The organism is Sphingobium sp. (genome assembly GCF_032153725.1).
GTDB lineage: Bacteria > Pseudomonadota > Alphaproteobacteria > Sphingomonadales > Sphingomonadaceae > Sphingobium.
In genome coordinates this window covers 1-46,331 of the sequence record NZ_JALDYQ010000038.1, presented here as the reverse complement: position 1 = coordinate 46,331, position 46,331 = coordinate 1, and the positions used below count along the sequence as shown (strand labels likewise).

At 59.9% G+C, this 46,331-nt stretch carries 35 protein-coding genes and 3 pseudogenes; 20 read left to right on the top strand and 18 right to left on the bottom strand.

From position 1 onward, the window contains the following. From RUH75_RS13495 to RUH75_RS13455, 9 genes and pseudogenes are all read left to right on the top strand, one after another. Window positions 1–812, top strand: an 812-nt coding sequence (locus RUH75_RS13495) for a zinc-binding dehydrogenase (RefSeq protein ID WP_313806750.1), incomplete at its 5' end; no start/stop codon positions are given. A 14-nt stretch (window positions 813–826) separates the two neighbouring features. Continuing rightward, on the top strand, window positions 827–1,228 hold the full coding sequence (locus tag RUH75_RS13490) for a VOC family protein (protein ID WP_313806748.1): 402 nt from the start codon (window positions 827–829) through the stop codon (window positions 1,226–1,228). Between the two features lie 7 nt (window positions 1,229–1,235). Continuing rightward, the gene (fghA, locus tag RUH75_RS13485) at window positions 1,236–2,075 is read left to right on the top strand and encodes an S-formylglutathione hydrolase (RefSeq protein WP_313806746.1); all 840 of its coding nucleotides are present in this window, start codon (window positions 1,236–1,238) and stop codon (window positions 2,073–2,075) included. Window positions 2,076–2,102: 27 nt separating this feature from the next. Then, on the top strand, window positions 2,103–2,429 hold the full coding sequence (locus RUH75_RS13480) for a 2Fe-2S iron-sulfur cluster-binding protein (protein ID WP_313806744.1): 327 nt from the start codon (window positions 2,103–2,105) through the stop codon (window positions 2,427–2,429). Beyond that, window positions 2,426–2,821: pseudogene (locus tag RUH75_RS13475) on the top strand (NAD(P)H-dependent oxidoreductase subunit E); the annotation flags it as partial. The gene RUH75_RS13480 and the pseudogene RUH75_RS13475, both read left to right, overlap by 4 nt. Before the next feature lie 6 nt (window positions 2,822–2,827). After that, window positions 2,828–4,423, top strand: coding sequence for an NADH-ubiquinone oxidoreductase-F iron-sulfur binding region domain-containing protein (locus tag RUH75_RS13470; protein WP_313806758.1), 1,596 nt, complete (start codon window positions 2,828–2,830; stop codon window positions 4,421–4,423). Continuing rightward, a complete protein-coding gene (gene fdhD / locus RUH75_RS13465) occupies window positions 4,407–5,231 on the top strand; it encodes a formate dehydrogenase accessory sulfurtransferase FdhD (protein WP_313806742.1) in 825 nt (274 codons plus the stop codon). Before RUH75_RS13470 ends, fdhD begins: the two co-directional genes overlap by 17 nt. 16 nt (window positions 5,232–5,247) lie before the next feature. Then, window positions 5,248–8,094 (top strand): formate dehydrogenase subunit alpha, encoded by a 2,847-nt coding sequence (gene fdhF / locus RUH75_RS13460; protein WP_313806756.1) that lies wholly within the window; start codon window positions 5,248–5,250, stop codon window positions 8,092–8,094. Beyond that, window positions 8,094–8,360, top strand: coding sequence for a formate dehydrogenase subunit delta (locus RUH75_RS13455; RefSeq protein ID WP_313806740.1), 267 nt, complete (start codon window positions 8,094–8,096; stop codon window positions 8,358–8,360). The genes fdhF and RUH75_RS13455 overlap by 1 nt, the downstream gene beginning before the upstream one ends. Before the next feature lie 521 nt (window positions 8,361–8,881). Here the strand turns inward: RUH75_RS13455 and RUH75_RS13450 are convergent. The 4 genes from RUH75_RS13450 to RUH75_RS13435 form a co-directional block, all read right to left on the bottom strand. Then, entirely contained in the window at window positions 8,882–9,646 is a 765-nt protein-coding gene (locus tag RUH75_RS13450) for an SDR family oxidoreductase (RefSeq protein ID WP_313806738.1), read from the bottom strand. Window positions 9,647–9,711: 65 nt separating this feature from the next. Next, window positions 9,712–10,518: an SMP-30/gluconolactonase/LRE family protein gene (locus RUH75_RS13445; protein ID WP_313806736.1), complete on the bottom strand. Its 807-nt coding sequence runs from the start codon at window positions 10,516–10,518 to the stop codon at window positions 9,712–9,714. Further along, window positions 10,515–12,224 (bottom strand): NAD(P)/FAD-dependent oxidoreductase, encoded by a 1,710-nt coding sequence (locus RUH75_RS13440; protein WP_313806734.1) that lies wholly within the window; start codon window positions 12,222–12,224, stop codon window positions 10,515–10,517. The genes RUH75_RS13445 and RUH75_RS13440 overlap by 4 nt, the downstream gene beginning before the upstream one ends. 206 nt (window positions 12,225–12,430) lie before the next feature. Continuing rightward, window positions 12,431–13,039, bottom strand: a complete 609-nt coding sequence (locus tag RUH75_RS13435) for a TetR/AcrR family transcriptional regulator (RefSeq protein ID WP_313806732.1) — start codon at window positions 13,037–13,039, stop codon at window positions 12,431–12,433. Between the two features lie 279 nt (window positions 13,040–13,318). On the opposite strand from RUH75_RS13435, the gene RUH75_RS13430 reads away from it, so the two are divergent. The 3 genes from RUH75_RS13430 (at window position 13,319) to RUH75_RS13420 (ending at window position 17,307) form a co-directional block, all read left to right on the top strand. Then, entirely contained in the window at window positions 13,319–15,493 is a 2,175-nt protein-coding gene (locus RUH75_RS13430) for a TonB-dependent receptor (RefSeq protein ID WP_313806730.1), read from the top strand. 63 nt (window positions 15,494–15,556) lie between these two features. Continuing rightward, entirely contained in the window at window positions 15,557–16,309 is a 753-nt protein-coding gene (locus tag RUH75_RS13425; protein WP_313806728.1) for an SDR family oxidoreductase, read from the top strand. 56 nt (window positions 16,310–16,365) lie between these two features. Further along, window positions 16,366–17,307, top strand: coding sequence for an alpha/beta hydrolase (locus RUH75_RS13420; protein WP_313806726.1), 942 nt, complete (start codon window positions 16,366–16,368; stop codon window positions 17,305–17,307). A 727-nt stretch (window positions 17,308–18,034) separates the two neighbouring features. Here the strand turns inward: RUH75_RS13420 and cofC are convergent. The 10 genes from cofC to RUH75_RS13370 all read right to left on the bottom strand — a co-directional run bounded on the left by cofC (window position 18,035) and on the right by RUH75_RS13370 (window position 30,180). Beyond that, window positions 18,035–18,604 carry a 2-phospho-L-lactate guanylyltransferase gene (cofC, locus tag RUH75_RS13415; RefSeq protein WP_313806723.1) on the bottom strand — a complete coding sequence of 190 codons (570 nt, stop codon included), beginning with the start codon at window positions 18,602–18,604 and terminating at the stop codon, window positions 18,035–18,037. Next, on the bottom strand, window positions 18,601–19,536 hold the full coding sequence (gene cofD / locus RUH75_RS13410) for a 2-phospho-L-lactate transferase (protein ID WP_313806721.1): 936 nt from the start codon (window positions 19,534–19,536) through the stop codon (window positions 18,601–18,603). Before cofD ends, cofC begins: the two co-directional genes overlap by 4 nt. Continuing rightward, a complete protein-coding gene (gene cofE, locus RUH75_RS13405) occupies window positions 19,533–20,288 on the bottom strand; it encodes a coenzyme F420-0:L-glutamate ligase (RefSeq protein WP_313806719.1) in 756 nt (251 codons plus the stop codon). The genes cofD and cofE overlap by 4 nt, the downstream gene beginning before the upstream one ends. A 7-nt stretch (window positions 20,289–20,295) precedes the next feature. Next, the gene (gene npdG, locus RUH75_RS13400; RefSeq protein WP_313806717.1) at window positions 20,296–20,955 is read right to left on the bottom strand and encodes an NADPH-dependent F420 reductase; all 660 of its coding nucleotides are present in this window, start codon (window positions 20,953–20,955) and stop codon (window positions 20,296–20,298) included. A gap of 13 nt (window positions 20,956–20,968) precedes the next feature. After that, on the bottom strand, window positions 20,969–23,272 hold the full coding sequence (gene cofH, locus RUH75_RS13395; protein WP_313806715.1) for a 5-amino-6-(D-ribitylamino)uracil--L-tyrosine 4-hydroxyphenyl transferase CofH: 2,304 nt from the start codon (window positions 23,270–23,272) through the stop codon (window positions 20,969–20,971). 28 nt (window positions 23,273–23,300) lie between these two features. Further along, on the bottom strand, window positions 23,301–23,870 hold the full coding sequence (locus RUH75_RS13390; RefSeq protein ID WP_313806713.1) for an NAD(P)H-dependent oxidoreductase: 570 nt from the start codon (window positions 23,868–23,870) through the stop codon (window positions 23,301–23,303). After that, window positions 23,867–25,537 carry an AMP-binding protein gene (locus tag RUH75_RS13385; protein WP_313806752.1) on the bottom strand — a complete coding sequence of 557 codons (1,671 nt, stop codon included), beginning with the start codon at window positions 25,535–25,537 and terminating at the stop codon, window positions 23,867–23,869. The genes RUH75_RS13390 and RUH75_RS13385 overlap by 4 nt, the downstream gene beginning before the upstream one ends. Before the next feature lie 83 nt (window positions 25,538–25,620). After that, a complete protein-coding gene (locus RUH75_RS13380; protein ID WP_313806711.1) occupies window positions 25,621–26,691 on the bottom strand; it encodes an aromatic ring-hydroxylating dioxygenase subunit alpha in 1,071 nt (356 codons plus the stop codon). A 52-nt stretch (window positions 26,692–26,743) separates the two neighbouring features. After that, window positions 26,744–27,967: a cytochrome P450 gene (locus RUH75_RS13375; protein WP_313806708.1), complete on the bottom strand. Its 1,224-nt coding sequence runs from the start codon at window positions 27,965–27,967 to the stop codon at window positions 26,744–26,746. Window positions 27,968–28,041: 74 nt separating this feature from the next. After that, complete coding sequence (locus RUH75_RS13370; protein ID WP_313806706.1) at window positions 28,042–30,180, bottom strand: TonB-dependent receptor; 2,139 nt, start codon at window positions 30,178–30,180, stop codon at window positions 28,042–28,044. 301 nt (window positions 30,181–30,481) lie between these two features. Here RUH75_RS13370 and RUH75_RS13365 point away from each other — a divergent pair, with 301 nt between their 5' ends. The 5 genes from RUH75_RS13365 to RUH75_RS13345 all read left to right on the top strand — a co-directional run bounded on the left by RUH75_RS13365 (window position 30,482) and on the right by RUH75_RS13345 (window position 37,085). Then, complete coding sequence (locus tag RUH75_RS13365) at window positions 30,482–31,033, top strand: VOC family protein (RefSeq protein ID WP_313806702.1); 552 nt, start codon at window positions 30,482–30,484, stop codon at window positions 31,031–31,033. A gap of 3 nt (window positions 31,034–31,036) precedes the next feature. Further along, window positions 31,037–32,050, top strand: a complete 1,014-nt coding sequence (locus RUH75_RS13360; RefSeq protein ID WP_313806700.1) for a fumarylacetoacetate hydrolase family protein — start codon at window positions 31,037–31,039, stop codon at window positions 32,048–32,050. Window positions 32,051–32,544: 494 nt separating this feature from the next. Continuing rightward, the gene (locus RUH75_RS13355) at window positions 32,545–33,900 is read left to right on the top strand and encodes an acyl-CoA dehydrogenase family protein (protein WP_313806698.1); all 1,356 of its coding nucleotides are present in this window, start codon (window positions 32,545–32,547) and stop codon (window positions 33,898–33,900) included. Continuing rightward, on the top strand, window positions 33,897–36,179 hold the full coding sequence (locus RUH75_RS13350) for a CaiB/BaiF CoA-transferase family protein (protein ID WP_313806696.1): 2,283 nt from the start codon (window positions 33,897–33,899) through the stop codon (window positions 36,177–36,179). The genes RUH75_RS13355 and RUH75_RS13350 overlap by 4 nt, the downstream gene beginning before the upstream one ends. Window positions 36,180–36,299: 120 nt before the next feature. Beyond that, complete coding sequence (locus tag RUH75_RS13345; protein WP_313806694.1) at window positions 36,300–37,085, top strand: Crp/Fnr family transcriptional regulator; 786 nt, start codon at window positions 36,300–36,302, stop codon at window positions 37,083–37,085. A gap of 120 nt (window positions 37,086–37,205) precedes the next feature. Here the strand turns inward: RUH75_RS13345 and RUH75_RS13340 are convergent, their stop codons facing one another. The 3 genes and pseudogenes from RUH75_RS13340 to RUH75_RS13330 form a co-directional block, all read right to left on the bottom strand. After that, window positions 37,206–38,399 carry an LLM class flavin-dependent oxidoreductase gene (locus RUH75_RS13340; RefSeq protein ID WP_313806692.1) on the bottom strand — a complete coding sequence of 398 codons (1,194 nt, stop codon included), beginning with the start codon at window positions 38,397–38,399 and terminating at the stop codon, window positions 37,206–37,208. A gap of 517 nt (window positions 38,400–38,916) precedes the next feature. Continuing rightward, on the bottom strand, window positions 38,917–41,271 hold the full coding sequence (locus RUH75_RS13335; RefSeq protein ID WP_313806690.1) for a TonB-dependent receptor domain-containing protein: 2,355 nt from the start codon (window positions 41,269–41,271) through the stop codon (window positions 38,917–38,919). A gap of 336 nt (window positions 41,272–41,607) precedes the next feature. Beyond that, window positions 41,608–41,801, bottom strand: a pseudogene (locus RUH75_RS13330) (transposase); the annotation flags it as partial. Window positions 41,802–43,166: 1,365 nt separating this feature from the next. Here RUH75_RS13330 and RUH75_RS13325 point away from each other — a divergent pair. Continuing rightward, window positions 43,167–43,859 (top strand): hypothetical protein, encoded by a 693-nt coding sequence (locus RUH75_RS13325; RefSeq protein ID WP_313806688.1) that lies wholly within the window; start codon window positions 43,167–43,169, stop codon window positions 43,857–43,859. Window positions 43,860–44,238: 379 nt separating this feature from the next. Here RUH75_RS13325 and RUH75_RS13320 read toward each other — a convergent pair whose 3' ends face one another. Further along, window positions 44,239–45,216 carry a helix-turn-helix domain-containing protein gene (locus RUH75_RS13320; RefSeq protein WP_313806685.1) on the bottom strand — a complete coding sequence of 326 codons (978 nt, stop codon included), beginning with the start codon at window positions 45,214–45,216 and terminating at the stop codon, window positions 44,239–44,241. Window positions 45,217–45,618: 402 nt separating this feature from the next. On the opposite strand from RUH75_RS13320, the pseudogene RUH75_RS23680 reads away from it, so the two are divergent. Together RUH75_RS23680 and RUH75_RS13315 are read left to right on the top strand one after the other, a co-directional pair. After that, window positions 45,619–45,738, top strand: a pseudogene (locus tag RUH75_RS23680) (hypothetical protein); the annotation flags it as partial. Between the two features lie 54 nt (window positions 45,739–45,792). Continuing rightward, window positions 45,793–46,331, top strand: a 539-nt coding sequence (locus tag RUH75_RS13315) for a molybdopterin-dependent oxidoreductase (protein ID WP_313806683.1), incomplete at its 3' end; no start/stop codon positions are given.

The window sequence follows — 46,331 nt, the reverse complement described above, 5'->3', positions numbered from 1 at the left end:
GCAAGACCAACCTCTGCACCGCGATCCGCGCCACGCAGGGCAAGGGGCTGATGCCGGACGGCACGACGCGGTTCAGCTACAAGGGCCAGCCGATCTTCCATTACATGGGCTGCTCGACCTTCTCGAACTTCACCGTCCTTCCCGAGATCGCTGTAGCGAGGATCCGCGAGGACGCGCCATTCAAGACCAGCTGCTACATCGGCTGTGGTGTGACGACCGGCGTCGGCGCCGTGGTCAACACCGCCAAGGTGCAGGTCGGCGAGAATGTCGTGGTGTTCGGACTCGGCGGAATCGGCCTCAACGTCATCCAGGGGGCGAGGCTGGCGGGCGCGGCTCGGATCATCGGCGTCGACATCAATCCCGACCGCGAGGAATGGGGTCGCCGTTTCGGCATGACGCACTTCCTCAACTCCAGGGGTCTCTCCCGCGAGGCGACAGTGGCAAAGGTGCTCGAGCTGACCGACGGCGGCGCCGACTATAGTTTCGATGCGACTGGCAACACCGAGGTGATGCGCACTGCGCTCGAGGCTTGCCACCGCGGCTGGGGCACCAGCATCATCATCGGCGTGGCCGAGGCGGGCAAGGAGATTGCGACCCGCCCGTTCCAGCTTGTCACCGGCCGCAACTGGCGCGGCACGGCGTTCGGCGGCGCGAAGGGGCGGACCGATGTGCCCAAGATCGTCGACTGGTACATGGACGGCAAGATCGAGATCGACCCAATGATCACGCACGTCCTAAGCCTGGACGAGATCAACAAGGGCTTTGACCTTATGCATGCCGGCGAGAGCATTCGCAGCGTCGTGGTCTTCTGATTTTTACGAGGAGAATGGATATGGCAGTGATCTCTGGTGACGGCGTTTTCTCGCACACCATGCTTGGCGCGAAGGATCTTGATGCTTCAGTGAAGTTCTATGATGCGGCGTTGGCACCACTAGGTGTGACGAACCTCGGGCCGTTCGGTGACAACTGGATGCTCTACGGCAAGGACAAGCCAGCGTTCCTCGTGGTGCGGCCGGGTAACGGAGAGGCGCCGTCGAGCAACGGCGTGACCATTGGCTTCGCGGCCGTGACGCCAGCGGACGTCGACGCCTTCCACGCAGCTGGTCTTGCCGCCGGAGGTACCGATGAGGGGGCTCCCGGTCCGCGTAGCCACCTGCCCGGTGCCTATGCCGCTTACCTGCGCGATCCGGGCGGAAACAAGATCTGCGCTTACGCCTTCACCGAGTGATCTGACGATGCTTGATATTGTCAGCGCCGCTATCGCTCATGGTGGTACGCAAGGCGTCTACAAGCATCGCGCGGTGAGCACCGGGACCGAGATGACTTTCTCGGTCTTCGTGCCGCCGCACGAGGCGGGAGCAAAACTGCCTTTGGTCTGGTACCTTTCTGGCCTCACCTGCACGCATGCCAATGTGACCGAAAAGGGGGAGTATCGAAAAGCATGTGCCGAGCTGGGCCTGATTTTCGTCGCGCCCGACACGTCACCGCGCGGTGAGGGCGTACCCGACGATCCCGCCGGTGCCTACGACTTCGGCCTTGGCGCGGGCTTTTATGTCGATGCCAGCGAGCAACCTTTTGCAACGCATTATCACATGTGGTCCTATGTCACCGAGGAACTGCCCGCCCTCATTGCCGCCGAATTTCCGGTGGATATGGATCGCCAGTCGATCATGGGCCATTCGATGGGCGGCCACGGCGCGCTGACGATCGGGCTGATGTTCCCGGATCGCTACAAGGCGGTGTCCGCCTTCGCGCCGATCGTCGCCCCATCGCAGGTGCCGTGGGGCGAGAAGGCGCTCGCTGGTTACCTTGGTGACGATCGGGCGGCCTGGCGTAAGCATGACGCCGTGGCACTGATCGAAGATGGTGCGCGCCTTCCCGCTTTGCTCGTGGACCAGGGCGATGCGGATCAGTTCCTCGCCAGTCAGCTGCGGCCCGACCTGCTGCGTGACGCCTGCGAACATGCAGGTATCGACCTCACGTTCAGCCTACGGGCGGGCTACGACCACAGCTACTACTTCATTTCCACTTTCATGTCTGATCATCTCCGCTGGCACGCCGCAAGGCTCGGTTGAGCGAAAGCAAACGAGAGGACCGCGAGAATGCCGTCAATCAAGCTCACAACTCGCGACGGCGACCAGAAGACCCTAAATGGCGATGCCGGCGTTTCAGTGATGGAGATCATCCGTGATGGCGGGGTGGATGAGCTGCTCGCCCTGTGTGGCGGTTGTTGCTCCTGTGCGACATGTCATGTCTATGTCGATGCGTCCTTCGCTGACCGGCTGCCACCGGTGTCCGAAGACGAGAATGATCTTCTCGACAGCTCTGATCATCGCCTCGCGAACTCCCGGCTATCGTGTCAGCTAAAGTTCCATGAGGCGCTAGATGGGCTGCATGTGACGATCGCGCCAGAGGGCCAAGCGTTGTGAGTGAAGAGGGCCACCTCGCAGCGCTGGCTAAGCATTTTGCCGCGGTGCGGGGCGGCCTTATTCCTCTGCTGCACGCGATCCAGCGAGAAATCGGCCATGTGCCCACGCAGGCGGTGCCGATCATTGCCGATGCGCTCAACCTCAGCCGCGCCGAGGTCCACGGCGTCATCAGCTTCTACCATGACTTTCGCGCGTCACGCGTTGTCGGTAACCACGTCAAGCTCTGCCGAGCCGAGGCTTGCAAGGCGCGCGGGGCCGACGAAGTTGCCGCCGCGCTTGAAGGGGTCGACGCGACGGTGGAGCCGGTTTACTGCCTCGGCTTGTGCGCGATCGGCCCGGCAGCACTGGTCGACGACGTCCCGCTCGCGCCAGCCGATGCCGACCGCATCACCCGCGCGCTGCGCGCCTCTGCGGCGCGCTACGAACTTCCAGCGTCTACGGCCGGCTTCAAGGCCTATGTTTCCTGCGACGCGGCGTCGGTTGCGCTCGGCGCGGACGCAGTCGCAGAAGCGATGGCAGAAGCAGGGGCCGAGGTGATCCGCACCGGCAGCCGTGGGCTGTTCGCCATTGAGCCGCTGGTCGAGCTCGACACGCCGGACGGCCGCGTCGGCTACGGTCCAGTCACCGTCAGCGACGTAAGCCGAGTGCTCGACGGCAGCCACCCCAATCGGCTGGGCGATGTCGCTACATTGCCCTTCTTCGCCCGGCAGCAGCGCTTCACTTTCGCTCGCTGCGGCATCGTCGATCCCTTGAGCCTCGACGACTACGCCGCACATAACGGCTGGACGGGGTTACTTGCGGCGCGCGCAGGCACGCCGCAGCAGATCGTGGATGCGGTGAAGGAATCTGGTCTGCGGGGCCGGGGAGGGGCCGGCTTCCCCACCGGGATGAAGTGGCAGACCGTCCTCGACACGCCGGCCGATGAAAAGTTCATCGTCTGCAATGCGGACGAGGGCGATAGCGGTACCTTCGCCGATCGCATGCTGATGGAGGGCGATCCGTTCTGCCTGGTTGAAGGCATGGCGATCGCGGCGCATGCGGTGGGTGGCACTCATGGCTACATCTACATTCGATCGGAATATCCTTTTGCCATCCGCACCATGCGTGCCGCGATCGAGGCATCGGCCCATCTAATTGCGCCGTTCACGTTGGAGGTGCGCGAGGGCGCGGGCGCCTACGTCTGCGGCGAGGAGACCGCGCTGCTGGAATCGATCGAGGGTAAGCGCGGGCAGGTACGCGCCAAGCCTCCGCTGCCGGCAATCAGGGGGTTGTTTGGACAGCCGACCGTGATCAATAACGTGCTGAGCCTTGCGGCCGTACCGTTCATCCTAGCCGAGGGTCCGGAGCGCTACGCGGAGATGGGCTTGGCTCGTTCGCGTGGTACGATACCGATACAGTTGGCGGGAAATATCCGCAATGGGGGGCTTTTCGAGATCGGCTTCGGCATCACTCTGCGCGAACTGGTCGAGGAGGTAGGTGGAGGTACCGCGTCCGGGCGGCCGGTGCGCGCCGTGCAGGTGGGCGGGCCGCTCGGCGCCTATTTCCCGCCATCCATGTTCGACCTTGCATTCGACTACGAAACATTCGCTCAAGCCGGGGGCCTTATAGGCCATGCCGGGATCACCGTGTTCGACGACACGGTTGATATGGCCCGAATGGCGCGGTTCGCGCTGGAATTTTGCGCGGCCGAGAGCTGTGGTAAATGCACGCCGTGCCGCATCGGCTCGACACGCGGAGTCGAGTTGATGGACCGGATCATCGGCGGTGCGGCCCGCGCGGGCGATCGGGTGGAGGCCTTGCCGCAGATTCGTAATGCACGGCATCGCAGGCGCGGCGTTGACGAAGAGATCATGCTGCTGCGCGATCTGTGCGACACGATGAAACACGGCTCGCTCTGCGCGCTTGGCGGCTTCACACCTTATCCGGTGCTGAGCGCGTTGAATTTGTTTCCCGAAGATTTCGGGGGCGGTGACCGCCATGCGGATGCCGCCTGACGCTGCCCTCGCCGTCGACCGTGTGCCGGCGCGCACGTTGCGCTTCGATGCCGGTGCGGATCAGGAAGGTAGCCGGGAAGTGCCGCTCGAGACCCCAGTCGCATTGGAATATGACGGCGTGGGCTATGCCGTGATGCTGGCGACGCCTGCCGATCTTGACGATTATGCGGTTGGCTTCACGCTCTCGGAGCGGCTGGCGACGACGATCGAAGACATCGCCGACGTCCAGGCCTCCGAGCTGCCGCGAGGCTGGGTAGTGCGGATTAGTCTGCGCGGGCGATCGGGCGCCGATTTCATGGATCGTGTACGTCTGCGCCTTTCCGAGGGCAGTTGCGGGCTGTGCGGGCTGGAAACGATCGAGCAGGTGCTGCGGCCACTGCCCCGCCTCACGCCGGGCCCCCACGTCACGCGCGCTGCCGTGGCCCGCGCCCTCGCAGCCATCGGCGATCGCCAGCCGCTCGGCCGTGCGACCGGCGCCGCGCACGCCGCCGCCTTCTGTGCGCCGGACGGCACGCTGCTGGCGGTCCGTGAGGATATCGGCCGTCACAATGCGCTGGACAAGTTGGTGGGCGCGGCGTTGCGAGCAGGATTAGATCTTCACGCCGGATTCCTTCTGCTCACGGCGCGGTGCAGCTACGAACTGGTCGAGAAAGCGGTGACTGCGGGTTGCCCGATGCTGGTCACCATCTCGGCGCCAACCAGTCTCGCGGTCGAGCGAGCTGAGGCGGCCGGACTTACGCTCGTGTCGTTGGCGCGGCGGGACAGCATGCTGCTGGTAAATGATCCGCATGGATCGCTCCTCGAATGATCGGAAGGGATTGATCATGGCCTGGCTCGGAGAAGTCGATTTAGGTACTAAGCCCGCGCCGGCGGGAGCGCAGAGGATGGTGACCCTCATCATTGATGGCCAATCAATCGAGGTCCCGGAAGACACCACCGTTATGCGGGCCGCGGCGCTGGCAGGCACCTCCATCCCGAAATTGTGCGCGACGGACAGCCTCGAGGCGTTTGGATCGTGCCGCGTCTGTCTAGTCGAAATCGAGGGTCGAGCGGGTTTTCCGGCCTCCTGCACGACGCCTGTCACGCCGGGTATGTCCGTTCGTACGCAAAGCGAGCGGCTCAGCCAACTCCGCCGGGGGGTGATGGAACTCTACATCTCCGATCACCCTCTCGATTGCCTGACCTGCTCAGCCAATGGCGACTGTGAATTGCAGGACGTGGCGGGCGCCGTGGGCCTGCGCGACGTTCGCTATGGCTATGAGGGCGCGAACCATCTTGCTGCGGAGAAGGACGACTCCAACCCATATTTCACCTTCGATCCAGCAAAGTGCATCGTCTGCTCGCGCTGTGTACGGGCGTGCGACGAGGTGCAGGGGACGCTCGCGCTGACGGTCGACGGGCGCGGTTTCGCCAGCCATATCGCCGCGAGCCAGGATCAGGATTTCCTATCGTCCGAGTGCGTGTCGTGCGGCGCTTGCGTGCAGGCGTGCCCGACGTCAGCGCTGATTGAGAAGGAGGTGGAGAAGATCGGCACGCCCGATCGCGCGGTCGTCACCACCTGCGCTTATTGTGGCGTCGGCTGCACCTTCCGCGCCGAGATGCGTGGCGAGCAGCTCGTGCGCATGGTCCCATGGAAGGATGGCAAGGCCAATCGCGGCCACAGTTGCGTGAAGGGGCGGTTCGCGTGGGGTTATGCCAACCACAAGGAGCGCATCCTTGCACCGATGATCCGCGAAACGATTGACCAGCCCTGGCGCGAGGTCTCGTGGGAGGAGGCAATCGATCGCGTCGCGAGCGAGTTTCGGCGCATCCAGTTGGCGCACGGCACCCGCAGCGTCGGCGGGATTACGTCGTCCCGCTGCACCAACGAGGAAACCTATCTCGTCCAGAAGCTGATCCGGCAGGGCTTTGGCAACAACAATGTGGATACCTGCGCGAGGGTCTGCCACTCGCCGACCGGCTACGGGCTGAAGGCTACCTTTGGCACATCGGCAGGCACACAGGATTTCGACAGCGTCATGCATGCCGACGTGATACTGGTTATCGGCGCGAACCCGACGGACGGTCACCCGGTGTTTGCCAGCCGCATGAAGCGACGTTTGCGCCAGGGCGCGAAGCTGATCGTGATCGATCCGCGCCGCACCGACATCGTCCGTTCGCCCCACATCGAGGCCACGCATCACTTGGCGCTCCGGCCCGGCACCAATGTGGCGGTGCTGACCGCGCTGGCGCACGTCATCGTCACTGAGGGGTTGGCGGACGACGACTACGTCCGCAACCGTTGCGACTGGGATGAGTTCGTCGATTGGGCAGAGTTCGTCGGCCAGCCCGAGCGATCCCCCGAGGCGACCCAGCATCTAACCGGCGTGCCCGCCGCAGACGTGCGCGCGGCAGCGCGGCTCTATGCGCGCGGCAGCAAGGCAGCGATTTATTACGGACTGGGCGTGACCGAGCACTCGCAGGGCTCGTCGACCGTGATCGCCATCGCCAATTTAGCCATGGCGACAGGCAACGTCGGGCTGGAGGGTGCGGGGGTGAACCCGCTACGCGGACAGAACAATGTGCAGGGGGCGTGCGACATGGGCAGCTTCCCGCACGAATATTCGGGCTATCGCCACGTCGCCGATCCCGCCACGCGGGCCTTGTTCGAACAGGCTTGGGGCGTGCCGCTCGATCCAGAGCCGGGCCTGCGCATCCCCAACATGCTGGACGCCGCGACCGACGGGTCGTTCAAGGCCTTGTTCGTGCAGGGTGAGGATATCCTCCAGTCCGACCCCAATACGCAACATGTCGCGGCGGGGCTCGCAGCGATGGAATGCGTCGTCGTGCAGGACCTGTTCCTGAACGAGACCGCCAATTATGCACACATCTTCCTGCCAGGCTCCACCTTCCTTGAGAAGGACGGGACATTCACAAATGCCGAACGCCGCATCCAGCGCGTGCGGCAGGTCATGCGTCCGAAGAACGGATATGCAGATTGGGAGATCGTCCAGTTGGTGGCGCAGGCGATGGGGCTGGGCTGGAATTATGCCCACCCATCCCAGATCATGGACGAGATTGCTGCGCTGACGCCGACCTTCGCGCGCGTCAGCTACGATATGCTGGAGACGCATGGGTCGCTGCAATGGCCCGCGACAGAGGCAACGCCGCTCGGTACGCCGACGATGCACATGGATGGTTTCGTGCGAGGCAAGGGGCATTTCGTTGTCATCGATTATGTGCCTACCGACGAGAAGACCGGCCCGCGCTTTCCGCTTCTGCTGACGACGGGCCGCATCCTCAGTCACTACAATGTCGGAGCGCAGACGCGGCGGACCGAGAATGTCGCCTGGCATCCGGAGGACCGGTTGGAAATTCATCCGCATGACGCAGAAAATCGCGGCCTGCACGACGGTGACTGGGTGACGCTGCGCAGCCGGGCGGGCGAAACGACCTTGCGTGCGCTCGTCACCGAAAGGGTAGCGCCCGGCGTCGTCTATACCACCTTTCATCATCCGGTGACGCAGGCCAACGTGATCACCACCGACTATTCGGACTGGGCTACCAACTGCCCAGAGTACAAGGTGACCGCGGTGCAGGTGTCCTCCTCGAACGGACCGTCTGACTGGCAGCGGAGTTATGAGGCGCAAACCGCGCGCGCGCGGCGCATTGACGCGGTCCCGGCGGAGTGATGTCGCCGCAGGATCGGCTCGTCTACATGGCGAACCAAATCGCGCGAAATCTTGCCATGCAGGGAGAGGGCGTTGCAGTAGCGGAGGTGGCCGCGCACATCATGTTGTTCTGGGATCCGGCTATGAAAGCTCGATTGCTAGAATTGGACATGGCAAGTCTGGACCCGATCGTAGTTAAGGCTGTTGAGAATCTACGCTGCCATCCTGCAGTGGTGGCAACCATCGCCCGGGAACGGAGCAAAAGTGGCGGCTCTGACGCAGGGTGACGAGGCATCCATGTTGGGCGGATGAAACGGCATCGTGATCGTCGGCCTAGGGCAGGGCCAACGTCCATATGGCAGTGGCACTGGCGCTGTCGAAATCGGAGACGTCTCCGCTCTTGGCGCTTAGCTCGGGCCACGAATTTAGGGGTGGGTCGCTCACCGCTCCGTCCGACAACGAGCGGCCGCGGGCAACTCGATCATCCAGCGCGTTCGACAGGACAACCAGATTACCACGCAACTCTGCACGGGGTAGAACACGGTGGCGCGGCGGTGCATGGACCATCGGTTGCGAGCGGCGGCGCAAGCGCCCATAGCGGATTTTCAATTTGACGTCGCTCGCAATTGCGTCATGCCGTCAAGAAAAATTGCTGCAGACCGGTGTTCTCAGAGTGCGCGAGGCCGGGATCAGCGCGCTTCTGCATAGAACAATGGTGAACTTCCGAAGATATCCGCCCCTCCGGAGTCGGATGATCAGCGCTTTGCAGAGGTTATAGTCGCGCCTGCGGCCTTGGGTGCTTGTACCGTCAATTCAGGTGCTCGCCGAGCGCGTGAAGCGCTCCCGCAGCTTCGCCCCCGTCGACGGAGTATTCGGCTCCAGTGGTGAACGCCGATTCGTCGCTTGCGAGGTGCACAACAACACCGACTATCTCCGCGACCTGCCCCCATCGGCCCATGGGAGCGGTTGCGGCGCTCTCGGGAAAAGCCGATGTCATCGCGGTGCGGATGCCACCGGGATGCACGGAATTGACCCGGACGCCGGTGCGAGCAAGTTCGAGGGCGGCACTTTTAGTCAAGCCACGCAGCCCAAATTTCGAAGCCGTATAACCGTGCAGCCCGGCCATTCCCTGCAGGCCGGCGATGGAGGATATGTTGATGATTGAGGACGGAGCGGATCGCTTCAGCTCGTCGATCGTAGCGGAGATTCCGAGAAAGGGGCCGGTCAGATTCACGGCGAGGATCCTGGTCCAGTCCGCCTCAGATGCGATCCCCAGCAGCCCGCCGTTCACGATGCCGGCATTGTTGACCAGCACGTTCAACTTGCCGAACCGAGAAATGGCTGCTTGGACCGCATTTCCCCAGTCGGCAGCGCAGGTGACGTCCAAGTGGACGAACATCGCGGCGTGGCCCAGTTCGGCCGCAAGCTGCTGACCGGCTTCATCTGCGACGTCGCCGAGTACAACCTTAGCGCCCTCGGCGATCATGGCCCGGGAGGAGCCGGCCCCCATTCCAGAAGCAGCGCCTGAAATTAATGCAACTTTGCCCTCTAGTCGCGCCATCGATCTGTCCATTGTACGAGTGGTGAAAGGTAGGAGGAAGGATGGGTGCCTAGCTTGAACTGCTCGGAGAACATTGGCTAACGTAGAACCTTCACGATGCTTCCATTGGCTTGGGTCATCTGACCGTCCGGCAGTGCGCTAAGCGTTGTGGCATAAATCGTGCCGGCTTCGGTAATCGCTAGCGATGTAGCGTGTGGGAACCCGGTGTCCCGCCGCTCGATTTCTTCGCCATTGTGCGACAGGTGCACCAGCTCGCCGCCTTCCATGTTCGCAAACCAGATGCTGCCGTCCCTATCGAATGCCACACCATCGACGCCGGTGCCAAGATCGTCGGCCACCCGCTGGGCGATCAGCTGGGAACCCTGCAGGCTGTACCGCAATATTGCGCCGCCAACATATTCCGCGACGATGAACGAGCAGCGATCCGGGGCGATCGCCATTCCGTTCGAAAACATGATCTCGGGACCGAACCGTTCGGCTTTACCGTCGCTGCCGATCCTCAGAAGCGAAAATGCCCGGGGCGCCGCCCCGTTAAGGACGTCGAAGCCGACGTCGCCGACGATAATGCTGCCGTCCGCGAGCAGGACCAGCTCGTTGATCATCCCCGCTCCAGTGCTCGAAAGATCGGCCACTACCAAGATGCTGCCGTCCAGTTCCCGACGCAGCACGCGGCGTCCCACCGCGTCGTTGGTATAGACCCGGCCTTGTTCGTCAAAGGCCATGCCGAGCAGAAGCGGGCACTCTGCCGTGAGCCGATCACTAAGCTGCCCATCGGCGGACAAGGAGCGAATACGGTTCAAGTCCACGAACCAGAGTTCTTCGCTCCGCCAACGCGGGGACTCCGGCATCAGCAATCCGGACGCGACGACTTCATTCGCGCTCACATCGATTCTCCTGCATAGTCCGAGGCGGTCTCTCTCGCCGGTGCTCGCGATCGGCCATCGAGCAGGAACCCGGTATAGCCTCTTTTGCGCACGCGCTCGCAAACTCGGCGGTACACATGCACGCCACCGACATAGACCATAAACACGCGCGGTTTTCCCGGGATGTTGGCACCGACGTACCAGCTGTTGCTCTTAACCAGCAAGGTCCGGCCCGCAACCTCGCGAACGTGCGCGGCCCAGCCCGCCTGCGCTTCCTCGGATGCCTCGAAGCGCTCCACCCCGGCATCGCGGAGATCCTCTAGAATACCGGCGATGAACTCCACGTGCTGTTCGATCGACATGACAACGTTGCTGATCACCGAGGGGCTGCCCGGACCGGTAATCAGGAACATGTTGGGATAGCCGGACACCGAAATTCCAAGATAGCTTTGCGGGCCATGGCTCCAGTCATCGCTCAACCTGCGACCGCCGGAGCCGGTGATCCGAATGTTGAGCAAAGCGCCTGTCATTGCATCGTAGCCAGTTGCGAAGACTATCGCATCGAGTTGGTGGTTCTTGACCTGCGTCCGAATGCCCTCGGAGGTAATCTCGACGATGGCATTCGCCTTGGCATCGACGAGTTCGACGTTCTCACGATTGTACGTTTCGTAATAGTCTGTTCCGACACAAAGGCGCTTGGTAGCAAACGGATAACTGCGAGGGCTCAATATTTTCGCAACCGCCTCGTCCCTAACCGCCTCACGGATCTTCTTGCGGACGAACTCGGCAGCGATCTCGTTGACCTGGGGATCGACAAGCGCGTCAGGGAAGGTAACGGCGAACTGCGCCCCGCCCTGCGCCCATCGCCGTTCCATCAAAGCATCGCGTTCCTCGGGTCTCAAAGAAAGCGCGGACTCGCCGGGTGGAATCCGCGCATCGCCGGCAAGCGCAAGATCGCCGCCGCCTATGATCTCGGCGTTCCGCTGCCGACCGCGATGAAACGCGTAATTGGCCTTGATCGATTGAACGAACTGCTCGTCAAGGGGGGCGTTGCGCGCGGGAACGACGAAGGCGGGCGTGCGCTGAAATACGGTGAGGTGCTCTGCCTGTTGCGCGATGACGGGGATACACTGGATGCCTGAGGAGCCCGTGCCCACCACGCCGACGCGCTTGCCCGAAAAGTCAACGCCCTGCTCGGGCCATCGAGCGGTATGATACCAGTCGCCGCGAAACGTATTGAGGCCGGCAAAGCGCGGCAGCGTTGGCACCGACAAGCATCCGGTTGCCATGACAAGGTACTTGGCGACGAAGCAGTCGCCTTCAGAAGTTACCACGGTCCAGTCATTGCCAGCGTCATTGAACGCGGCTTCGGTAACGCGGGTGTTCAGGCGTATATCGCGGCGTAGTTCGAACCGATCAGCAACGTGGCGAAGATAACGTAGTATCTCGGGCTGGGCGGGATATCGCTCCGTCCAGGTCCACTCGCGGTCGAGCTCTTCGGAGAAGGAATAGCAATAGAGCATGCTCTCGACGTCACAGCGCAGCCCCGGATAGCGATTGTGCTGCCACGTCCCGCCGACGTCGTCTGCCGCCTCTAGGACGAGCGACGTCATGCCGAGTTGGCGCAGACTATGGAGCATATATAAGCCCGCAAACCCAGCGCCGATCACGAGTGCGTCCAGCTTGTCCGGCCCGATCCCCGACCCTGCGTCTTCACCGATATTCATTTTGCTAGGCGTATCCTTGATCTTGAGACACCGCGGATGACGCCCCACATGGGCGGGCGGGATCTCGGCCGGGAAATGCCGCACCGCAGGCCGGAGCGAGCCACTGCAGCACGGGCGGTCTCGTGCGACAAACATTGCACCCGCTTTCAGCACGAGACCTAAGCACCCGCGCTTTCACTATACTTCGGGTATAGTGACGTCAAGCGTCAGGCCGATTCCTCGGCAGACTCCTCGCTGGCGTAGCGATAGATGAAGTCGAAGAGGCTCTTGGAAACAGCTGCGTTCAGCGCGGCGCCATCGAACATCGGCGATTTTTCCGCGGACAGCCTCGCCAGCGATTCAAGCTGAAGCAGGATCAGCAATGCCGCAGCGCGGATCTCCGGATCTGAGCCGCTGGCCGCGGCGCCAAAGGCGCTTATGGATCCGCCCAGAATTTCCAGGCTGTGCTGGTAGACGTCGGCGCGGACTGCCGCTGCGTCCGGTTCGGACGGGGCAATCGACAAGAGCGTCGAAACCGCGCGTTGGTTAGCCTCGCAGAAACGGACGTAGCCGTCCACCCACTCACGGATCTGGCGAAAAGTCGGATGCCCCAGCCCGGCGAGCAGGCGATAGACATCGTAAATGCCGACACGGAACCCTCGGCTGATCTCCTGAACGATCTCGAACTTGGTTGAAAAGTGAAGGTAGAATGTCGGCCTGCTGACATTGGCCGCGGCAGCGATATCGTCGATGGTGGTTTTTGAATAACCGAACTCGGCGAACAGTTGATCCGCAGATGCAATCAAAGCCCGCCTCGTTTGCTCTTTCTGCTCCATCCGTGACTTTACCGGGCGCTCTCTGCTCAACGTCTTCACCGTTATTGCTCGCTCCACACGACGAACCCGGGGGGGGTGTCGCACAATCAGGTGTTATCGCCCACCCCGCGCCCCGCTGCAAGGCGATCGCGCCAAGGCGAATAAGTTGATCTACCCGAGCTTACCGGTGGGCATGGTCCTGCCCCCACCTCGCCGGTGACGTTTTCGATTGACAATTGGGTATACTGGCAGTCTAGTTAATGCAGAATGGACCGCATGGCGGCACAAAGGGAGGGGAACGTGATCAAAGCTGTCTTGTATGGCTCGGTTGCCATGATTTGCGTGGTCCCGCAGGCCGCTATCGCGCAAGAGGGATCCACTAGCGCGACCGACAAAGCCGCTGGGCAACTCGACGATATCGTCGTCACGGCGCAGCGCCGCAGCGAATCCGCCCAAGATGTTCCGATTGCCATCACAGCAATCGGTGGTGAGGCGCTTGGGGAGCGGCGCATCCTCGATACTCAGGGGCTTCAGTTGGCGGTTCCGTCGTTGAACTTCGGCAGCGACAGTGGCTTTGCCATGCCGTTCCTGCGCGGCGTCGGCAGCACGATCACGGCACCGGGCGCCGAAGCGAGCGTGGCAACGTTCGTAGACGGCGTATATGTCGCGAGCAGTCAAGGCCTCATCATGAACATGCTCGGCGTCGATCGAGTGGAGGTTCTGGCCGGTCCCCAAGGGACGCTCTACGGACGCAACGCATCAGGCGGTGCGATCAATCTCTACACGCTCACGCCCGGTCAGGAGACCGAGATCGAAGCGACGCTCGGCTATGGCAATTACGATTGCAAGGAAGCGAGCTTTCGGGCGTCCGGCGCGCTCACCGATCGCCTCTCAGCAGGCCTCTACCTTGCCGGGTCGCACGGCGAAACCTTCCTCAATTATGCTTCGCCGCGCCCAGCCGGTCAGCAGACCAACAACAGGGCATGGGGTGTTCGCGCGAAGGCGGTGTGGAACCCGATCGATTCACTGAAGCTGACCGGCAGCGCCGAATATACTCACGACTATAATCTTGGCGGCGCTAACCGCAATGTCCAGGCGGATGCGCTTGGTATTACCGTGGGTGGTTCACCAATCATCGAAGAATACCGGCTGTCCTCTGACATCCCACAATACCGACGCACCAAGACCTGGACTGCGATCTTGCGCGAGGAAGTCGATCTTCAATGGGCTCAGCTGGTCGGCATCACCGGCTATCGCCATACGAACAGCTTCACGCAGACGAACCTGGACGGCACCGATGCTCCGGTGGCTTATGTCAATTCGCCGGTGGATTCCAAACAGGTCTCTCAGGAGATTCAGCTGCTGTCGAAAAAGGCATCGAAGCTGAGCTGGATCGTTGGCGGTTATTACTTCCACGAGGATTCGGGCTTCCTGCCGCTCAGGGTCCGATCTGGCATCCTTTTTCCGGCACCGCTCGTCGGATATGACTTCTTCTCGCCGATCGAAACCACGTCCTATGCCTTGTTTGCACAAGGCACGCTCATGCTGACCGACAGGCTCGGCGTTACGGTCGGCGGGCGTTACACCTGGGACAAGAAAGACAAGGGGGCGAGCCATCAAGATCTCCAGACCTCTGCAGGGCCGGCGGCAGTCCTTCCATCCCCTAGCACCAGCGCGAGTTGGGAAAAGTTCACTCCCAAGGTTACACTCGAGTATAAAACCGACCCGGCTCTCTTCTACTTGACCTATTCGGAAGGGTACAAGGCCGGTCTGTTCACCACGTCATCCGCCGACAATTCTCCGGTCAATCCCGAGACGCTGAAATCATTCGAGCTGGGCGTGAAATCCGACCTCTTCGAACGGCGTCTGCGGATAAACCTAGCTGCCTATCGCTATCGCTTCAACGATCTTCAGGTTTCGGTCTTCACCGGCGGGGCCGCGCAGGTCTACCAGAACGCAGCAACGGCCAAGGCGATTGGCATCGAAGGCAGCGTGCTGGCGCGGATGACCGACACGACGACGCTTAAGCTGGGCGCCTCGTTCGAGGATTCAGAATATACCAACTACCTCAATGCTCCGTTTTACACGCTCACTCCCGCCGGAAATCTGGACGGGTCGCAATCGGCCAAGGGAAAGCCGCTGATCCGCGCGCCTAAGTTCGTAGGAACCGCCGAAATCGATCAACGCGTCCCGATGGCCGACGGCAGCGAGCTCGCCCTCAACGTCAACCTTTATCACAACAGCGGCTTCAACTGGGATCCCAGCGGCCAACGCAAGCAGGCCGCTTATGACCTCGTTGGAGCGTCGATCGGCTATACCAGTAGTGACGGCCGCTGGAACCTGAGCCTTTGGGGCAAGAACCTGTTCGACAAATATTACGCGAACGTGAGCACGATCACGAATTTCGGCTCTTTCGCGGTCGATGCAGAAAGGAGGACGTACGGCGCGACCCTGCGCTTGCGATTCGCTCGATGATGCCGATCCAGCGCATCGACAGGACAACCCACCAATTCATGGCCACCTAAAAGGATCAATGGAATGATCGATTTATCTTCGAAGATAGCCCTCGTTTCCGGCGGTTCTGCCGGAATGGGCGCGTCGCACTGTCGCGCCATTGTCGAAGCAGGGGGCAAGGTAGTCATCGGTGATATCGCAGACGAAGGCGGCGCGGCCTTGGCACGCGAACTTGGCGAGGCGGCCGTTTACGTCCACTTGGACGTAACGCAGAGTGACAACTGGGATCGTGCGGTGAGAACGGCGGTCGAGACTTTCGGGGGTCTTAATGTTCTCGTCAACAATGCCGGCATCATCAATGCTGGCGCTTTGGGCAGTCATTCCCTCGACGACTGGCACAAGATCGTAGCTGTCAATCTGACGGGCGTGTTCCTGGGCATGAACGCGGCGGTGGAAGAGATGAAGAAGAACACGCCGGGGTCGATCATCAACATTTCATCGATCGCGGGCCTCCAGGCCGTCGCCGGATTCCACGGATACGTTGCCACCAAGTTCGGAGTGCGCGGCATTACGAAGAGCGCGGCTCTTGAACTCGCACCCTTCGGCATCCGGGTGAACTCGGTGCACCCGGGTGCGGTGCGTACTCCGATGACGAAAGGTCTGCCCGACTCCGTGTCTCACAACGCGATGAACCGCTTCGGCCGTCCGGAAGAGATATCCAACGTGGTCGTCTTCCTCGCCAGCGACCTGTCGAGCTATTGCACCGGCAGCGAGTTCGGCGCCGATGGCGGCGAGGACGCGGGCGCGGTGCGCGATTTGGCTCAGCAGCTTTCCTGATACCGAAGGTATCGTCCGGTTCGCGGACCGGCATGCTACAAGGGATGGGCGACCAGATGCCGATCGATCCGGTGATCCAAGCGATGATGGATAGCCTTGCGGCGGCAGGGGTTCCGCCGATCCATTCCTTGTCGGTGGATAAGGCGCGGGCCCAAGTGCGTGCGCTCGAAGGAGTCGCTGCGGGGGCGCCACCGGATGTCGCATCCATCCACGACTTCTCCATTCCCAGCTCAAATGGCGCCATCCCCGCGCGATTGTTCCGTCCCGCCGGTCCGTCCGCGGGAGTTATCGTTTATTTCCACGCCGGCGGTTGGGTGCTCGGCGACCTAGAAAGCGCAGCGTTGCAGCTTTACTGGCTTGTCCACGCGACACGATGTGCCTTGCTGTCGGTCGCCTACCGGTTGGCGCCAGAGCATAGGTTTCCGGCGGCTGTGGACGATGCTTGCGCCGCACTGACCTGGGCCGCTGAGAACAAGGCGGTGCTTGCGGGATCCGACGTGCCGCTGATCGTGGCCGGCGAAAGCGCGGGCGCCAACTTGGCGGCCGTGGCCTGCATCGATGCGCGGGATCGGGGCAAGTCGAACGTTGCCTTGCAAGTTCTACTCTATCCTGTCACGGATAGCGATCTCACTCGATCGTCGTACGAGGAGTTTGCGGCGGGATATCTGCTCGAACGTTCTACGATGGCCTGGTTCTGGAATCATTATGCGCCGGACGCACGCGCTCGATCCGATCCGCGTGCGGCGCCTATCCTGGCATCGAATTTTGCCGGCCTGCCACCTGCGTTCATTCAGACGGCGGAGTGCGATCCGTTGCGGGACGAAGGAGAGGCTTTCGGCGCCAAGCTGCGCCAAGCTGGAGTGGACGTGCGAGCACAACGACGTACGGGCTTAATCCATGGATACGCAAGCTTCGTGACCGTCTCGCCAGCGGCCACGGCGGCGATGCAGGATGTGGCAGACGCGATCACCGACTGCGTGTTGAGCCAGAGGTCATAGTCTGCCAGCATCTCTAGAGTGCCAATTTGGGCAGCGCTGCCTCAGGACGATGGCGTTTCAACCGGGGTTCCGAGCGATCAGCCAATCATCACTGGGCGACAACCATGCGTCGAATGCCTCTGGATCTCCCCGCTGTCACTGCTCGCGCATATAAGATTATGATTTTCTTATCGAACAATTTCGATCGCATTGCGCCCTCAGTTGCGGCTAGAACTCACTGGATCAACAGCTCGATGTCGCCCTCCTGGTCGTCACCCTATTGCTCGAATGGCAGTCAGGCTGTTGCCGGTTACGCGACCGGCCGGATCGCCCGTCGGGCGTAGGAGGTGCGGCTACTCGCCTCCCAACGCCCGCTGTATCAGCGCCGTCTTGAACTGAACAGCCTCGCATGGCTAGACAGATCCTCAGGAGTCCACAGCCCGGCTAGCAGCCGGTCCAACTGCTTTTGGCTTGATCCTTCTCATGTTCGCCGAGCTTCTTCCTTCAAAAACGGTATCGCCGATCATCTGACACAAGAAATCTGACACCCTTGGGGGCGGCGTGGTTTATGTGAGCATTCTAAAAGCCTCTCGGAATTTTTTGCGTGGATTAAACCTGCGGAGCAGACCCGTTTGTATTTGCGCCCGGTTCTAACGGCTCTGTCGAGCATTCCCGAATGTACGCATGAGCAGAATACCGCTTAATCGGAGCCTTCATCACGCTTCGGACTAGCCCGATTTAATCCAACCTACGAGGACAAGTAACCCATATCGAGTTCCTCGGTCGTCATTTTCAGATCGTTGGGTGTGTCGACGTCGAGTCCGAGGCCTTTCCTTTGGATGATCGCGCAGCTCGGCAGTTGCTTTCGATGCAGACGGAAACTGTCCGCTCCGAAAGCAAAGCTGAAACAAATACCGGACAATGCCAACCCGTTGGTTCCGGTCCCATGGCGGTCAGGCGCAATCGCGAGCTGATGCACATTAGCGGCGTCGATCAGCGCAATCACGTCTTCGCCAGTCAGTAGCGGTAAATCGGCGTGCAGGACGATCATATTTCCCAGGAGCGTCTTCCGGATTGTCATGAGCTCGGTGTTTAGGCCACGCCCGCAATCTAGTATCCAATCACCGCCCCAAGCCGCCGGCCGCTCGTCCGCCAAGACGATGATTCGGTCAACTGCGGCAACGTTCTCCAACACACCGAGGACGTGACCAAACATCCGTATGCTGAGCTTCGCGCGCGCCTCTATTGAAAGTAACTCGGCCAACCGGCTCTTTCGTTCGCTTCTGGTTTTGAGCGGCACGACCGCCGTCCAGCTCATCGCCTGATCGAATCGGCCAGCTCGAGCGCCGCCCGGGCCACACGGATGCGATCTTCGAGGGTGGTCATGAGGGTATCGGCCTGTGCGGAGGCAATATGCAGTGGTGCGGGAGCATCGCGCTCATCGACCAGTATGGCGTCGATCATCCCAGCATAGTGGTTGGCAACGGCCACTGCGCTGACCTCTAGCCCAAGTTCCATCATTATGTTCGCGGTGGGGCCCTTCACTGCCTTTCCCGCAACAATCGGCGATACGGCGATCACAGGCGTTCGCGTCTCAACCAGCGCTTCTCGGATGCCGCGCACGGCCAGGATCGGATCGATGCTCAAAAATGGGTTGGAAGGAGCGATCAGGATAGCCTTGCAGTCGGAACCTGTAATCGCTTCGATTACACCTTTGGCCGGTTTCGCCGTGTTGGCGCCTTCGAAGCTGATCGTGCGCACCACGGGCTCGCAGCGCCGCCGCACGAAATAATGCTGAAAATCTAGAAGCCCTTCATCAGTGCCAACCATGGTCCCGACCCGATCGTCACTCATAGGCAAGATGCGGGCGGAAATGTTCCAGGCTGACGCGAAATCCGCGATGATGGAAGATAGGTGTTCGCCCTGCTGCAGCCGCTTACTGCGTAACACGTGCAAGGCGAGATCGCCATCGCCGAGCTGGAACCAGTCTTCGGCACCTAGCGAGCGTAACGCTTCCATGAAGCTCCAGCTCTCGCCCTCACGCCCCCATCCCTGAGCGGCGTTGGCCTTGCCCGAAAGCGTATATAGCAGTGTGTCGATATCTGGCGAAACCGCCAGCCCTAGATGGTTGAAATCGTCGGCCGTATTCACGATCGCCGTCACGTTTTCAGCAGGGATTGCATGACAAAGACCGAGAACGAGTTTTGCTCCGCCGACGCCGCCGGTCAATATGGTGACGCGCTCGCTCACCGGAAGAGATCTTCCTCGATCGGCCGCACAAGCGCGCTGGCTCGATTGTCCGCCCCCGACCACTTCACCCCGTGAACCAGCGCCGCTGGGATTCCCTCGGCATCCTCGCCGGTCGCCAATCCGGCGGCGGTCGCGATCATGTCGCCCAGTGCAATCTGGGTGACTTCGAGCACCCGGCCGTCACGATCGACATGCCCCCGGCGATCAACCAGCGACGGCAGACCACTCGCGCCTATCGCAACACAGGTCACGCCGTATCGCCACGGCCGTCCGAAGCTGTCGATTATCAGTACCGCCGGAGGTTTGGGCCAGATCATCGCCAACGCCTCGCGCAGCTTGGCAGCCGAGGCATCGGCATCCACCGGCAGAAGCAACGCACGTTCGCCGCCGCCCGGGCCAATGTTCGACCGATCGATCCCTGCATTGGCCATTACGTGTCCCGAGCGATGGCGGGTGATTAGCACATGCGGTGCGGCGCGGACCACGCTTTGCGATTCCGCCAGCACCAGTTCGATCAGGCGAGGATCCTTGTGCGTCACGCGCGCGATCTTCAACGCTTCCTGACCAGGCGTCACCGTCATCAAGTCGACAAAGCGCCCCTCCGCTTTGGAAACAATCTTCTGGGTGACCGCCAATACATCGGACGCTGTCGGAGTGACGCCGGCGGCCTGCACGGCAGCGACCAGAAGTCGCGCCAGATCATCTCCTGGTTTGACTTCTCCTATAGCCGGGAGCGGATGAATCTCGATCATACCGTCTTCAATCGTCAATTCCGACGAGCTTCCCGGTGATCATGATGCCGGCACCGTCCACCTGGTAGGTCTTGTTAATGAAAATGAGCAAGGACGTCATCGCCTCTGCCGCGGCCGAGTTGACCAGCGCACCACCGTGGATACCGCGTAGGCCCGCTTGGTTTGCGAGCTCTACCACTGCGCTACGTGCGCCTTTGTCGTCACCGAATACCAGCACGTCGCAGCCGATATCCTGATCCGTGGCGAGCTTGTGCGCAGCGACGTTATGGAATCCGGAGACTACCGTCACTTCCTGGCCGAGCGCATTCTGAGCGCGAACCGCTGCGCTGCCTTCTTCGGGAAGCTGAACCCGCATCACCTTGGGCGGCAGCAGCGGCACGGTGGTATCAACCACGATCTTACCCTGAACGAATGGCTTGATATCCGCCAGCGTCGCATCTTGCGCGGCGAATGGCACCGTGACGATCACGATGTCGCCTGCCTGCGCGGCATCGGCGTTGCTCAGGCCGGTCAGCCCGAATCCGAGTTGGTGGGCCACCCTCTGCGCATTTTCCGTCGATCGCGAACCGATGAGAACGGTGCGCCCCGCCTTTGCCAACCTGCGCGCGATCGCGGCGCCCAGCTTGCCGGTGCCGCCCACTACGGCGATCACTCCATCGTTCGTCATATTATCCTCTTCCCTAGGCGGTCATGAACGCAGCAGCGGATTGATAAAGCGTCGTCCGCTGCATTGCGAAGCGGCCAGCGGCCGCGGCGATATCCGTCATCCGGGCGCTATCCCAGACCTGGCCGTTGGCGCCGCCGGCCGCTCGTGTAATCGACTCGTCCATCAGCACGCCACCCAGATCGTTAGCACCTGATTGTAGGGCGGCTATCACGCCCTGCTCACCCAGCTTCACCCAGCTGGCCTGGATATTGAAGATCAGAGGGTGCAGGACCAGTCGCGCCACCGCATGCATCAGCAGCGTCTCTCTCGCGCTTGGACCGGAACGCGCCTGGCCACGGCGCCAGATCGGCGCCTCCATATGGACGAATGGTAGCGGCACGAATTCGGTGAACCCTCCGGTCTCTTCCTGGAGGTCGCGAACGCGCAGCAAATGTCGCGCCCAGTTGGCGTAGCTGTCGACATGACCGAACATGATCGTGGCGGTGGAACGAAGGCCGACGCCGTGCGCGGCGCGCATGACTTCCAGCCATTGAGCGGTGTTCACCTTGTCGGGACAGATGATTGCCCGCACCTCATCATCCAATATCTCAGCGGCCGTTCCAGGCAGGCTCGACAGCCCCTCATCGCGGAGCAATGGCAAAAAGTCGTTTAGCCCGAGTCCGAGGGTGCTCGCACCGTGCGTCACCTCAAGTGGCGAGAAGGCATGAATATGGATCGACGGCGCCGCCGCCCTGACGGCACGCAGCACGTTCAGATATGTATTACCGTCATAGTCCGGGTGGATCCCACCCTGCAGGCAAACCTCGGTTGCGCCACGTTCGACCGCCTCAGCTGCACGCCGCCCGATCTCTTCGAAATCGAGCCTGTAAGCGGGACCACGTAGGTCCTTTGCCGACCCCTTGGAAAAGGCACAGAATCCGCATCTGTAAAGGCAGATATTTGTGTAGTTGATGTTGCGGTTGACGACATAGGTCACTGCATCGCCCGTCATCCGCCGACGCAGTCCGTCGGCTGCGTCGGCGATCAGTGTCACGTCCGGTCCGTCGGCTTGGAACAGCCGAATGACGTCCGCGCTTTCCAGCCGCACACCCTTTAGTGCTCGTGCCAGGGTCTCCCTGACCCAGCCCGAACCAACAGTCGTGCCACCTTGCCGCTCGACGGGCATTGGTTCGAGGGTACCGGGATGCCACCCATCGACGACAGGTAATCCGCGCGCGTCGACCGAGCGCCGAACCACTTTTGCCAAGGCCGGCTCCATCCACGCATTGGGCTGCCTTGCATAGGCTGGGCCGATCGCAAGCCTTTCGCGTAGAACGCGACCGGCCGCTGCCGTCGCCGCCTCGAGTAGATCAAGATGCGGCCAAGGTGCTTCAGGATTCACGTGATCCGGAGTCACCGGTGACACACCACCCCAATCGTTTACGCCGGCACGCAAGAGCGACGCCAGCTCCTCGGGTGCGTGCAAGTTCGGCGGCGCTTGAATTGCCATGTCCGGGCCCAGAATCAGCCGTGCCGCTGCGATCGTCCAAAGATGCTCGTCGAGTGAAGGCTCGGCGTGCGTCGCCATCCGCGTGCCAGCTTTGGCGCGAAAGTTCTGGATGATCACTTCCTGAATATGACCATGACGGTGATGGATGTCGCGGATCGCGAGGAGCGCCTTGATCCGCTCGGCGCGCGTCTCGCCGATCCCGATCAGTAAGCCGGTCGTGAACGGCACCTTTGCGCGGCCCGCCGCCTCGATCGCCGCCAACCGCCGGGCCGGCAGCTTGTCGGGCGATCCGTAATGGGGACCGCCCTTTTTGGAGAGCCGGTCCGAGGCGGTCTCGAGCATCAGTCCCATCGATGCCGAGAAGGGGCGCAAGGCTGCATAGTCGAGATCGGTCATCAGACCTGCGTTGAGATGCGGCAGCAGTCCCGTCTCCCTCAGCACCGACTCTGCCATCTCACCGAGATAGGCGAGGGTGCTCTCGTGGCCCATAGCGGCCAGCGCATCCCGCGCGGCGACGTAACGCGCTTCGGGACGGTCGCCGAGCGTGAACAATGCCTCGCGGCACCCCGCCGTGGCGCCCTCGCGCGCAATCGCCAGCACCTCTTCGCGGCTCATATAGGGCGACCGCAGCTCCCGCGGCGGCTTGGCGAAAGTGCAATAATGGCACACGTCCCGGCATAGCGTGGTGAGCGGGATGAACACCTTGCGCGAGTAGGTCACGAGGCTGCCATGCGCGGCCAGTGTCATTGCCTCGGCCGCTGCGATCATTCGGTCGAGGGGCATCGCAAGCAGGCGCGGCTTCTCGACCTCGGTCACGACCACTTTCATCCGCAGGCGAAGTCCAACCAAGGCATGATCATGCAACGCCCCTTTCTGTGCGATAGGCACCAAAGTTCATCGGCCGCCGTGCTTGAAGCGCCACCGCATTGTCTGTGCCCGCGTCAATGAGGCCATCGACATCAAACAGGCGCGGCACCACCGGCTTGACGCTGATGCCGAGCGGGGTCAGCCAGCCGCGCATCGCGTGGACAACGCCGCGTAAAGCCACCCGTGTCACGCCGCCTGCCTTCCACCCAGCAGCCGAGACAATGAGGCCGATCGGCATATTCTCGAAACAGGCACGTGGATCATCCCGAGTGTTCTCTAGCAGGTTGATGCCATTTTTCACCAGGCCGGATATGCCGCCACGATAGCGCGGACTCTCCATCACGATGGCATCGGCCGCGCGAAGGGCCTCGAGGAATTCGCGATGCGCGTTGCTTCGCTCCTGTTTTTCGGGTGCGTAGTGCGGCAGGCTGGCGAGTGCAGTTCCTCCAAACATCCGTGTCTGGGCGCTGAGCGCGGCAGCTTCCCCAAGGACGGCCTCGATCGAACGCTCGCTGGAGGAGCCCGCTCGCGTCGTTCCGCCCATACCAACAATCTTCATCGCGATAGCCGCTCCTTTATTGCTCGTTCACTGCCTCGAGCGACGGGAATTCGGGGTGTCGGATCGCGCTCTTCCGCCTTACGCATGCCCGGCTTGTACATTTTTCCCGAGGCAGTCATCGGGAATCCGTCTACGAAGCGCACGTGGCTCGGTATCTTGTAGTGGGCGAGCCGTCCGGCGCAGTGGGCGAGAATATGTTCTGCCGAAAGCGGGCCGGACGTTTTGATCCAGGCGCAGACCTCCTCGCCAAGGCGAGCATCGGGCACACCAAAGACGGCCACATCGACAATCGCGGGGTGGGTGCGCAGGAAGTTTTCCAGTTCTACCGGATAGATGTTCTCCCCGCCGCGGATGATCATATCCTTGCTGCGACCGACGATGCGGCAGCGCCCCTGATCATCCATTGCGGCGAGATCGCCAGTGCGAAGCCAGCCATTGATAATGGTCTCGGCGGTACGCTGCGGATCGTTCCAATATCCAAGCATCACACCGTAGCCGCGGATCTGCAATTCCCCAATTTTTCCGCGCGAAACCGGCCGTCCGGTCTCGTCCGCAATGCGTGCCTCGACCCACGGGTGCGCGGTTCCGATCGTGGCGGTACGCGTTTCGAGATCCGCATCGGTCCGCGTCTGGAAGCTGACCGGCGATGTCTCGGTCATGCCGAAGGCGATGGTCACCTCGCGCATTTCCATGTCGACGCACACTCGGCGCATTACGTCTTCAGGGCAGGGGGCTCCCCCCATCGCTCCGGTCCTAAGCGAAGATATATCGAAGCGGCCGAAGTCAGGAAGCGCTAGCTCCGCGATGAACATCGTGGGTACGCCATAAAGCACGGTGCAGCGTTCACGCTCCACCGACGCCATCACCGCCGCAGGATCGAAGCTCTCAGACGGCAGTACCATTGTGGAGCCGTGAGCGACGCAACCGAGTACGCCCACCACCATGCCGAAGCAGTGGAACAGCGGGACCGGAATGCAGACCCGATCTTCAGGTCGCATCCGCATGACGCTGCCGGTCAAGGCGCCATTATTGAGAAGGCCGAAATGGCTGAGCGTTGCGCCTTTGGGCGCTCCGGTGGTACCGCTGGTAAACTGGATGCAGGCCGCGTCGTCGGGCCCCACCTCGCGGCTGATCGTCTCCAGATGCGCAAAAGGCGCTGAGTCAGGTTCTTCAAGCAGCCGCTCAAATGGTATTATGTCCCCAACAGTCCGTCCGAGGCCGATCGCGAAGCGCAGCTCGGAGCACGGCCCGTCGCTGCCTTGATCCGCGCCTCCGAAACGCGGCACGGCGTCAAGAAGCATGGCGACATAATCAGATGATTTAAAGCGATCGGCGAGCACCAGAGCCCGCACACCGGTCAATTCCAGCGCATGCACCAATTCATCGCGGCGGTAGGCAGGGTTTATCGTTACCAGAATGAAGCCGGCTCGTGCACATGCAAGCTGGACCAGCACCCATTCGGCGCTGTTTGGCCCCCACATGCCCACGCGGTCGCCTGGCTCGAGTCCTAATGCCAGCAGCCCCACCGCCACCCGATCAACGCGCTCGCCAAGTGAGCGCCAGGACCAGCGGACGCCTTGATGCGGAACAACCAGCGCATCCGCGTCGGGCCGCGCGGCGATCGTATGCCGCAGTGCCTCGCCAATTGCCTGATACCGCAGCGGCACGTCGCCCAAGCCGCAAGCATAACTCAACGCTCCGGTGGTCGGGCCCCTCATCCTCTCGTCATCAGGTGTTTCGGCTGCCGGCCTCATTCGCGGCTCATCAATTCTGAGAGCTTCCGTCGGGCGTGCAGTTGGCCGGTGTCGGCCTGCAGATGCAGCTCTGGAAAGTCACGTCCGCGGCCATCCTGTTCGACGGTCCGCTGGATCGATTCTAACACGCGCTTGTCCTCGCCATATACGACGCCTATTCCCACCCCGAGATCGATCTCCGGCGGCAGAGGCGTGTCCCAGCCAAGCACATAGTGGTAGAGCGTCTTGGTGCTGCTTATAGGCGTGGGCGCATGCGAGACATAAAAGGTAAACTCCGCCCTGCGGTCGGCGCCCGGCTCGGGATCGCGCATGAACTCCAATCCGTCATGGAATGCCGGAGACTTCCACCCAGCTTCCGTGACGAAGAACACCGGCTTGGCTTCGGGTATTCCCGTCACGCTCGCATAGAAGGCGGGCAAGGGACGGGCAGCGAATTCCTTGCGGAACATCACCGTGCTATCCGTGAGCGTCACCTTGGGGGGGCTGTTCCAGTCCGAGACGCCCAATGAAGCAAAATGGGTGAACCCGAAATGAGTCAAATCCATCAGATTATCGTGGATAAGCATATAGTTGCAGTCCACGATCATGCTCCCCTGGTGGGGATTGACGATGCTGTTCACCCAGCTCGTGTCGGGCGGCGGATCATACGTATCGATGCGCGCCGGATCGCCCATCCAAATCCAGATGAAGGGATCCGCCTCCCTTACGGGATAGGCATGGATAGTGCTTCGTGGAGGGATAGCACGTTGCGAGGGTGCCAGGACGCACTCGCCGGCTGTTGAAAACCGCAGCCCGTGATAAGGGCACTCGATGTTATCGCCGACGACCTTCCCGTCCGAAAGAGGTGCCCAGCGATGCGGACACCGATTATCCAGGGCAACAACGTCACCGCCCTGGGTGCGATAGAGAAGCACAGGACGATCGAGCAGCCAACGCATGGTGGGCTCACGCGTCACCTCGCTGGAAAAGGCCGCTACCCACCAGCAGTTCCTAGGATAGTTGACCTCAGGTCCCGCGTCAAAGTGCGGTTCCTGCTTGAGTGATATGGGTGAGACTAAGGTATTCACGGAGCTGCCTCCTATCCGATGAGCATCGAGCTCTACGTCGTCGCCACCGAGCTCATGCTTGGAGTTGAACTTGCATCGATCGTATGCCTCTTATCGAAAGATGATGTGAATATTCGGGCGGCTGGACGACCTCGAACTCGATGTCTCGAGCAAGGAATTCCTCCCACAGGACATTCAGCTGAAGACGCGCCAGTCGAGCGCCCAGGCAGCGATGAATACCATGACCGAAGCTGAGGTGCGTTTCAGGGCGCTTCCGGTCCAAAGTGAACTCGTCTGGCCGTTCGATTACGTCCTCGTCCCTGTTGGCCGATATGTACCACAGGACGACTTTGTCCCCCTTTGCGATATGCTTGCCTCCAAGATCATAATCCTCTAGCGCGGTGCGGCGAAAATGGATCACCGGGGTCTGCCAGCGGAGGCTTTCTTCGACGAAGGTTGGGATCAAGGACTGGTCACTTCTGAGCCTACGCAGCTGGTCGGGGAAACTGGACAATGCGTAGAGGCCGCCGCTCATCGTGTTGCGCGTTGTATCATTGCCGCCCACCAGAAACGTCGTCAGCGTACCCATTTTTTCGCGCGGATCGATCTCGTTGAAGAGGGGGCTATGAGCGAGAATGGAGATGAGGTTGTTCTCCGCGGGCCGCTGCATACGGTCCTGCCACAACTCCATCATCCTATCACTGAACCGCCATTTTGCCGCCTCACGTTCATCTTCGGACTTTACTGGGCTGTGGGGATCACTCAAATCCGCAGTGATGACATCGGACCAGTTTACGAGCTCGCGCTTCTTCTCCATCGGATAATCCATGAGAGCTGCAAGCATCGTTGATGTTATCTCAACCGATACCCGATCAACCCAGTCGAACGCCTCGCCCCGAGGAAGAGAATCTAACACCTGCCGTGTCGTCTTACGAATTAGCGGCTCCAGCGGGTCCACGCCGCGCGGCAATCCAAGAACATTAACGACGGCACGTCGCTCGCTGTGCTGTGGCGGATCCATCAGGAAAAAACTTCTGACGACCAGTTCCGGTGGGCGGTCGCGAATCTGGATGCCGCCAAGCTCTGCGTCCGATGAGAATATCCTGTGGTTTCTCTCAACTTCTTCGATGTCGCGAAACTTGGTTACCGCCCAGTACGAACCATGTATGCTGTCGGCGACGTAATGGACAGGATCCTCTCGTCTTAGACGAGCAAAATGGGGCTCCCATCCGTTTTGTGCGTACGTAGTTGGATCGCTGATTGCCGTATCGACCTCGTGAAATGAACTCGATAACATAGACCTTCTCCTTAGCCGCCACCCAGTTACCGCGGTTATTAATAAAAGTTATTCACAAAGGCGCCTGAACGCTCTTATAAGTGCAGACCCAGAGTTACTCCAAAGGTTCTGGGCTCCGATGGCTGAGCGATGTCCCCTACGGTAGCGGCGGTAATTGACTGGGTATATTCTTCGGAGAAGAGGTTTCTCGCCCAAATTCTACCGAAGTACCTCTGGTTCGGAGCCGTCCATTGCAAGGATGCGTTGACTACGTCGAAGGCGGATTGATGGGTGTTGCTCAAGACATAATAGTCGTACCCGCTATTATGAGTATAGCTTGCGGCTAGAGCGAAGTCGCCGGACTTAGTGGGAACCTTGTAGATCGCGTTGACAGTGGCCACAAACTTGGGAGTGCGGACAGTGTCCTCCCCTGACGCATCACCAATGGACTGTATGTTCCCGCCGGTCGGTCGAACCGTATAGCGAGGCGCGCCGGGAAAGGAGTCATACTTTCCATCCAGGAACGTAACGCCACCTTTCAGCGACAGATTTCGAATGGGCTGAGCGTCGTACTCTAGCTCAAGGCCCTTGATAGTGGCTCGAGCTGCGTTCAGCGTGACAACCACGCCACTCTGAAAACTGTTCAGCTGAATATTTTTGTACTTGTATAGAAACGCCGACAAGTTGACGCGCAGGCGGTTATCGAAGAGCGTATTCTTCAAGCCGACTTCGTAGGCGTCAAGAACCTCGGGGAGCACCGCGGGGTCGCGCGGCGCCACCGTGTTGTAGAAGCCGCTCTTGAACCCGCGGCTGATAGAGCCATAGCCCATGACGTCTTCGCTGAAGTGATGGTCAAGCGCGAAGCGCCAGGTTGCTTTGTTGTCGCGCCGAGAGTTTACGATGGTCGGCCCCGGACCTGCCGGAGTAAGGTTGTTGCCCTCGACTCTGCGCTTATCACTCGTGTATCGTAGGCCAACTGTCACGTTGGTATCCACGGCAAGCTCATAGGAGCCCTGCGCAAAGCCGGCGAGCGAAGAAGTCGTTTGTCCACCGATCCTGTCCAGGAATGCAAGCGGTGCGACAACTGCGCCGGTGAGCCGAGAGCGATCGGTCCGGTCGCTAGCCCGCAGGTAGAAGGCACCTAGGATCCACTGGAACGAGGAACTGCCCTTGGAGAGTAGTTGGAGTTCCTGCGTAAAACTGTGCGCCGTGGATATGCGGTCAGTGTCGAGGATCGGTAAGGGCGTAGCGTCAAAGTCGATCTTCGCTGTACCCCGGGTCCACTGGTACGCCGAGATGCTGACCAGCTCGACATCACCCATCCCATGATTGAGCTTGCCGCTGACGCTCCAGTGTTCGTTGCTCGCTTCTTCGGGGCCCGTGCCTCGCGGCGAATAGAAGCCATCGGAACCGCGCCCGTCCAGGCCCAGAGATCCTGGTGCCAGCACGAGAGCGACATGGCTGCCGGTGACCTTGGAGTAGGAGCCGGCGAGCCGAAGGGCCGTATTGGGGCCGGCATTCACCAGCAGATTGCTGCGAGCGTCAAATTCGCGGGGCCTGTACAGGTCCCGGGACGTGTTTTTGCTGTAGCCGTTGCCGAAGCGGCGGACCGACGTCCCGAGATCGATGGCTACGTTTTCCGATAAGCCGGTCGATCCATAGACGCTTCCCTCAATCCTATCGTAGTTCCCGTAGCCAAGCTGAGCGTCGAGGATCGGGGTGAACGACGGGGTGCGAGTCACGATGTTAAGGACCCCGCCCGAAGCGTTGCGTCCGAAGAGCGTGCCCTGTGGACCCTTCAGGACTTCGACCCGCTCGAGATTGCTGAAGGAGAAGACTGACGCGCTAAGCGACGTCTGGTAAACGCCGTCGATGTAAACCGCCACTGGCGATTCATTTCCCACAAGAGAGGTCGATGCGCCGATACCGCGGATATATGGGGTCGCGCCGCCGTTCTGGACGCGAAAGTCGAGGCTGGGGACGATGGCTTGAAGGGATGTTGATCCGTCGACCCCTAGAAGCTTGCTGTCAGCGCCCGTGACCGCTTGAACCGCGATGGGGACGTCTTGCAACCGCTCTTCGCGGCGCTGCGCCGTTACGACGATATCGCCGATGCCTTGATCGGCCGCATCTGACTCCCGTTCGGCTTGCGACGGAGCTTGGGCCATTGCTGGACAAGTTGTCACAACGGTCAATGCAAATCCCGAGATCATGGTGGCAAAGCCTGCGTTCATACACCCCCTCCTTATGGCCGCGCATTTTTGCGCGATTGCGGCCCTCAGCAGAGTGTTGCAATGTGATCTTCGCACGACTGAGCTTTGAGGCCGATCCCTTGGAGTAAAGCTAGGTGATCGGGCGTAGCAAGAGACCTAAGTCCCATCGGTCGGTTGCCAGGTTCTCCGGTTAGCGAATAGAACCGTAGAGCGATGCGAGCGCCAGACGGCGCTCGTTCGGGTCGTTCCGAGACCCGTCTCGGCTGATCAGATCCGGGCTTTGGTTCGGGATGACACAAAGCAGGTAATCAGGAGAGTTTTGATGGCCCCGAGGCTCACACATATTGTTCTGCAGACTGAAGACATACCGAGATTGCGGGATTGGTATAACCATGTTCTGGATGCGCATGTCGTTTACGAGGACGACAATATCTGTTTCATCACCTATGATCACGAGCATCATAGAATCGCGTTCATCAACAATGGCTTGATAAGAAAGCTGAGTGGTGCCGAGGCCGTTGAAGATTCGGCCGGGCACGTTGTCCGTTCCGGGCTTAATCATTTTGCCTACGCTCTCGAGAGCCATACGGCTCTGGCCGATAACTACGATCGGCTCAAGGGTGCCGGCATAGTCCCGTATTGGTGCATCGATCACGGCCCTGCGACGGCGATGTACTACAAAGATCCCGATGGGAACTCGATGGAGTTCCAAGTGGACAATTTCACCACCTCTGAAGAATGCCAAAATTATATGCGCTCTCAGGCGTTCCGGGACAATCCGATCGGCGTTGAGTATGACCCCGAAGCTTTTCGGAATCGCGCCAACATCGATAGCGATGCCGCTGAAACCGCTGAAACCGTGGGTGACCGATAAATTATGAAACTCCTGAGCTTTGTAGGCGCGCAATCAGAACCCCGCATCGGCGTCGTGTTGGCAGACCTTGGTGCGGAATCGATCGTCGATGTCGCGGGAGCACATCGTCAGCTATCTGAAACATCAGAGACGTCCGTCGGTGTCGAGGCTGCGTTGCGCGGCGGCGATATGAAGGCACTTCTTGAAACTGGTGAGGCGGGGATGGAGGCGCTTCGAGCGCTGCTTGCGAGGGTGTCGCGGTTAATTTCCGCTCCCGAGGAGCGCGCCAACTGGTCGCGAAGTCGGTTGCTCCTCGACCCGCAGGGAATTCAATTCCTCCCGCCTGTTCCCCGCCCAGGAAAGATCATCTCCGTAGGGGCCAATTACCCCAAGCATCTGACGGAGTTGGATGATTCCAGTTTTTCGTCGATAATTCCTGGTCTGAAGGACAAAGACTTCCCTATCGCCTTCGCCAAGATGCCATCGACCCTTACCGCTCATGGAGCGCCGATAGTGTATCCCAAGTGGACCACCGAACTGGACTACGAAGGGGAGTTCTGCCTCGTAATCGGCAAACGATGCAAGAATGTGCCTGCCGAGGACGCCCTGAGCGTAATCGCCGGCTACACCATTATCAACGACGTTTCGATGCGCGACATCCAGGTTGCCGAGATGAAGCGCGGTATGCTCTTGATGGGCAAAAATCTGGATACGACGATGCCAGCAGGCCCCTATCTTGTCACACCCGACGAGATTGCGGATCCGATGAATGTTCGTCTTCGAACGCTGGTCAACGGCGAGGAGCGGCAATCTGCCAGCACGTCTGAGATGATCATCGATATCCCGAGCATCATCGCTTATTGGTCGCGAATGACGCTCGAGCCCGGAGATATGATTACGACCGGATCCCCAGCGGGTGTGGCTATCGGCAGTGCGGATCCTGCGCGCAACCTTCTGAAACCGGGTGACGTCGTGGAGGTGGAGATCGAAGGCCTCGGCCGATTGCGGAACCGAGTGGAGGCAGACCAAGGGATCTAAATGTTGGGGCAACGGACCGACTGAGGACGCGGATCGGAGAAGGCGGACTTGAGAAGCAAGCCAGTGTTTGCTTACGCAGGTGCCATTTCCGCCTTCACCGCAGAGCTTAGAGCGGCCGGGTCGGACGACTGCCAAGGCGTAGAATGTCGAGATTACTTCTGTGAGTCGAAGCAAGCGTTGGTCCACGGGCACCTTCGCCAATAATCTCGAGACATTGGAGCGACGACCCGTTGTGCTGTCAGCTATACGCCTGAGGTCTTCCAAGTCACTAGCCCGTCGCGAACTACCGGATAATACCGGGCCAAGTGATCCGGTCGGAGTGAATTGGCCGACGCGCATTCCGAAGAGCGTCCGGCACGGGATGGGATGTGGGACCGTAGCGGTGCAACTCTCAATTCGAGGGTGCCACTTAGGTCTCTTGAGGGGAAGCTCTCGAGCTGCTGTTATCTAAATCACGAATTTGATCGTAACAGAATCACAAAGCCGAGGTAGCAATGATAAAGCTGGCTAACCAAGACCTCATCTCCGTGCCGGAGCCGTCTCTAACACCAGATGAGATGGTTGCCAGGGCGGCGGGTCTTCGCAATCTTCTTCTGGAAAAACAGGCGACTGCTGAAGAGCTGGGCGCACCCGACCCCGGCGTGAACAATGCGCTGATCGAAGCGGGTTTCTACCGCGTGGTTCAGCCGCGACGGTTTGGCGGATATGAATTCGATCTGGCGGACTTCGCTCGCGTGACGATCGAGTTGGCACGCGGCTGTCCATCTACGGCTTGGTATTTCTCCTTCTCCGCTGGTCACGCGCTCTTTGTCGCCCAGCTCTTCCCGGAAGAAGCACAGCACGCGGCGTTCGGACCATCGGGCGAGTTCTACGCGCCGGGCCGATTGCCCATGGGAACGGCCGTCCCGGTGGACGGGGGCTGGAGGATCAAGGGCCGATGGGATTATTGTTCCGGAGCCCGCTATGCCAACTATTTCGTTCCAGCCGTGCTCGTCCCGCCGGAGGACGACCCCGAAGCGGCGCCAAGCGAGGTTGCCATGGCAATCGTGCCTCGAGCCAAGTGGGAACTGATCGATGATTGGCGCGACATGCTTGGTTTGCGGGGATCAAGCTCCAACTCAATCTCCATCGATGACCAGGTTATTCCTGCACGCGATCTGGTGCGGGCGAACTTCATGTCGGTCGACCTGTCGAAGCCGCCTCTGGGTTACGAAATTCACCGCAATCCGCTATACGGCGGCCGGTTGCAGGGGGCAGTTCATACATCATTCGCCGCTGTGTCGGTCGGTGCCGCCTGGGCTATGCTCGACGAATATGAGCGGACGATCAAGTCGAGGAAGACCTATTTTCCGCCAATCGTACCGCGCTTTCAGCACCATCAGTATCAGCGTATTTATGGTCAGGCTTACGGCAAGATCACAACTGCACAAACGATTGTGGTCAGCACGGCCGCACAGCACCGGGCGCTCGCCGCCCGCAGCGTAGAGGGCGGTCCGGCTTTTGCCCCGGCGGAGGAAATGGCCCTGATCACTCAGTACCAGAACGCGATGGAATTAGCTCTCGAAGCAGTCGATATGCTCTGGCGTACCGCTGGCTCAACAGCGACCCGCGATGACAGCCGGATGCAGCGCTATTATCGCGACTGCGCTATGATGCGAACGCATCTCAGTCAGCAATATGAGCCGTTCGCTGAAAGTTTCGCGCTGGTTCGGCTTGGACTGGAAGGACAGAGCGTTCGGGCGGGACAAACGGCCGATCAGATGGAGAGCCGCATCAAGAAGACCATCGATCTCGTGGAAGAGGAGGCTCCACAGCAGCCCCTCGCCGTTTCTGGGACCGGGCGGAGATGACGGTCCCTCGCGCACTTGACGGAATCCGGGTTATAGACTTTGGACAGTATCTCGCGGGGCCACTAACCGCGATGATCCTGGCTGACAATGGTGCTGACGTCATTCGCGTGGACCCGCCGACGGGGCCAAGGTGGCACCATTCCGTGAATACCATAGTGCAGCGCGGCAAGCGAAGCATCGCGCTGGATCTCAAGAACGAGCAAGATCTTGGCGTGGCGATGAAGTTGATCGCCGGCGCTGACGTGGTCATAGAGGGCTTTCGACCAGGCGTGATGGATCGCCTTCAGCTTGGTCCTGCCGCTATGACCAAGGCCAATCCCGAGCTTATATACGCCTCCTTGCCCGGCTTCGGCAAAGATGACCCACGAGCACACGAAGCGGGTTGGGAAGGCATCATCGGCGCGGCAACTGGGCATTTTGCACCAGGTTCGGTTCTGCCTACCGTGGGCGCGACGCGGATCGCAGAATTCTCGCCATTGCCGCTTGCCTCCGTCTTTGCGGCCTTCATCGCACTCAACGCGATCACTTCAGCTTTGATCGCCCGCGAACGAGACGGGCTTGGACAGACGATCGAGGTGCCGCTGTACAACGCCATGTTCGAACTGATCGGGATCACGGGCCAACGTGCGGCTGAGCCACCGCGAAAATGGCGGCATGCCGCAATGGACATCCACACCAAGACATCCGATGATCGTTGGATATTGATCTCCTTGCAAGCGGACCGCCACTACCGGTGGTTCGCAAAGGAGTTCTTTCCCCAGGATTGGATTCACAGTGGTTGGGACGATCCCACCCGACTGCGCCGCGACGGCGAGTTGGCATTGCAGGTGCGCGAACAGATATGCCAGCTCGTAAGGACGAAGTCGGCGGATGTATGGGAGCGTGACGTTGCCAGGATCGGGGTGCCGGTGGGCATATGCCAGTCCACGCGCGAATGGCTGCAGGACAGCCAAGCCCACTCCTCAGGGGCAATAACAAAGGTCGTCGATCCTGAGCTGGGAACTACGCTCCAAGCAGGATTCCCGTTCTCGATGAGCCTGACGCCCCCCAGGGTTGGCAGCGCACGGCATTCACTTGATGCAGATCGCCAGGAGATTCTGCGCGAACTCGAAGCCAATGAACGCTTATCCGAAGTTTCCCGCGTCGCCGTAAACGAGCAGGCCTCTCAGTCCGCCCTGGATGGCCTGCGCGTGCTCGATCTGACTACCGTGGTGGCAGGCCCCACAGCAGGACGCATCCTCGCGGAATACGGCGCGAGCGTAACAAAGATAAACCAACCCAATTATTATATTCTCTGCCATCTCCATGCGAGCAGTGGCAAAGACTCGGTTCTCTTGGACATCTCCGTTCCCGAAGGCAAGGAAGTGCTATGGAGGCTCGTGGAGCAGGCCGACGTCCTCATTCACAACATGCCGGGAGACGCTCCTGCTCGACTGGGAATATCGGAAGGCGAGATACGCCAACGGCGCCCCGACATCATTTACTGCTCGATCGATACCTATGGTCCAGGCGGACCGCGCCAAGGCCGGCGCGGGTACGAACCGTTCGGCCAAGCGGCCACCGGCCTGCTGTGCCGGTCCACTGGTGGCGGGCCACCTATATACAAATTTGCGGTGTGTGACTTCGGCACGGGCGAGCTCGCCGCGTCGGCCATTCTATTAGCTTTGTATCATCGCATGCGGAGCGGACAAGGACAGCATGTCCGCGCATCGCTCGTGCAGACGGCCACATTTCTTCAGATCCCGTTTATGCTGCGCGGTGAAACTGAGGCGAATGATGATGAGCTGGAAGTGCCCCCTTTCGCCGAGAACGCCAACCGCATCTACAAGTGCCTCGAGGGATGGGTGTACGTGTACGCACCTGAAGCAGAGGACAATCGACGCCTCCATGCCGCTACGGGCGTGGGCGACGGAGATCAAGCTGGGCTGGAGCGCGTTTTCGCAGGAGAAAGTTCGCAGAAATGGGTTTCTCGGCTTCGGGCCGTGGGTATCGCCGCCTTATCCGTTGCGACTGTTGAGGAAGCGATGGAGGACGAACGCGCCAAAAAACTAGGCTTGAGCGTGGTGCGGTTTCATCCGGACGTCGGTGAGGTGCGCCTGACGGGACCCGCCTCGAGACTCTCGCGGACACCAGTGAAGCTCACTGCGCCGACGTCGTTGCCTGGAACGGGAACCCAGAAGGTTATCGACGAACTCGGATTGAGCGACAGCTTCAGCGAGCTTCTGGCATCTGGTGCTGTTGCTGAGCGCCTGCCCGAGGATATAATCGTCCTGCTATGACTCCACCGTCTCGACGTAACGGATGTAAACCCGCGAGGGATCGGTCGCTGACGCGATGCGACAAGTGCGCGCGACGATAAGGTTGCACGAACGCCTTTACCTATGGGGCAATCCCATTATGTGATAGAAGAAGGGTTCGCGCGTCGTGTGCTGGTGGCGCGACAGAGTGAAGGCCGTAAGATGCTAGGAGTGGACAACGCAATTGAATTTGCCTCGGATAGCCACGCTGAAGCATGGCGAAGTAGCTATCTGGCATCTCAGCTGCCTTATATAGCAAAGAAGCTCCTTCCCGAATCCAGAATGGAGCGGATGGACGCCAACAGCGTGATCGCCGGCAAGGAGGGCAGGTTGTTTGTCGTTCTTGAGGGATCTTTGCGTGTATATCAGCGATCGACAGGTGGGCGTGAGTTAGTATTCAACTATCTTGTGCCAGGTGATACGATCGGTTTGGCACTATCGGTTGCGCCTAAGCTCTTCGATGCGCTTGAAGCAAAAATATTTGCTATAACGCCGGCTATTATACTTCACTTGCCCTATAAGATGTTTCTGGGTCTTGTAGAAAATGACCTACTTGCAGTGCGCAGCATTGCAGAAGAGGTGATCCGATTGCTGTTATGTGGTCACATAATGTTGGCCAAAAGCCTATCTCTTCCAGTTAAAGGACGCATCGCTTTGAGCCTGCTGGAACTCTCCATGCGGGAGCAGGGCATCCCAGTAATTCGATCGACCCAGCAAGAAATAGCCAACGCGGCCGGGACGGTTCGACGGGTGGTCGTCAGGACCATGGGGGAGTTTAAAGAGAGCGGGATTTTAGAACGTAAATCCGGCGCCTGGATCATCACAGACGAACTGGAACTCTTCAAGATATCAGAGCATGCGCGCAATAGTAGCGCAGAACCACATTGACGCCCCATGGGCAATGCTCGTGACCTGATCAGTGATTTGTCTATATCAAGGTCAACCACCCGTCGACGTCAGCTCAATTTTCCCAGACCAAAAGTGCGCACGGGATGCGTTTATGGCTGATCAGTTCGTCACGCCACCCCCGGGCACATCCTTTTCGCGCTCCGCATAATAGTCTTCAGTTGCCTTGCCGATCGCAATTTTGGTCTGGTCTCCAAGGATGGAAAACTGCTTCAAAGCAACTTCCTCCGAAGTCCTGATAGCGGCAGAGTAGCCTCGATAGCGCGGGGCAACCTCTGTCGCGATCAGATTATACGACCGCATCGTAGCTTCCCTATTGGCCCAGTCGTTCGCCCAAAGAAGGAACGTTCCGAATCCGCCGGATGCATCGCGGAGTTTTTCAATTTGCGCTATCGCGTCATCGGGCGTGCCGATCACGGCAAAACCGCTCTCTGTCAACGCGTCAATATAGTCGTCGGCGTTCTTCGCGCTCTCAGGAACGACGTCCAGCCCTCCGATTCTCGTGTTGTAATACACCCAGCGCGCGAGGCCATCTCGAACTTCCTTGCGTGCTTGGTCCCGCGTTTCGGCGATATGCATGGGCGAGACGAGCCGCCAATCATCGCGCCGGCTGGATTGATCGTGCTTGGCAGCTTCGTTTTGGCAAATCTCCCAATTGCTCTCAAGCGCGTTGCGTGTCGCCGAATGTCCCGCGTTGAGGGAGAGCATGGAGGCTCCGTATCTGCCTGCCAACTTGGCACCCGAAGGCGACACCATCGACGTTACGGCCAGCTCGAAGCACGGCTGGGTATAAGGCAGAAGCTGAAGGCGTGCTTCGCGGAGTTCCCAGTGCGGGGTCTTCATCGTCACCGTCTCGCCACGCAATAGGGGGATGATTGCAGCAAGGCTCCGCTCCATCATGGGCCGGAGATCGGTGGATTCGAGACCATACATGTAAGCATCGTACGGCAGCGCTCCCGGACCCATCCCCAACATAACCCTTCCGCGGGTAAGGTGGTCCAGTAACACCAGCCGCTCGGCGACATTGAAGGGATGGTGATAAGGGAGAGATACTACGCCGGTTCCCAGGCGAATGCGACTGGTCTTGGCTGCCGCATAGCCGAGGAACACTTCGGGAGACGCGACATACTCCCAGCCTGTTGAGTGATGCTCCCCGATCCAAGCTTCATCAAAACCGATCTCCTCCATCCACTGGACGAGTTCGACATCCCGATGAAGCGCTCGATTAGCATCCTCATGGGAGGAATGTATTGGCGAGATGAACGCACCGAATTTAAGTGGTCTAGTCTCTGACATACACGCTTCCTTCACATTACGTCTGTCCACAGTGATCGCATCTATGAACTTGGTATGTACTGCACCATGACAAGTTCATGCGTTGCGAGACTATTCCCAAGTTGCCACATGCTTTGCTGCAGCTTCTCCGGCTAAGTCGCGGTCAACACAGTGCCTAGCCCCTCACTTGGGTTCGCTGGATCTTCAATGAGAACTCCAGACGTTCTGCAGTTCTCAGCGGCTCAGCCAAGTAGGTCTACGAGCTTCCGGATTTTGGTTTCGGACCAAGTGGGCAACTTGAAAACGCAGCGTTCCGCTCCAAGATCGAGAGAACCGAGACGGGTGAGATAGATAGTCACCTTAATGGGCGGTCGACCGCGCTCGGCCGCCCTGTAGTTTATCGTAAGAATGCCGATCTTCATTCCATGGCGCCAACGCTAGCGCTGCACTCGGTCATGCGGGGCGACCGTTGCCTCACACCTCCGTTGGTCAGCCCGTGTCCACCATGCAAGCTGTCAACGTACTTCTTTCCGAGAAGTTAAAAGCGGTAGCTGAACGAGGCGCCGTAGGTTGCCGGCATCGCTGCATATTTTATTATCGTGTCGTTCGCCTTTTGGACATTCAGCCAGTAGTATTCATTGGTAACGTTTCGGCCCCAAAGAGTAGCTCTCCAGCGGGAGTCCGCTGACTTAATTCCGATGTTGAGATCCAGCGTAGTATAAGATGGGATGGTGTACAGGTTTGGGTAGCCGATCGAGGCGTTTGTGCTGCTGCTGTAAGCGAGCGAGGCGCCACCAAAGGCGTGAAGGCGATCGCTAACTCGCCACTCATACTGGATGTCCCCGTTGGCAGTCCAAGTCGGCGTGAATGGCAGCCTCGAGCCGGCAAAATCCTGGGTAACACCGCTAACTGCAAAACCGGTAAATCGCTTGATCTTCGAACTGAGATAAGTCGCGGACCCACTGACATTGAGACCCTTAACAGGAGCCCAGATTATCTGGCCCTCCGCACCCGCTATCTTGGACTTTGGTACATTTACCGCGCTTTCGATGAGGTTGAAAATGGGAACGGGAATTTTTCCGCGAACTTGCTTGTTCTTGTAGTCGTAATAGAATGCAGCACCATTTAGCTGCATTGTCCGGTCGAGCAGCGACAGCTTGAAGCCGCCCTCATAGGCGAGCAGCTCTTCCTGAACCACGGGATCGTATTGTGAACTGAAGAGCGAACCCAGCGTTGGGAAGCCGCCCCCCTTATAGCCCTTGCTAACGGTTGCGTAGAACAGCAGGCCCGAAGCTGGCGTCCAGTCGACGCCGCCGGTCCACGACACACTATCTTCCTTGAGCGTATTAACAACCACGCCGGGTTCCAAGGTGTCGGCGTTCAAGGTGGCGCAATCGTTTATGCCAAGCGGAGCCAAGGGCGGTAAGCCCGCGGCCGCTCGAATGATGTTGTTAAGGTTGGTGTACGATGAAGCTGTTGCCGCAGCTCCCGCCCCGTTCTGACACCCTTGGAACGCACGCTTGATATCCGTGTAACGAATACCGCCCCTTATCTTAACAGTGTCCAGGACCTGGTACTCTGCATGCGCAAACGCGGCGTAGGTGTCTACACGTTGACGAGCGAAATTCTCGGATAATTCAAAATCAATTACTCCAGGAATTAGGCGGTTGTTCGTGGCAATGTCGAATTCAAATCGTTGGACATCAGACGACCGGTCATGGCCGTAGCTCGCCCCTGCAGTCCAGTTGAAACGATCGGTATCGCCACTCAATCGCAATTCTTGCGTAAAGCTTTCAATAAAGCTTGGCTCGATGCTGACATCAAGATTGCTGAAGCTGAAGCCATCCGTTTCAAGCCTCGAGCGAGTCCGGAGTTTTGAAAAGGCCGTGATGCTGTCGACATGCACAGCGTCGCTTACCTTGAAGACGAGGTGCCCAGACGCCTGCAAGAAACGGTCGTGCCGGCGAAGCGGGCGCCGGTTCCAGTCAGCCGCTCGTGCATTTTGTGGGGGTAACGGGTAGTTTGTCAGTTCCGGCAGCGGAGGCCCTTGCAGATCCAGCGCTACGAGTTGCGGGGCCTGAGTATCGCCATCGTCGGTCCAGCCATTAAGATTGAGCATAACGGAGAGGCGATCAGTGGGCTGCCAGTCCAACAGAAGACGACCTTGGAACTGGTTCTTATCGCCCAGTTCATCGTCGCGCGTATAGCTCTTCTGCCATTCGCTCGATTGGACTGTCCTGACAGCGAGACGTGCGTTGAGCGTACCGGTCAATGGCCCGCTGACAAAGCCAGAGGTGTCGAGCGTGTTGAACCGGCCAAAGCTCATATCGAAGCCCGCCTTTGGAACGGCAGTCGGCTTTGCGGCAATATAGTTGATCGCGCCGCCGGTGGCGCTTTGGCCAAAAAGCGTGCCCTGCGGTCCCTTGAGGACCTCGACTCGATCAAGATCGAACGAGATACCTTTCGTCTGGGACGAGTATGGCAGCGGCACCTCATCCAGATAGACGCTGACGCTGGGACTGGCGGCCAGGCTGTAGTCATAGAAACCGACCCCGCGCAGCGTGTACACCGGCACGGCGTAAGGGGTGGGCTGCGCAGTAAATCCGGGAATGATACGTTGCAGATCCGATGGGCTGCTTATCTGCTTCTGGAGGAGCTCATCGCCCGTTACGGCGGCAATTGTCATGCCAACCTTGTTAATCGACTCGCTTCGCCGCTGAGCGGTGACGATAATGTCTCCGATCTGCATCGCCTGCTCATCGGATGAGGCGGGACTTTGAACGGCGGAAGAATCAGGTTGGCTACTCTCAGTCGATGTTTGTGATTGCGCAGCAACAGGTGCCGCAATAGCGACCGCGCATACTCCGCTGCAGAATGATGCTTTCCAGGACATAATCACCCCCTCCTCGTATGAATTCCACATCCTTATTGCTGGACGTAGTTTCTTTGATGTTTATTGATGGTCGACTCAGCCATCTTCTGAACGTCTAAATTTAACCGACGCGCGTAGTAGCCGTAGTCTGTTGCGCGGCGCCCCAAGTACCTATTGTGTATTTTGGAGGTTATCGGTCTGTGTACGCGATCGGCAAGAGACCTTAGTCACTCTAAGCTGGGCCACTGTGTGAGCGCGTTTGCCGGCAACGGCGGAGCTCGCCGGACTTCGGCCGCGGTGAGGACCCGGACGGCGACATGGCGCATGTCTGAATGGCAGCGGCGTGATCCGGTCGGTGAAGACCTGCCGGATCACGGCGGCGACGAGGGTAATCAGACCTTCGCGACGTTGCGACTAAAGTGGGCGCGGCAGCGCTTGCAGGTAGAGCCGACGACGCGAGTCATGGCGGTCTTCGGCCCATCGGGCGCAACGGAAATCACGAGCTTCACGCCTTTGAGCCCGCGTCGGACTGGATCAGACGGGAAGGTTGAGCAGCATGATCGGCGTTTGATCGCGTCATCGGTGGCGTGGGCGGAAGTCTTTGGCTCGGACCGGGTGGGATTCAGGATTGGCAATGAAGGGTTCGACCGCTGACCGGCGTCTCAGACGTCGCTCAGTCGGCCTCGCGACGCGATTCCTCAGGCCCTGGTGGGAACTCTGAGGCGATGCTCTCCGAGTTGTAACCGCGATGTCTGGTATATGCTACGATACGTCGGAGGGTTGTGCCGATCTGGGCTTCAATCGCGGGGTGATCTTAAAGGGGGGGGTGGCGAGCGCAGGGATCCTGGGCGAGGCTGCGATATGGCCGACGAACCGGCCGCCCGAGCAACGCCCCACTGGAGTGACGACGCTGACTTTGACCGAAACACATTACTGGCCTTGCCTTTCGCGATACACGTCACTGCGAGCGCTGTGGTCCATAGACTTTTTTGGATGACGCTCGGACGCTGCAGGCGCCGGCGCGGTTGGCTATGTGCAGTCCATACGCGCACGCTCTTCATCCTGTACTTGATGTGCGGATGAATGGCTGAGCGCACGCCGGCGGTCTGTTCTAAGCCACTTTCAGCGCATTCATAACCCAAGAGATGAACTTGCGACTAGCATCCCGCACCGAGTTCAATGAGGCGACATAATCTGGATTGTCGACATTGATTGAGACCACCGGCCATGAAGCTTGGTGAAATGCCATAGCCGATCGCATCTCGGCAAATTCTCTCCGGAATGCCGCACGAGTCTCTGAGTTTTCGAAGGCTTCATCGCCCAAGGAATCAATCTCAGAGTTCTGCGCTAGGATCACGCGACGTAACTGGACCACCTCCCGGCGATGTTGGGCGAAGTTGGCCCCCCCCAGCCTCGCCGCTTGCACGTGTGCGCCCTCGAGTGTGTTGACTGCGGCCAATAGCTTTTCTCTGCCTGTCACTCAGGATCGCCCATGAAAATTGAGTCGCCTGCAAGCCAGTGCAATCTTGCCGGACGGCTGGACCCGTTGATTACTGGTGACGTATATTCAACACAACGGTCTTCTTGACAAGATGGCGCGCGTCAGGCGCTGTGCGTCAGCCTTTCGGTTCATCAGGGCTGACATGGCAGCGATCGTAAACGCATCAAGTCGTGAGCAACGCTCGCCAACCGCGCCAGGATTTGCGGCTGCAATTGTTCTTCATATAAGCGTTATCGAGCGGCGGGCTGGTTCCTCGTAGTCCTGCTGCTGATAGGGGCGGGACGAAGGTCGAGGATCAGCGTCGACCACTCCTCTCGTGGCTTCCTGTGACCGCTGACCTTACGCCAGCGTCGCTCGACCACCTTTAGTGCGCTGTCCCATCCGACCGAACGCATAGGCGCCGCCACAGAGGATTGTGCAGGATCTGCACCGCGTCGTGCTAGGCGAACGGCTTTCATTCTATTTGCCAACGTCGATTCAGCGCATCCGTCGCATCTTGATGGAGCGTTCGGAGCCAGAGGAACACCTGGCGGGCGCTACCGAGCTCACGGAACTTGGCGAAACACCAGATGGAGGGCCGGTTGGACGAGCTCGTCAGGGTCGATTTCAATCTGACCGCTTCGTTCGGGCACTGGCCCAGCGGAAGCGTGAACCGATATTCGTCGCGGCGCGCCTTGGCGTCACGCGCGGCCAGACCGCGCTGCCCGATGAGGCTGAGCTCATATTACAACATCGTTCCCTTCAGGCCCGAGCAACAAACGTCGTTGATCAGCAGAGGATCATAGGCTTCATCGGTATCGATCACCAGCGTGCCCCCCAACGCGCAGCGATCCATGAGATGATGCCTGTCGCCGCCGTTTCGAGCAAGACGCCAAGCCTTGATGCAGCAAACTGCGCCGAAGTCGCCCGATATCGCGAGCAGACCATTGCAACCAGTTTCTCAAAGACAGAGCGTTCCATGCTCCTTGATCCGGATCGTCCAAGAACTTCGTCGATCATGGTAGCCAAGGCAAAGCCGGCTGCCGTCGCAGCGCCTCGCAGGCCATACTGGCGACGATGGCTTTCAAGATTTCCTGAAACCTTCGCTATCGTAGATTGGCGCACATAGTTGGCCGCAGCGCGCAACAGGTGATTAGCGAATTCTTTCTGGTCGGCCAGGTGACGGGGGCTACCAAGGCGACCTCGCGGTCGCGCTTCAGCTCAGGGGCGTGAAGCTTGCGCTGCAGGAGCGCATGAAGCGAACGCCTCGTTGCCCAACGGCAACGTTAATGAACCGCTATCAGCCGATGGTCGAGTCCGGCGAACTTGTCGGGATCGATCCTGCATCAGCCATTGCCACAATGGCAAACGGGCGAAGTTCCTACACGACTGCCGCCGACGCTGTGTCGGGCATGAGGAGATCGATTGTTAATCTACAGCCCCGCGTGATCTTGGCGGGACAGGGCACGTAGATTGGCCGCTCCGACCAGTGTCACGGTTCGCCGGTCCTACTCGTCGGCCTGGTGCTTAAGCACTTCGCGACGGAATTCAGCTGGGGACCGACTTCTCACCTGCCTGAATGCGCGTGAGAAATGCGAAGCGCTCGAAAAGCCACATGCGCTGGCGATCCACTTGATGGACCGGCTGGGTTCTGACGACATGAGCTCGCAGGCGCGGTCGACCCGCATTTCTCGCAAGAGGTTGGTGAAACTTGTCTCCTCGGAAGAAAAGAGCCGGTAGATCTGCCGTTCGGAAATGCCCGCCGCATGGCTGATGGAGGATATGGATAAACCGGAGTCCCGTAAATTATGCCTAATGTAGTCGGCTAGGACGAGGAAGGTCTTCCTGCCTTCGTGCAGATTTGTCCCTAACTGGGTTTCCGATGCGAAAACGCGCAGCATCAGACTGGCGATCGTCGGAAGGATCATCTCCACAGAAGCAGGATTGCCGACTCTTCGCTCATCCGCCGCGACTTCCAGGATCGCGGCCAATATCGCTCCCGGCCCGGTGAGTGCTGAAATGGGACGTTCCAATATCGTCTCGAGGATCGCGCGGGTGCTGTCCTCGAGCACGGTAGCCGGGAATGATACCGTTATGTAGCGAAAGTCGCCATAGCTGCGCACCCCGGCAGGATGGACCCACCGCGTAAGGAGGAGTTGGCGGGGACGGGGCATGTTCGACAGCACGCCCGTCGGCTGGTTCGTCCCGCCGAGCGAAAGGATGCAGGTCAGCCGGTCGCCCGGATGCTGTGCCGAAGCGATGTCGCGGACATGGATCAAGCCGCTCCCGCTCAGCGAGATGAACCACCAGTCGCCAATCGCCGACGTCCGCCCGGAAATCTCGTTCGCACTGCCCTCGATCGCGATCTCAACGGAGTCGATCAGTCTGATAAGGCCTTCCGGCGCCGCCGCGAGATGCTTTTCACTAAAGAGCGAACGTATCGGACGATATCGAATGATTGGCAACGGACTCTCGCTCCCTTCCATTGCTCCTCCCAACCGACCACCTTCGTCGTTGCTTATTAGCCGAACGGTCTGAGTGCGAGCGGCTCAGACCGCTTTTGGCAGATTCCATCAAGTGGTTTGCAGGATTTGTATCATGGTCTTTCATTATGAGCCAATGGCAGCACAAGCGGAGAAGATGGTTCAAGAACATGGGCAGACATGGTGACGGGCGAACGATCTGCCGTGGCGATGGTCTGCCTGCTGGTTGTGACGTTCCGTTTATCATCGGCGCTTCCGTACACCGGCATATGCGGGCATACGGGTCGGCTGTGCTTTGCGAACTTGAGGCGGTAAGGCCTCGCAAAACCGCAGGTGACTTGCGCGCCATGCAGTTTGCTGCGGGTGATTTTGTTCCATAATTAGAATTGCTGGGTCGAAGATGCTATGACTGGTCAGCCGAACAAGCAGTATGATCGCGTGGTCCGGACCGTTTGTTCGCCGAACGATCATGCCACGTGTGGCGTTAATGCATTTGTCAAGGACGGACGGGTGGTGAAGCTGGAGCCCGCGTCCTATCCGCGCCCCGGGTTCGAGAGAATTTGCCTGCGTGGCATAACCATGGCCACCCAGCGGCTTCACCATCCTGACCGTCTGCGTCATCCCCTCATCCGTACGGGCGAGCGCGGCGAAGGCAAATGGCGCGAAGTCAGCTGGGACGAAGCCTATGACTATATCATCGCGCGGCAGGCGAAGGCGACGGCCGAACATGGTTCACGGGCGAATGCGTGGCTGTCAGGCAGCGGCAACGTGGCCTTCCATGCGGGGAATGCGGCGGCGCGGGTCGCCAACGATCTCGAGGGTTCGGTATTCTCTTTCTTCGGCCTGTCGGGCGACTTCGCAGGAATGGCGGGCTTCGCGGCGGTCGCGGGCTCCATGTGCTGGGCCAACGACATCTCTGAAATCGGCGGCGCGACATATTTTCTGAGCGTTGGCAGGAACGTGTGCGACACGGCGCACAGCGAAATGCATTTTATCTTCGATGCCATGGAGAACGGCACCAAATTCGTGATGATAGACCCGCGCTATTCCCGTTCCGTTGCCAAAGCGGACGAATGGCTCGCGCCGCGCCCAGGAACCGCGCATCGCCGATGGCCAGA

Bases quoted from the DNA above. Each gene is read 5' to 3' on its own strand.
- RUH75_RS13490 (WP_313806748.1), top strand. From the start codon at position 827: ATGGATATGGCAGTGATCTCTGGTGACGGCGTTTTCTCGCACACCATG.
- fghA (WP_313806746.1), top strand. From the start codon at position 1,236: ATGCTTGATATTGTCAGCGCCGCTATCGCTCATGGTGGTACGCAAGGC.
- RUH75_RS13480 (WP_313806744.1), top strand. From the start codon at position 2,103: ATGCCGTCAATCAAGCTCACAACTCGCGACGGCGACCAGAAGACCCTA.
- fdhD (WP_313806742.1), top strand. From the start codon at position 4,407: ATGCGGATGCCGCCTGACGCTGCCCTCGCCGTCGACCGTGTGCCGGCG.
- fdhF (WP_313806756.1), top strand. From the start codon at position 5,248: ATGGCCTGGCTCGGAGAAGTCGATTTAGGTACTAAGCCCGCGCCGGCG.
- RUH75_RS13455 (WP_313806740.1), top strand. From the start codon at position 8,094: ATGTCGCCGCAGGATCGGCTCGTCTACATGGCGAACCAAATCGCGCGA.
- RUH75_RS13450 (WP_313806738.1), bottom strand. From the start codon at position 9,646: ATGGACAGATCGATGGCGCGACTAGAGGGCAAAGTTGCATTAATTTCA.
- RUH75_RS13440 (WP_313806734.1), bottom strand. From the start codon at position 12,224: ATGAATATCGGTGAAGACGCAGGGTCGGGGATCGGGCCGGACAAGCTG.
- RUH75_RS13435 (WP_313806732.1), bottom strand. From the start codon at position 13,039: ATGGAGCAGAAAGAGCAAACGAGGCGGGCTTTGATTGCATCTGCGGAT.
- RUH75_RS13425 (WP_313806728.1), top strand. From the start codon at position 15,557: ATGATCGATTTATCTTCGAAGATAGCCCTCGTTTCCGGCGGTTCTGCC.
- RUH75_RS13420 (WP_313806726.1), top strand. From the start codon at position 16,366: ATGCCGATCGATCCGGTGATCCAAGCGATGATGGATAGCCTTGCGGCG.
- cofC (WP_313806723.1), bottom strand. From the start codon at position 18,604: ATGAGCTGGACGGCGGTCGTGCCGCTCAAAACCAGAAGCGAACGAAAG.
- cofE (WP_313806719.1), bottom strand. From the start codon at position 20,288: ATGATCGAGATTCATCCGCTCCCGGCTATAGGAGAAGTCAAACCAGGA.
- npdG (WP_313806717.1), bottom strand. From the start codon at position 20,955: ATGACGAACGATGGAGTGATCGCCGTAGTGGGCGGCACCGGCAAGCTG.
- cofH (WP_313806715.1), bottom strand. From the start codon at position 23,272: ATGAAAGTGGTCGTGACCGAGGTCGAGAAGCCGCGCCTGCTTGCGATG.
- RUH75_RS13390 (WP_313806713.1), bottom strand. From the start codon at position 23,870: ATGAAGATTGTTGGTATGGGCGGAACGACGCGAGCGGGCTCCTCCAGC.
- RUH75_RS13375 (WP_313806708.1), bottom strand. From the start codon at position 27,967: ATGTTATCGAGTTCATTTCACGAGGTCGATACGGCAATCAGCGATCCA.
- RUH75_RS13370 (WP_313806706.1), bottom strand. From the start codon at position 30,180: ATGAACGCAGGCTTTGCCACCATGATCTCGGGATTTGCATTGACCGTT.
- RUH75_RS13365 (WP_313806702.1), top strand. From the start codon at position 30,482: ATGGCCCCGAGGCTCACACATATTGTTCTGCAGACTGAAGACATACCG.
- RUH75_RS13360 (WP_313806700.1), top strand. From the start codon at position 31,037: ATGAAACTCCTGAGCTTTGTAGGCGCGCAATCAGAACCCCGCATCGGC.
- RUH75_RS13355 (WP_313806698.1), top strand. From the start codon at position 32,545: ATGATAAAGCTGGCTAACCAAGACCTCATCTCCGTGCCGGAGCCGTCT.
- RUH75_RS13350 (WP_313806696.1), top strand. From the start codon at position 33,897: ATGACGGTCCCTCGCGCACTTGACGGAATCCGGGTTATAGACTTTGGA.
- RUH75_RS13340 (WP_313806692.1), bottom strand. From the start codon at position 38,399: ATGTCAGAGACTAGACCACTTAAATTCGGTGCGTTCATCTCGCCAATA.
- RUH75_RS13335 (WP_313806690.1), bottom strand. From the start codon at position 41,271: ATGTCCTGGAAAGCATCATTCTGCAGCGGAGTATGCGCGGTCGCTATT.
- RUH75_RS13320 (WP_313806685.1), bottom strand. From the start codon at position 45,216: ATGGAAGGGAGCGAGAGTCCGTTGCCAATCATTCGATATCGTCCGATA.